The organism is Frankia sp. CcI49 (assembly GCF_001983215.1).
GTDB classification, from domain to species: Bacteria; Actinomycetota; Actinomycetes; order Frankiales; family Frankiaceae; genus Parafrankia; species Parafrankia irregularis.
The window spans coordinates 173014-230100 of sequence record NZ_MOWP01000006.1 but is presented as its reverse complement, the minus strand read 5'-3'; the positions used below and the strand labels follow the sequence as shown (position 1 = coordinate 230100).

General features: G+C 71.2%; 51 protein-coding genes (2 of these 51 cut by a window edge). 18 read left to right on the top strand and 33 right to left on the bottom strand.

Annotated features, from left to right (window positions below; translation table 11 throughout):
• The 5 genes from CcI49_RS05160 to CcI49_RS05140 all read left to right on the top strand — a co-directional run.
• On the top strand, positions 1-1072 hold the 3' portion of the coding sequence (locus CcI49_RS05160; RefSeq protein WP_076824661.1) for a phosphotransferase. The gene continues 215 nt to the left of window position 1, outside the view; only the last 1072 of its 1287 coding nucleotides appear in the window; its start codon lies off the left edge, out of view; it ends in the stop codon at positions 1070-1072.
• A gap of 111 nt (positions 1073-1183) precedes the next feature.
• The gene (locus CcI49_RS05155; RefSeq protein WP_054567602.1) at positions 1184-2389 is read left to right on the top strand and encodes an acyl-CoA dehydrogenase family protein; all 1206 of its coding nucleotides are present in this window, start codon (positions 1184-1186) and stop codon (positions 2387-2389) included.
• A gap of 2 nt (positions 2390-2391) precedes the next feature.
• The gene (locus CcI49_RS05150; protein WP_076824659.1) at positions 2392-3411 is read left to right on the top strand and encodes an acyl-CoA dehydrogenase family protein; all 1020 of its coding nucleotides are present in this window, start codon (positions 2392-2394) and stop codon (positions 3409-3411) included.
• Complete coding sequence (locus CcI49_RS05145) at positions 3408-4313, top strand: enoyl-CoA hydratase-related protein (RefSeq protein WP_198955450.1); 906 nt, start codon at positions 3408-3410, stop codon at positions 4311-4313. The genes CcI49_RS05150 and CcI49_RS05145 overlap by 4 nt, the downstream gene beginning before the upstream one ends.
• A 13-nt stretch (positions 4314-4326) precedes the next feature.
• Entirely contained in the window at positions 4327-5541 is a 1215-nt protein-coding gene (locus tag CcI49_RS05140; protein ID WP_235498017.1) for a cytochrome P450, read from the top strand.
• 119 nt (positions 5542-5660) lie between these two features.
• Here the strand turns inward: CcI49_RS05140 and CcI49_RS05135 are convergent, their stop codons facing one another.
• The 9 genes from CcI49_RS05135 to CcI49_RS05095 all read right to left on the bottom strand — a co-directional run bounded on the left by CcI49_RS05135 (position 5661) and on the right by CcI49_RS05095 (position 15872).
• Positions 5661-6968, bottom strand: coding sequence for an MFS transporter (locus CcI49_RS05135; protein ID WP_083749315.1), 1308 nt, complete (start codon positions 6966-6968; stop codon positions 5661-5663).
• A complete protein-coding gene (locus tag CcI49_RS05130; protein ID WP_235498016.1) occupies positions 6965-7975 on the bottom strand; it encodes an ABC transporter substrate-binding protein in 1011 nt (336 codons plus the stop codon). The genes CcI49_RS05135 and CcI49_RS05130 overlap by 4 nt, the downstream gene beginning before the upstream one ends.
• The gene (locus CcI49_RS05125; RefSeq protein ID WP_054567599.1) at positions 7972-8853 is read right to left on the bottom strand and encodes an ABC transporter ATP-binding protein; all 882 of its coding nucleotides are present in this window, start codon (positions 8851-8853) and stop codon (positions 7972-7974) included. The genes CcI49_RS05130 and CcI49_RS05125 overlap by 4 nt, the downstream gene beginning before the upstream one ends.
• Positions 8850-9866 (bottom strand): iron ABC transporter permease, encoded by a 1017-nt coding sequence (locus tag CcI49_RS05120; RefSeq protein WP_083749341.1) that lies wholly within the window; start codon positions 9864-9866, stop codon positions 8850-8852. The genes CcI49_RS05125 and CcI49_RS05120 overlap by 4 nt, the downstream gene beginning before the upstream one ends.
• Positions 9867-10111: 245 nt before the next feature.
• Positions 10112-11518 carry a YcaO-like family protein gene (locus CcI49_RS05115; protein WP_076824657.1) on the bottom strand — a complete coding sequence of 469 codons (1407 nt, stop codon included), beginning with the start codon at positions 11516-11518 and terminating at the stop codon, positions 10112-10114.
• Between the two features lie 48 nt (positions 11519-11566).
• Entirely contained in the window at positions 11567-12937 is a 1371-nt protein-coding gene (locus tag CcI49_RS05110; protein WP_076824655.1) for a YcaO-like family protein, read from the bottom strand.
• Entirely contained in the window at positions 12934-14715 is a 1782-nt protein-coding gene (locus CcI49_RS05105; RefSeq protein ID WP_076824653.1) for a CocE/NonD family hydrolase, read from the bottom strand. The genes CcI49_RS05110 and CcI49_RS05105 overlap by 4 nt, the downstream gene beginning before the upstream one ends.
• Complete coding sequence (locus CcI49_RS05100) at positions 14712-15590, bottom strand: hypothetical protein (RefSeq protein WP_083749314.1); 879 nt, start codon at positions 15588-15590, stop codon at positions 14712-14714. Before CcI49_RS05100 ends, CcI49_RS05105 begins: the two co-directional genes overlap by 4 nt.
• A 93-nt stretch (positions 15591-15683) precedes the next feature.
• Positions 15684-15872, bottom strand: coding sequence for a streptamidine-related RiPP repeat protein (locus CcI49_RS05095; RefSeq protein ID WP_076824651.1), 189 nt, complete (start codon positions 15870-15872; stop codon positions 15684-15686).
• A 712-nt stretch (positions 15873-16584) separates the two neighbouring features.
• On the opposite strand from CcI49_RS05095, the gene CcI49_RS05090 reads away from it, so the two are divergent.
• Positions 16585-16803, top strand: coding sequence for a hypothetical protein (locus CcI49_RS05090; RefSeq protein WP_076824650.1), 219 nt, complete (start codon positions 16585-16587; stop codon positions 16801-16803).
• Between the two features lie 5 nt (positions 16804-16808).
• Positions 16809-17003: a hypothetical protein gene (locus CcI49_RS05085; RefSeq protein WP_131831007.1), complete on the top strand. Its 195-nt coding sequence runs from the start codon at positions 16809-16811 to the stop codon at positions 17001-17003.
• Positions 17004-17109: 106 nt separating this feature from the next.
• On the opposite strand, the gene CcI49_RS05080 is transcribed toward CcI49_RS05085, so the two are convergent.
• Entirely contained in the window at positions 17110-17571 is a 462-nt protein-coding gene (locus CcI49_RS05080; protein WP_076824646.1) for a DUF3592 domain-containing protein, read from the bottom strand.
• Positions 17572-17588: 17 nt separating this feature from the next.
• Between CcI49_RS05080 and CcI49_RS05075 the strand changes: the two genes are divergently transcribed.
• Positions 17589-17903 (top strand): hypothetical protein, encoded by a 315-nt coding sequence (locus tag CcI49_RS05075; protein ID WP_076824644.1) that lies wholly within the window; start codon positions 17589-17591, stop codon positions 17901-17903.
• An 83-nt stretch (positions 17904-17986) separates the two neighbouring features.
• A complete protein-coding gene (locus CcI49_RS05070; RefSeq protein WP_054567591.1) occupies positions 17987-18874 on the top strand; it encodes a hypothetical protein in 888 nt (295 codons plus the stop codon).
• A 145-nt stretch (positions 18875-19019) separates the two neighbouring features.
• Here CcI49_RS05070 and CcI49_RS05065 read toward each other — a convergent pair whose 3' ends face one another.
• The 9 genes from CcI49_RS05065 to CcI49_RS05025 all read right to left on the bottom strand — a co-directional run bounded on the left by CcI49_RS05065 (position 19020) and on the right by CcI49_RS05025 (position 29669).
• Positions 19020-19865 (bottom strand): sugar phosphate isomerase/epimerase, encoded by an 846-nt coding sequence (locus tag CcI49_RS05065; protein WP_076824642.1) that lies wholly within the window; start codon positions 19863-19865, stop codon positions 19020-19022.
• A 65-nt stretch (positions 19866-19930) separates the two neighbouring features.
• Positions 19931-20917 (bottom strand): pyruvate carboxyltransferase, encoded by a 987-nt coding sequence (locus CcI49_RS05060; RefSeq protein WP_054567590.1) that lies wholly within the window; start codon positions 20915-20917, stop codon positions 19931-19933.
• Positions 20914-22170: a CaiB/BaiF CoA-transferase family protein gene (locus tag CcI49_RS05055; RefSeq protein ID WP_083749313.1), complete on the bottom strand. Its 1257-nt coding sequence runs from the start codon at positions 22168-22170 to the stop codon at positions 20914-20916. Before CcI49_RS05055 ends, CcI49_RS05060 begins: the two co-directional genes overlap by 4 nt.
• Positions 22171-22257: 87 nt before the next feature.
• Positions 22258-23052, bottom strand: a complete 795-nt coding sequence (locus CcI49_RS05050) for an IclR family transcriptional regulator (protein ID WP_054567588.1) — start codon at positions 23050-23052, stop codon at positions 22258-22260.
• A gap of 64 nt (positions 23053-23116) precedes the next feature.
• Positions 23117-23875 carry an IgiC gene (locus CcI49_RS05045; protein ID WP_054567587.1) on the bottom strand — a complete coding sequence of 253 codons (759 nt, stop codon included), beginning with the start codon at positions 23873-23875 and terminating at the stop codon, positions 23117-23119.
• A gap of 115 nt (positions 23876-23990) precedes the next feature.
• Complete coding sequence (locus CcI49_RS05040) at positions 23991-26063, bottom strand: FAD-dependent oxidoreductase (RefSeq protein WP_076824639.1); 2073 nt, start codon at positions 26061-26063, stop codon at positions 23991-23993.
• Positions 26060-26890, bottom strand: coding sequence for a TauD/TfdA family dioxygenase (locus CcI49_RS05035; RefSeq protein ID WP_076824637.1), 831 nt, complete (start codon positions 26888-26890; stop codon positions 26060-26062). Before CcI49_RS05035 ends, CcI49_RS05040 begins: the two co-directional genes overlap by 4 nt.
• Before the next feature lie 116 nt (positions 26891-27006).
• Positions 27007-27846, bottom strand: a complete 840-nt coding sequence (locus CcI49_RS05030) for a glucose 1-dehydrogenase (protein ID WP_083749312.1) — start codon at positions 27844-27846, stop codon at positions 27007-27009.
• Positions 27843-29669, bottom strand: a complete 1827-nt coding sequence (locus CcI49_RS05025) for an NAD(P)/FAD-dependent oxidoreductase (protein ID WP_076824635.1) — start codon at positions 29667-29669, stop codon at positions 27843-27845. Before CcI49_RS05025 ends, CcI49_RS05030 begins: the two co-directional genes overlap by 4 nt.
• A gap of 407 nt (positions 29670-30076) precedes the next feature.
• Here CcI49_RS05025 and CcI49_RS05020 point away from each other — a divergent pair, with 407 nt between their 5' ends.
• Both CcI49_RS05020 and CcI49_RS05015 read left to right on the top strand, forming a co-directional pair.
• Positions 30077-31315: a MaoC family dehydratase N-terminal domain-containing protein gene (locus CcI49_RS05020; RefSeq protein WP_076824633.1), complete on the top strand. Its 1239-nt coding sequence runs from the start codon at positions 30077-30079 to the stop codon at positions 31313-31315.
• Positions 31312-31665: an SDR family NAD(P)-dependent oxidoreductase gene (locus CcI49_RS05015; RefSeq protein WP_235498015.1), complete on the top strand. Its 354-nt coding sequence runs from the start codon at positions 31312-31314 to the stop codon at positions 31663-31665. The genes CcI49_RS05020 and CcI49_RS05015 overlap by 4 nt, the downstream gene beginning before the upstream one ends.
• Here CcI49_RS05015 and CcI49_RS05005 read toward each other — a convergent pair.
• The 10 genes from CcI49_RS05005 to CcI49_RS04960 form a co-directional block, all read right to left on the bottom strand.
• Positions 31662-32507 (bottom strand): enoyl-CoA hydratase/isomerase family protein, encoded by an 846-nt coding sequence (locus CcI49_RS05005; protein WP_083749311.1) that lies wholly within the window; start codon positions 32505-32507, stop codon positions 31662-31664. The genes CcI49_RS05015 and CcI49_RS05005 overlap by 4 nt on opposite strands.
• Positions 32508-32559: 52 nt before the next feature.
• Positions 32560-33192 carry a TetR/AcrR family transcriptional regulator gene (locus tag CcI49_RS05000; RefSeq protein ID WP_076824631.1) on the bottom strand — a complete coding sequence of 211 codons (633 nt, stop codon included), beginning with the start codon at positions 33190-33192 and terminating at the stop codon, positions 32560-32562.
• Entirely contained in the window at positions 33189-34928 is a 1740-nt protein-coding gene (locus CcI49_RS04995) for a class I adenylate-forming enzyme family protein (RefSeq protein ID WP_076824629.1), read from the bottom strand. The genes CcI49_RS05000 and CcI49_RS04995 overlap by 4 nt, the downstream gene beginning before the upstream one ends.
• A gap of 52 nt (positions 34929-34980) precedes the next feature.
• Positions 34981-36480 carry an aldehyde dehydrogenase family protein gene (locus CcI49_RS04990; protein ID WP_076824627.1) on the bottom strand — a complete coding sequence of 500 codons (1500 nt, stop codon included), beginning with the start codon at positions 36478-36480 and terminating at the stop codon, positions 34981-34983.
• A gap of 91 nt (positions 36481-36571) precedes the next feature.
• Complete coding sequence (locus CcI49_RS04985) at positions 36572-37246, bottom strand: GntR family transcriptional regulator (RefSeq protein WP_054567577.1); 675 nt, start codon at positions 37244-37246, stop codon at positions 36572-36574.
• On the bottom strand, positions 37243-40029 hold the full coding sequence (locus CcI49_RS04980) for an ATP-binding cassette domain-containing protein (protein ID WP_076824625.1): 2787 nt from the start codon (positions 40027-40029) through the stop codon (positions 37243-37245). The genes CcI49_RS04985 and CcI49_RS04980 overlap by 4 nt, the downstream gene beginning before the upstream one ends.
• Before the next feature lie 163 nt (positions 40030-40192).
• Positions 40193-41530 carry an ABC transporter substrate-binding protein gene (locus CcI49_RS04975; RefSeq protein ID WP_076824623.1) on the bottom strand — a complete coding sequence of 446 codons (1338 nt, stop codon included), beginning with the start codon at positions 41528-41530 and terminating at the stop codon, positions 40193-40195.
• A gap of 53 nt (positions 41531-41583) precedes the next feature.
• Positions 41584-42384 (bottom strand): ABC transporter ATP-binding protein, encoded by an 801-nt coding sequence (locus CcI49_RS04970; RefSeq protein WP_054567574.1) that lies wholly within the window; start codon positions 42382-42384, stop codon positions 41584-41586.
• Positions 42385-42692: 308 nt separating this feature from the next.
• Positions 42693-43838: an acetyl-CoA acetyltransferase gene (locus CcI49_RS04965; RefSeq protein WP_054567573.1), complete on the bottom strand. Its 1146-nt coding sequence runs from the start codon at positions 43836-43838 to the stop codon at positions 42693-42695.
• A gap of 31 nt (positions 43839-43869) precedes the next feature.
• Entirely contained in the window at positions 43870-45501 is a 1632-nt protein-coding gene (locus CcI49_RS04960) for an AMP-binding protein (RefSeq protein ID WP_076824621.1), read from the bottom strand.
• A gap of 164 nt (positions 45502-45665) precedes the next feature.
• Between CcI49_RS04960 and CcI49_RS04955 the strand changes: the two genes are divergently transcribed.
• The 4 genes from CcI49_RS04955 to CcI49_RS04940 all read left to right on the top strand — a co-directional run bounded on the left by CcI49_RS04955 (position 45666) and on the right by CcI49_RS04940 (position 49832).
• Complete coding sequence (locus CcI49_RS04955) at positions 45666-46745, top strand: Rieske 2Fe-2S domain-containing protein (RefSeq protein WP_083749310.1); 1080 nt, start codon at positions 45666-45668, stop codon at positions 46743-46745.
• A gap of 123 nt (positions 46746-46868) precedes the next feature.
• Complete coding sequence (locus CcI49_RS04950) at positions 46869-47630, top strand: acetoacetate decarboxylase family protein (protein ID WP_054567905.1); 762 nt, start codon at positions 46869-46871, stop codon at positions 47628-47630.
• A 79-nt stretch (positions 47631-47709) separates the two neighbouring features.
• On the top strand, positions 47710-48933 hold the full coding sequence (locus CcI49_RS04945) for an amidohydrolase family protein (protein ID WP_076824618.1): 1224 nt from the start codon (positions 47710-47712) through the stop codon (positions 48931-48933).
• Entirely contained in the window at positions 48930-49832 is a 903-nt protein-coding gene (locus CcI49_RS04940; RefSeq protein ID WP_076824615.1) for an SDR family NAD(P)-dependent oxidoreductase, read from the top strand. The genes CcI49_RS04945 and CcI49_RS04940 overlap by 4 nt, the downstream gene beginning before the upstream one ends.
• Before the next feature lie 141 nt (positions 49833-49973).
• Here CcI49_RS04940 and CcI49_RS04935 read toward each other — a convergent pair whose 3' ends face one another.
• The 3 genes from CcI49_RS04935 to CcI49_RS04925 form a co-directional block, all read right to left on the bottom strand.
• Positions 49974-51029, bottom strand: a complete 1056-nt coding sequence (locus CcI49_RS04935) for a hypothetical protein (protein WP_054567568.1) — start codon at positions 51027-51029, stop codon at positions 49974-49976.
• A 270-nt stretch (positions 51030-51299) separates the two neighbouring features.
• Positions 51300-52076, bottom strand: coding sequence for an SDR family NAD(P)-dependent oxidoreductase (locus CcI49_RS04930; protein ID WP_076824613.1), 777 nt, complete (start codon positions 52074-52076; stop codon positions 51300-51302).
• A gap of 41 nt (positions 52077-52117) precedes the next feature.
• Entirely contained in the window at positions 52118-53326 is a 1209-nt protein-coding gene (locus CcI49_RS04925; RefSeq protein ID WP_076824611.1) for a cytochrome P450, read from the bottom strand.
• Positions 53327-53572: 246 nt separating this feature from the next.
• On the opposite strand from CcI49_RS04925, the gene CcI49_RS04920 reads away from it, so the two are divergent.
• Entirely contained in the window at positions 53573-54670 is a 1098-nt protein-coding gene (locus CcI49_RS04920; protein ID WP_054567565.1) for a TIGR03857 family LLM class F420-dependent oxidoreductase, read from the top strand.
• Positions 54671-54813: 143 nt separating this feature from the next.
• Entirely contained in the window at positions 54814-56382 is a 1569-nt protein-coding gene (locus CcI49_RS04915) for an acyl-CoA synthetase (protein WP_076824609.1), read from the top strand.
• Positions 56383-56395: 13 nt separating this feature from the next.
• On the opposite strand, the gene CcI49_RS41415 is transcribed toward CcI49_RS04915, so the two are convergent.
• Positions 56396-56641, bottom strand: coding sequence for a hypothetical protein (locus CcI49_RS41415; protein WP_131831006.1), 246 nt, complete (start codon positions 56639-56641; stop codon positions 56396-56398).
• Positions 56642-56704: 63 nt separating this feature from the next.
• Here CcI49_RS41415 and CcI49_RS41410 point away from each other — a divergent pair, with 63 nt between their 5' ends.
• Positions 56705-57087, top strand: partial view of a hypothetical protein gene (locus CcI49_RS41410; protein WP_131831005.1) — the 5' portion only. Its footprint extends 169 nt past the window's final position; 383 of the gene's 552 nt are visible here — the first part of the coding sequence; its start codon is at positions 56705-56707; its stop codon lies off the right edge, out of view.

The following is a 57087-nucleotide window of genomic DNA, read 5'->3' as shown; positions in this document are numbered from 1 at the left end:
GATGACCGCGGCGCTGAGCGGTGCCGGTGGTGCTAATGGCGCCGGCGGCGGCGACGTCGAGGTCCGCGCCGTGAGCTATGAGCCGATCGGCACCGGTCAGATCGGTTCCAGCTACCGTTTCCGGCTGGAGTACGCGCCCGGGCGCGACACCACGGCGGACGGCGCGCCGGCCCCGCGCACGCTCGTGGTCAAGATGGGCGCCGGTGACCCGGGCGGGCGGGACGTGGTGCGCCGCGGCTACCGCAAGGAGGTCGGGTTCTACGCCCGGCTGGCCCGGGACGCCCGCATCGACGTCCCTCGCTGCTGGCAGGCCGCGATCAGCCCGGACTCCCGTGCCTTCACTCTGGTGCTGGCCGACGCCGCCCCGGCGCGCCCGGGCAGCCAGGAGGACGGGTGCGACGAGGCGCAGGCGACCGACGCCGTCCGCGCGCTCGCCGGGCTGCACGCGTCGTTCTGGAACAGTGAGCTGCTCGCCGCCGAAAGTGACTGGCTGCCCCGCCCGCAGGACGCGGAGCTCGCGTTCCTGGCCGAGCTGCTGGTGGCGACCACGAAGGACTTCGGCGATCGGTTCGCCGGTGTGCTCGACCAGAGTGACGTCGACACGCTGCACCGGGCCGCCGCGCTGACCTACCAGTGGGAGAGCGGCTGGCGCACCCCGTTCACCCTGCTGCACGGGGACTACCGGCTGGACAACCTGATGTTCCCGGCGCAGGGCCCGGGCGTGCTGACGGTGGACTGGCAGACGATCACCATCGGGTTGCCGGCCCGCGATCTCGCGTACTTCCTGTCCACGGCGCTTCCGCCGGCGGTGCGGCGCGCGACCGAGCAGCGACTGGTGGCGGCCTATCACGCCCGTCTCGTCGAGCTCGGCGTCACGGGTTACTCGGCCGAGCAGTGCTTCACCGACTACCGCAGCGGCATGTTGCACGGCCCGCTGATCACCGTGCTGGGCTGTATGTTCGCCGCCGGAGTGCGCTCGGAGCGCTCCGACCGGATGTTCCTGTCGATGGCCCGGGGGATCTGCGCGGCGCTGCGCGACCTGGAGTCGCTGGACCTGATCGCCAGCTCATAACGCCCGCCGGGCAGCCACTCGCGGGGCCGGCCGGCCGGGTTGCGCTCCCGGCCCCGCGAGACCGGACATCGCGCCGCCAATTGGCATAATGTATCCAATGGAGGTGGTCGGATGCTGCTCCTCGACTCCGAGTCCGAGGCCCAGTTCCGCAAGGAGATCCGGGCCTGGGTCCGGCAGGCTGTTCCCCAGCTCGGCGGGCCCCCGCCCGAGCGGGACTGGCAGGCCCGCCGGCGGTACGACAGCGCCTGGCAACGAATGCTTGCCGACGCTGGTTACGCGGGAATCCACTGGCCCCGCGAGTACGGCGGCCGGGGCGCCAGCCCGGCCGAGCACCTGATCTTCCTGGAGGAGTCCGCCGCGGCCGGTGCGCCCGACCTCGGCGTCCACTTCGTCGGCCAGCTGCACGCCGGGCCCACCCTCATCGCCGAGGCGACCGACGAGCAGCGCGCCTTCCACCTGCCCCGGATCCTGTCCGGGGAGGCGGTGTGGTGCCAGGGCTTCTCCGAGCCGGGCGCCGGCAGCGACCTCGCCGGTCTGCGCACCCGGGCCGTCCGCGACGGTGACCACTACGTCGTCACCGGGCAGAAGATCTGGACGTCCTACGGCCCGGTCGCCGACTACTGCGAGCTGCTCGTGCGCACCGACCCCGACGCGCCGAAGCACCGCGGGATCACCTGGCTGATCATGCCGATGGACAGTCCGGGTGTCGACGTCCGCCCGCTGCGGACCATCCACGGCGACAGTGAGTTCGCCGAGGTCTACCTGGACGAGGTTCGCATCCCGGTGGCCAACCGGGTCGGCGCGGAGAACGACGGCTGGCGGGTCGCGATGGTCACCTTCGGCTTCGAGCGCGGCACCGCGTTTGTCCGGGAGCTGATCACCGCGCGCACCCACGTCGCCGACCTCGCCGCACTCGCCCGGGTGTTGCCGCGGGGCGCCGGCACCGCCTGGGACGACACCGGCCTGCGCCGCGACATCGGCCGGGTCGCCGCCGAGCTGGACGCGCTGTGGGCGCTCACCAAGCGCAACGTCACCCGGGGCATGGTCGGGGTCATCCCGCCGGCCGGCGGCTCCGCGTTCAAGCTGTCCTACTCGGAGACGCTGCACCACCTGAGCGCACTGATCATCCGGGTGCTGGACCGGGCCGCGCTGAGCATGGACGACCTGCCTGCTCTGCCTGGGAAGCCGGGCCTGCCCACCGGGCAGCTGGTGCACGCCCAACTGCACGCGTTCGCGATCAGCATCGGCGCCGGGACGTCGCAGATCCAGCGCAACATCCTCGCCGAGCGCGTCCTCGGCCTGCCCAAGGAGCGCTGAGCATGCACTTCGACCTGGATGAAGACCAGCGCGCCCTGCAGGACACCGTCCGCCGGCTGGCCGAGGAGGTCTTCCCGGTGGAGCGGACCCGCGGCTGGGCCGAGCCAGGTGGGTTCGACCGGGCGGCCTGGAGCGCGCTCGCCGAGCTCGGCACGTTCGCCGTGTACCAGCCGGAGGAGCGCGGCGGGCTCGCGCTGCCGGTCGTCAACGCCGTCCTCGCCTACCAGACACTCGGCGCCTGCCTGGTGCCGGGTCCGCTGGTCGCGGCGGCGCTCGCCGCCGATCTCGACAGTGACAGCGGGGCGGTCGGCAGTGGGGAGGTCGTCCCGGCGGTCGTGGTGCGTCCGGAACCGGGCGCGCCGCTGCTCGTCGAGCATCTGCGCGACGCCGACGTCGTCTACGTCCTCGACACGCACGGCATCGAACGGCTCGACCCGGCGGCACTGACCGCGACGGCGGTCACCGCACCGCTGGACCCGACGACGCCACTGTCGCTGGTGACCGACCTCCCGCGAGGCGAGGAGGTCGGCGACGCGGCGCAGGCCGCCCGGTGGTCGCTGCTGGGATCGCTGCTCAGCTCCGCGCTGCTGGTGGGCCACGCGCTGCGCGTCCTCGACCTGGCGGTCACGTACGCGCAGCAACGCGAGCAGTTCGGCCGGCCCATCGGGACCTTCCAGGCCGTGAAGCACATGCTCGCGGACTGCTTCGCCCGCGGCGAGGTGGCCCGGGCCGTGGTCGACGCCGCGGGAGTGATCGTCGACGAACCCGGTGCGCTCGACATCACCGAGCCCGGGCCCGACGGAGCGTCGGCCGTCCGCGCCGTCGCCGCGGCCCGGGTGCTGGCCGCCGAGGCGGCGCTGCTCAACTGCCGGAACGCGATCCAGGTGCACGGCGGGATGGGGTTCACCTGGGAGGTGGACCTCCACCTGCACCTCAAGCGCGCCCTGCTGCTGGAAACCTCCTACACGACGTCCGACGCCGCCGCCGAGGCGGTCGCCCAGAGCCTGCAGAGAGTGCCGTGACGACATCGATCCCCACCCCGACGGACTCCACGCCGACGGAGCCCACCCCGACCACCGACGGTGCGCCCGCGGCCGTGACCGAGGTGGCCGCGGACGGTGAGCTGACCCTGACGGTGACCGCCGACGGCATCGCCCGGGTCACCCTCAACCGGCCGGACGCCGGCAACGCCCTCACCATGGGGCAGCGCGACGCCCTGCTCACCTGGTTCGCCCGGTTCAACGCGGACCCGTCCGTGCGCGTCGTCGTCCTCGGCAGCACCGGACGTTTCTTCTGCACCGGCGCCGACCTGCGCCAGCAGCGTGGCGCCGGTCCGCGCCCCGAGGGCGTGCCCGAGAAGCTCGTCGGTGACATCCGCCGGGCGATGACCACCGGCGGCATCAACGTGGTGCACGCGATCCTCGACTGCGAGAAGCCGGTGATCGCGGCCGTGCAGGGCACCGCGGCCGGTATCGGCGCGCACCTGGTGTTCGCCTGCGACCTGGTCGTCGCCGCCGACAACGCCAAGTTCATCGAGATCTTCGCCCGCCGCGGGCTGGCCGTCGACGGCCTCGGGACCTGGCTGCTGCCGCGGCTGGTCGGCCTCGCCCGCGCCCGCGAGCTGGTCCTGCTCGCCGAGGACATCCCGGCCACCCGCGCCGCCGAGATCGGCCTGATCGCGCGGACCGTGCCCGCCGAGGAGCTGGCCGCGACCGTCGACGACCTGGCCGGCCGGCTCGCCGCCGGGCCGACCCGCGCGCACAGCGCCAACAAGTGGCTGCTCAACCGTTCGCTGGACGTCGACCGGCACACCCTGGCGCAGGAGGAGGCCTGGGTCGTGGAGGCCCTGTCCTACACCGAGGACGCCGACGAGGGCGTGCGCAGCTTCGTCGAACGCCGCCCCACCCGCTTCCGCGGCTTCTGAGCAGGGGGAGACCATGACGCAGGGGGAGACCATGTCCACCGCCACCGACGTCTACTACGACCCCTACGACACGGAGATCGACGCCGAGCCGCACGCGGTGTGGCGGCGGATGCGCGACGAGGTGCCGGTGTACCGCAACGACCGGTACGACTTCTGGGCGCTGTCGCGGCACGCCGACGTCGACGCGGCGTCGCGTGACCCGCGGACGTTCAGCTCGGCGCGGGGGACCACGCTGGAGCTGCTCTCCTCCGGCGGTGAGGCGCCCCGGATGATGATCTTCATTGATCCGCCGGAGCACTCGCGGCTGCGGGTGCTGTTCTCCCGCGCCTTCACCCCGCGGCGCATCTCGGCGCTGCACGAGCAGATCCGCGAGGAGTGCCGCACCCTGCTCGACCCGCATGTGGGCAGTGCCGGGTTCGACTACGTCGCGGACTTCGGCGCCCAGCTGCCGTCGCGGGTGATCTCGGCGCTGCTCGGCGTGTCACCGACCGACCAGCCGCGGATCCTCGACGTCATCAACACGATGTTCCACATCGAGCCCGGCGTCGGCATGATCAACGACACCGCCCTCAACGCGATGTTCGAGCTGCACGGCTACCTCGTCGAGCAGCTCGCCGACCGGCGCGCGCACCCCCGCGACGACATGTTCAGCGCCCTCGTCCAGGCCGAGCTCACCGAGGACGACGGCACCACCCGCCGGCTCGACGACCAGGAGGCGGCCAACTTCGGCGTGCTGCTCGTCTCCGCCGGCACCGAGACGGTCGCCCGCCTGCTCGGCTGGGCGGGGCTCGCCCTGGCCGACTTCCCCGACCAGCGGGAGCTGCTCGTCGCCGACCCGGGCCTGATCCCGAACGCGGTCGAGGAGCTGCTGCGCTACGAGGCCCCCTCACCGAGCCAGGGTCGCAGGCTCACCAGCGACGTCACCCTGCACGGCGTCACCATCCCCGAGGGCAGCAACGTCCTGCTGCTCACCGGCTCGGCCGGCCGTGACGAGCGCGCCTTCCCGAACCCGGACGTGCTCGACGTCCGCCGGCGTATCGAGGCGCACCTGTCGTTCGGTCTCGGCGCGCACTACTGCCTCGGCGCCGCGCTCGCCCGCCTCGAAGGGCGGATCGCGCTGGAGGAGACCCTGCGCCGTTTCCCGCGCTGGGACGTCGACCGGGCCGGCGCCGTGCGCCTGCACACCAGCACCGTGCGCGGCTACAAGAACCTCCCGATCGCCGTGTGAGCGCGCTGGTCCACGTGGCGCAGCCGGGATTGGAACCGGCCCGTGAGTGGAGCAGCGATATATCGGAAACGGTGCCGACCTGGTCGGACACGGTCAGTTCGTGCGTGCTGACGGTGTACTCAGGCCGGTGCTCGGGTTGGCTGCGGGGCGGCGGGCGTGAGCGCGCCGAGGCGGTCGCGGTGGCGCAGCCGGGTGAGTGCTCCCGTGAGCAGGGAGACCGCGAGTCCGCTGCTGCCGAGGGCGAGGGCGGGGCCGAGCCCGGCGTGCTCGGTGACCAGCCCGCCGAGCAGGGCGCCGGCGGGTTGGCCGCCCCAGGCGATGATCCGTGCGGTGGTGTTGACGCGGGCCTGGAGTCCGAGCGGCGCGATGCTCTGGCGGATGACGATTCCGTTGAGGCTGACGAGGGTGTTGGCGGCCTGCCAGCCGAGCAGGGTGAGCGCGCCGAGGGTGAGGGTGCGGCTCGCGGACCAGCCGGCGAGGAAGAGCAGGCCGGCGGCGAGTCCGCCGAGGGTGATCCATCCCACCGGTAGATGTCGTTGCAGGGGCGGTAGGAGAAGGCTGGCGAGGAGACTACCGGCGCCGGCGGCGGCGTAGAGCAGGCCGATTCGTCCGTCGTCGCTGGGCAGGTCGAGGTGGCGGACGGCGACGACGACGATCAGGCCGGTGATGAAGCCGGCGGTGAGACTGTTGCCGACGCCGAGGAGAGTGAGGGTGCGGACCAGCCGGTGGTTCCACACCCAGCGCAGTCCTTCGCCGATCTCCGCAGGTAGCGACCGTCCCGCCGATGGCACGCCAGGCGTCTGCGTCAGCGTCTGCGTCAGCGGTAGGCGGGCCATGAGCACGGCGGACACGGCGAAGCTGGCCGCGTCGACGGCGATCGCGGTGCTTGCTCCGAGGGCGGTGGCGAGCAGGCCACCGGTTGCGGGGCCGAGCAGGGCGATGACGGTGCTGACGGCGCTGAGGCGTCCGGTGGCCTGTCCCATGAGGCCGGGCGGAACGAGGGCTGCCAGGGCACGGAACCCGGCGGCGTCGGAGAAGGTCAGCGCGGTCGCGCTCCCGGCGGCTGCGACCAGCAGGTGGCCGGTGGTCAGCAGGCCGGCGACGTCGGCGAGCGGGATGCTGGCCAGCAGCAGGCAGCTGGCCAGCGCGGACAGGCCGAGGACGCGGCGTGGGTCGAGGCGGTCGGCCCAGGCCCCGGCGGGCAGGCCGAGCAGGAGGTAGGGGGTCGCTTCGAGGGCGGTGAGCGCTCCGGTGAGCGCTGGGCTGCCGCTGCGTTGGTAGATCAGCAGTGGCAGGGCGACAAGGCTGATCGCGGAGCCGGTCCAGGAGATCGCGCGGGCGGTAAGGAACAGCCGGTAACCACCTGCCGCCTGGCCGGTGGGGGTGTGGTCCGGCGGGGCCGCGTCGGCCGGAGGCGTGGTGGTCATGGATGCAGGGCGGCGGCGAGGGTTTCGACGCCGTCGACGCCGGCCAGGTTGGTCGAGTTCCACTGCGGCAGGAAGACGACCCTGCCGGTGCGGACCGCGGTCACCGCGGGCAGGGTCTCGGTGAGCGTCGTGCGAGCCGCTGTCTCGGTCTCACCGCCGCTGAGCAGATAGACGAGGGTGCCCGGGTTCTTCTGGAGGAGGCTCTCCTTCGACAGCTCGCCGTAGTACCGCCCGGCGGGCAGGGTCCCGGCGTAGATGTTGATGGCGCCGGCGCGGGCGGCGATGTCGCTGTAGACGCCTTCGTAGGTGTAGATCGCCCCACCGAAGCTGCTGATCATCGCGATGGGGACGGGTCGGGTGGCGTTCACCTTCGCGGCCACCGCGGCGAGGCGGGTGTCGATCTGGCCGGTGAGTTCCTGTGCCCTGGTCTCGACGCCGAAGATCTGGCCGAGGGCGGCCAGGTCGGTCCTGACGTCGGAGACCCGGGCGCGGGTGGCGTCGTCGGTGCAGAAACCGCGCAGGATCATCACCTGGGTGCCCTGGGCGGCGAGCTCGTCGATGGTGGGTAGCTGCTGGCCGTCGAACAGGTAGGAGCCGTCGGCCCAGATCAGGTCGGGGCGGGCGGCGAGGAGCCGCTCGCGGCTCGGGGCGGCGTCGCTGAGCACAGGGATGTCGGCGACGGCCGCGGCGTAGCCGGACCCGGCGGTGCCGTTGCCGGTGTTGTACTGGCCGACGACCCGGTCGGTGAGGCCGAGCGCGGCGAGCAGGTCGGTGCTGGTGGGCCAGCCCGAGACGATCCGGCTCGGCGCCTGGTCGAAGTGCAGGGTGCGTCCGCAGTTGGTGACGGTGACGGGGAAGCCTTCCGGGCGGCTGCCGGAGGAGGGGGCCGCGGCGGGGGCCGGGGAGTCACCACAGGCGGCGAACAGGGCACCGGACATCAGGAACGCCAGGGCGAGTGCAGGGGCGGTGCGGCGCAGCCGGTGCGGGCGAGAGGCGCGGTCGTTCACGGGGTTCCTTCGAGGCGTGGGGGTGATGACAGCGGTGTGTCGCCGGCGGGGACAGGGGCGGGCGACGGGCGGTCGGCCGGATCGGCCGGCCGGGGTACAGGGGGCGCGGTGAGGGAGGCGAAGGCGAAGTGGGGGCGGCCGGTGATGGGGTGGACGGTCCGGTGGGCGGCGACCTTGAACACCTGACGGAGCAGGTCGGGGGTGAGAACGTCGGCGGGGGGACCGGCCGCGAGGAGTTCGCCGTCGGCGAGGACGTGGACGAGGTCGCAGTAGGCGACAGCGAGGTCCAGGTCGTGCAACGCGGCCAGGACGGTGATGCCGAGGGAACGGACCAGGTCGAGCAGGTCGAGCCGCGCGCCGATGTCCAGGTGGTTCGTGGGCTCGTCGAGGACGAGCACCCGCGGCTGCTGGGCGAGCGCGCGGGCGAGCAGGACGCGCTGTTTCTCACCACCGGACAGGCCGGCGAAGGGCCGGTCCGCCTGCCCGGTCATGCCGACGGCGCTCAGCGCGTCGGTGACGACCGCCCGGTCGTTCTGGGACGCCGGGCTGAAACTGCTCTGGTGCGGGAGCCGGCCGGTGGCGACAATGTCGCGGACCCGCAGGTGGACCTCCCCGGCGTTCTCCTGGGTGAGCGCGGCCACCCGCCGTGCGGTGGCCCGCGGGCCGAGATCACGGTGCAGGTCGACACCGTCGAGGAGCACGGCCCCGGCTCGGGGCCGCAGGGCGTGGTAGACGGTCCGCAGGGCGGTGGACTTGCCACTTCCGTTCGGTCCGAGCAGGCCGACGAACGTGCCCGGAGGGCAGTCCACCGTCAGGTCCCGCACAATCGGCGCGCCGGCCAGGTGAACCTCGACGGCGTCGAGGCGCAGCCCGGTCACGGCGTACCCGCCGGGGTGCCGCGGTGCAGAAGCACCAGGAAGAACGGAACCCCGACGACGGCGGTCACGACGGTGAGGGGCAGTTCCAGCGGCACGCCGACCGTCCGGGCGGCGAGGTCGGCAAGGACCAGGAAGTTCCCCCCGAGCAGCGCGGACAGCGGCAACAGCCGCCGGTGGTCGGCGCCGACGATCAGTCGTACGCAGTGCGGGGCGACGAGGCCCACGAACTGCACGCCTCCCGCGACCGCGATGACGGCGCCGGTCAGCAGCGCGGTGACGACGAGCAGTTCGGTGCGCAGCCTGCTGACGGCGACACCCGCCGACGCGGCGAGGTCGTCGCCGAGCAGCAGGGCGTTGAGCGCACGCCCGCGCAGAACCAGCCAGCCGGTGCACACACCGACGACCGCGGCCGGCAGGCCGAGCTTCTGCCAGTCCGCTCCCGACACCGTCCCGAGCAGCCAGAACAACAGGTGCGCCAGCTGGTTGCTGCTGACACGCAGTTGCAGGTAGCTCGTCGCCGCCTGCAACAGGTAGCCGAGCGCCACGCCGGCCAGCAGCAGCCGGCCCGGGTCGACGCGGCCCCCGTTCCGGCCGAGCACCAGCACCGCGCCGAGGGTGAGCAGGCCGCCGGCGAACGCCGCCCCCGACACACCCAGCCGGGCCAGCCAGCCGACGCCGCCGGTGCCGCCGAGGGTCAGCGCCGCGACGGCGGCCAGCCCCGCGCCGGAGGAGACCCCCAGCACGTAGGGGTCGGCGAGCGGGTTGCGGACGACGGCCTGCAGGGTCGCGCCGGCAACCGCGAGCCCTGCGCCGACGACGAACCCCAGCAGGACCCGGGGGACCCGGACCTGCCAGATGATCTGGTCGCGGAGGCCTGTCCGCGGCTCGCCGCCACCCAGGCCGGCCGCGGTGTGGGCGAGCACGCTCGACCACACCTCACCCACGGGGAGGCGGACCGCGCCGAGGCTCACGGCGAGCGCGAGGACGACGGGAGTCGCGGCGACGAGTGTCACGAGAAGGACCAGGAACCGGCCCTGGCCGGCGGTCCGTGACCGGGACGCCGGCAGGCGCGGCAGGGGTGTGCGCCGTCGCGGCTGGCGGGACGCTCGCGGCGGTCGGGCGACCGGTGGCGCGGTCGAGGATGCGGTGGACAGGATCTCCCCCAGGAGGAACGGTGCGGCGCGGAGCGCCCGACAGGCGAAAGCCGGTGGGCTGCTTTCACGTCGGCACACGAGGCGGTCCCGCGAGCCGGCGTCGGTCAGTGCGGCAGCGGTATCGACGGCAGGACCGCGGTGCGCGGTGCGGTGCGCGCCGCGGGCAGTCGGTGTCCGCCGAGGAACGGCAGCCCGACCGCGGTGTTGCTGTACAGGCCGGGGACGACGACCCGCGTGACGTGCAGGCCTGCGCGGCGCACGTCCGGTGTGGTCACGTCGACCGCGACCGCCCGGTGACCGGCTCCGGCGAGCCGGTCGACCGGATCGGCCAGGTCGAACAGGTCGGCCGCTGCCGGTCCGGGTGCGCGCGCCGGAGCGGATCCGAGATCCGTCAGCTCGACGGATCCGACGATGGTGTCCGCAACGGTCCGGCGGAACCTCTCCCGCGCGGCCGGGTCGAGGAAGAGCTGGAGGTGGCAGCCGTAGTCCACGACGTCGGACAGGTCGTCGCGGTAGGAGCGGAGGTAGGCCCGATCAGACCGCCAGGGCCGTAGCGGGCTGGTCGGGCTGGCCGCGACCTGGGCGTAGGGCCCGTCGGGGTCGTCGTAGTCGGCGACGAACAACTGCAGCTGCAGCGCCTCCCCGCACGCTTTCAGCGCCGCGTCCACCGGGTCCGGATGCACCCCCATGCCCAACGTCAGGTAGCCGGTCCGGTCGTCGGTGACCAGCGCCCCGACGACCGGCACGCCGAACTCGTCGTCGAAGGCGAGGAACCGGACGTCCAGCGCGCCCTGCGGCCCTCGGCAGAAGTCCCGCAGCCAGCCCGGCGGCAGCGCTTCGCGAAGGCCCCGCCCGCCGAACCAGGACATGGTCATCGCGTCACGTTCGACGACTTCCAGCAGCGCGCCCCTCTCGGCGCTCGCGCGGTCCGGGCCGGCGGCGAGACCGGCCTGGATGATCGGGTTGGTCCGGGGCACCGGATGGGCGGCGGCAGGAGCGTTCCAGGACACCCAGACGAGCGACGCCGGCACGAGGACGGCGATGCCGGTGCGCAGGTCCCGGCCGGCCGCCCACTGCTGTTCGAGGTCCCGGCTCATCGGGACCAGGGGGAACCCCGGCGTCGCGTACTGAGCGGGTGAGTACAACGCGAGCTGGTCCGGGTCGATCGCCTCGACGCCGGCGTCGGCGAGATCCCGGTAACTGGCGGTGGTCAGTCCCGCCGGGACGAGGTTGCCGCAGTACCGTTCAGCGGCCTCGCCCAACGCCGCGGCGAGGGCGCGCCGTGGATCCGCGAAGGCGTAGCCGGCCCCGGTGGCGTCCGCCGGCCACGGCCCGAACCAGGTCGTGTCGCACAGCCAGGCGTGGGTCAGGCTGAACGACGGCGGGAACCAGGGCGGGATCCGGCGGGGTGCCAGCCGGCGCACGATCCCCGTCCGCTCGTCGTACAGCGACGGGTACGGCAGGTCGGCGGCGGGCGGCTCGGGGACCAGGTCGGTTGTCGTGGGATTCATGAGAGGTCAGCATCCTTCGTCACCGGTCACCGAAAAGGAACCGCGCGGTCAGGCGAGCGGCAGGGGGTGGCGGACGAGGTCGTCCTCGGTCAGCGGACGGCTGCTCCAGCCCAGAGCGGCCGGAACGTCGTAGAGTCGCCGGCCGCCGCGCAGTGGGTAGGCCGGTGGACCGTTCCCGACCAGCCCGGGCACCACGACGCGGACCACGTGCAGCCCGGTGCGGGCCACGTCGGGGGTGGTCAGGTCGATCGACACCGCCCGTAGCCCACGCCTGTGCAGGCGCTCCAGGTAGGCGGCGCCCGTGCCGTCGAGGGACGGGCCGCCTGCTCGAGGCAGGTCGTCGAGACGGACGGCCTCGTCCGGACCCAGCCGGCCCAGGGCGCCGCGTTGGACGTCGGGATCGAGATAGAGCTGGGCCACGGCCGGCAGATCCACCAGCTCCCGACAGTCCTCACTCACCGAGGCGCCATAGCGGCGGTCGGCGCGAAACGGCAGGAAGACGTGGTCCTCGATGTCACCGGCGGCGACCGCGCGCCATACGTCGCTGTCGGGGGTGGCGAGCTGACGGGTCAGGGTCAGCAGCTGCAGCGCCTCGACCAACGCCTTGACCGCTGCGGTCGACGGGTCCGCGCGGCAGGCGCTGCCGAATGCGACGACGCCCGCCGCCTCGTCGGCGAGGAACGCGGCGAGGACCGGAACGCCGAACTCGGAGGGCACCGCCAGCAGCCGCACGGTCAGCGGATGGTTCGGGTCGGGGCGGCCCAGCTGGCCGGTCACCCGGCCGTCATCGAGAACCGTGCGGGCCGGGGCTCCGGACGCCCACCAGATCGTCGTCGCGTCCCGCTCGAACAGCTCCTCCAACGCGGCCGTCTCCGCCGCGCCCCGGCTCGTCCCCGCGGCGATCCCGGAGTACATCAGCGCGTGCGTCGGCGGCTCGGCGCGGTGCGGGCCGTGGAAATAGTCCAGATAGACCAACGACGCCGGGACGAGGACCGGCCCACCGGCGGCCAGGTCGGTACCGGGCACCCAGGCGACCTCCAGCTCCCGGGCGAACGGGACGAACGGGAATCCACGTGTCGAGTACTGCCGGTCCGAGTACAACGCCAGGTCGTTCGGGTCGACCGCCTGAACACCCCGCGCGGTCAGCGCGTCCCAGCTCGCTGTCGGCAGGTCGGTGGGCACCGCGTTGCCGCAGTAGCGCTCCACCGCCTCACCGATCGCCGCCGCCCGCGCCCGCCGTGGATCGCCGAGAGTCGCGCCGAAGCCGAACCCGTCCGCGCGCCACCAGGCGAACCGGTCGGCGCGCGCCACCCGTGCACTGCGTCCCAGCCAGCCCGACGGCATGCCAGGAGGGGGTGGCTGGTCGACCACTCCCGTCAACAGCCCCAGCCGGGCGTCCACGAGCGGTTCGCCGTTCATGGATGTGGCCCTTCGCCCGCACCCGTTACCGCGAGCAACTGGTCATCCCCGGAACCGAAGGCACGCTCGGCCGGCCCGGCCGTCCTGTCCCGCCCGGCCTTCCCGTCCCGCTCGATCTCCGCGGTGACGCCGAGGCCCATCACGGAGAGCACGAGGCGGATTCCTGCGCGAGCGGGCTCGAACAGCACAGTCTGCGTGCACGGCCGTGTCGTGGCGGTGGTGTACCGGTCCTGCCCGGTGCCCAGGTTCCGGGCCAGATTCGGATGATCACTGCCGGTGATCTCCAGGACCAGTCGAGCCCCGGTAGGCAGTTGCTCCACCGCACCTGCCAGCGTGACGGCGAAGGCCCCGCTGGTGCCGGCCGGTGCCGTCCGGACGGCGCTGCCGAAGGCGATCTCGAACAGCGCGCCGTCGACCTGCCAGCCGAGCACCCGCACGATCCAGTCAGCCGCTGGGCCATCCGCGGCGGCCGACAGCTCCACCCGTCCACTGCCGAGGAGCGTGACGGGGGCGGGCAACGGGTCGGAGACGAACCGGACGGCGTCCTTCCGGCCGAGCAGGGGCCGGCGGTCCGCGCCGGGGACCGTGGAGGGAAAAGGATCCGCCGGGTCGTAGCGGAAACTCCGCCCGCCTGCCGGTCCGGAGTCCTCGACGGACAGCGTTTCGTCGGCCCCGGCGTACCAGACCGTGTCGGTCGCCGGGGTCGGCGGCCACTCCGTGCACGCGACCCACCGATCGGCGCCGCGGACGAAGACCTCCGCTCCCGACGGTGCCTGCGAGGCCGGCGGCGTCGGCGCGTGCGGTGCGGATGCCGTGGGTGACACCACGGGGAGGGCCGAGGAGGCGGGTGCGGGCCGCAGCACGGCGCGCAGCCAGTCCACGCAGCGTGTCCCGAAGTCGTAGCGCGACGTCGGTCCGTGGTCGCGGTCGCCGACCCGGCTGGTCGGGGCGAACGCGAGATCGTGGCCCCACGCCCCGACAAGCATTCGCCTCGGCGGCCGAGGGGTGACCGCGGAGCCGACCAGGACCCAATGGGTGAGGGTCTCGGTGACCAGCAGGTCGTACCAGCCGCCGACATGGAACGCGGCCGCCCTCACCGCGGCCAGCTCCTCGTCGGTCAGCACCTCCGGACCAGGTTCGGGACCGGTGTGCAGCAGGTCGGCCCAGTGCGGCAGGGACGCGCCCATCCGTTCGGGCAGCTCGCAGACGGGAAGGTGGTCGAGCACGTCGGGCTGGCGGGCGTGCACCAGGCGGACCAGCCCGTCCCGGCTGGTCCGTCCGTCCGCTCGTTCCAGCCACCAGTAGGCGTGCTCGGCGAGGCGCAGGATGCCGCTCGGCTCGAACTTGGTCCGGTGCAGGCCCATCGACGGGCCGAGGCTCACCACCGCCCGTACCGCGTCGGGGCGCTCCACCGCGAGGACCCAGGCGGTGAACCCGGAGTAGGAGCCCCCGTAGGCCACGAGCTGGCTGTCGCACCACCGCTGGTCGATGATCCAGTCGGCCAGCGCGGCGCCGTCGGCGCGCTCGTCGCGGTAGGGCCGCCACTGCCCGTCCGAGTCGTACCGGCCCCGGACGTCCTGCACGACGTAGCCGAAGCCCCGCGCTGCCCAGCCCTGGCCCTCGGCGAGATGGGTGCTGCGCCCGTAGGGGGTGCGCGTCACGACCACCGGGACCGGCCAGTCCACCCGCGGTGGCAGGTGGACGTCGACCGCGAGCGGCGTTCCGTCCGCGCCGGCGACCCGCAGGTTCGTCCACATCTCACCCGGCGCCGCGCTCATGTGCGCACCGACCCGGCGGGTCGCGCACCACGCCGCGGCGTGGCGGGTGACGCCACGACTGGCAACGGCAGGACCGGATGACGACGCGTCTCACCGTCGGGACCGACCTCGACCTGGACGTCGATCTCCGGCAGCTGGTCGGTTGCCCACCAGCGTTCCATCTCGCCCAGCAGCAGCCCGGCCGCGACCGCCACGACACCGCGCCCCGGCCATGGCACCGGCGGAGGCTCGGACGTCGAAGCACCCAGCCAGGACCAGTGCGCCAGCAACTCCTCCGGCGTGCCGGCAGCCGCGAGCCGACGACCCCGCACGTCCTCGTAGCCGGCGCTGCGGCCAGGCACCGTCAGCGGACCAACGAACAGTGACAGCCCTTCCATGTGCGCACGTGTCCACGCTGTCGCGTGCTGCGCGCACCATCGCTCCACTCGCCGCCAGTCCGTGTCCGGCAACCAGCCCGCGCAGTCCACCAGCACATCCGCGCCGCGCACGACGGTCTCGTCGACCGGCCCGCGCCGCACCCGCGTCGCCCACCCTGCCGCGAGATCCGCGACGAGCCGCGCGACCGGGCCATCCCCTGCCACATGCAGCACCGACGGCCCCGGCCGGACCCTGGCGGACGAATCCGCGTCGACTATGACGCCCCGTCCTCGAAGCGCCTCGGCCAGCTGGCCGATGACCGCGTCGGACCGCTCGTCGCCGTCCGCGACCGGTCGCGCCGGCTCCGCCTTCCTCGGCGGGGGACCACACAGACGCTCGCGAAGCCGGGCGACCGCCTCCGACGGGCCCGTCACCCGCAGAAACGCATCCCCCGGCCCCAGGACACGCCAGCTGCCGTCCGGGAACTCGTACAGGTGATGCCCCTCAGCCAGCCTCACCGACAACCCTCCTTCTTGCTGTGGCGGCAACCGTGTTGTGGCGGCGACCGCACGGGGGCCGGGCCGCTTGGGCGCGACCCGGCCCCCGCCGACTCAGCGAGAGATCACGAACGGGCTGTGGACCAGCGCGTTGGTGCCCGGCCCCTGCGGCGCCGCCACCGGGGTGGCCACCGCGACCGGCTCGATCACGAACGGGCTGTGGACCAGCGCGTTGGTGCCCGGCCCCTGCGGCGCCGCCACCGGGGCCGCCGCCGCGACGGGTTCGACTCGGAACTCACTCACGACTGCCTCCTACCTGTAATGAAAACGGAAACCATTTCCGTGTCGCAGACAGTAGGTGTGTCGGGAGGGTGGACGCAACCAGTTCGGGCAACTACTTTCGGTTACGAGCGGATGGTCTGGGTGGTAGGGCGACGCCGCGGCCGACCCCGGATCCCGCGCCCCGTGCTCGCCGGCGGGTCGCCAGGCGCGAAGTCGGCCAGCCCCTCCGGCGGCGACAGTCGGGTCGACGCCATCGCGACGAACCGCCCATGGAGCCCGAACCGGTCAGGCCGTTCCGTGCTCGACCGTTCTGATATCGACGTCGGGCGTGGCTTTGACGCGGTGAAACGCCGGCCTGGCATAAGTGCCCTTGACTCTGTGGCCGGTCGTCGACCATCGAGTCGTTGTGGATGTTCCGGGATCCTCTGTATAAGGATGATTGTGCTCGCCGCGGTGTTCTGTATGGCTCGGAGTGGGGGCGTTCCGACCTCTGGAAACCAGGCAATCAGAGTAGCCTCGTTGGGAGATGCTGATGATCGTGTCCGGCTGTATCGCCGTCGCCGTGACGAGTTCCCTCGTCATCGCCACTCTTTCCCGCCGGTCCGAGTTCGCGTTGCTGCCGGCGATCGGAGCCACGCCGCTGCAACGTCGGGGACCTGGCGTTGGGGAGCCGTCTACCTAGGCCGCCGCCCGCATTGTCGGGACCGTGTTTGCGCTGCCGGGGTCGGCTGCCATGATCTACCCGCTGTGCAACGGCGACCGCATCGTGCCTGCCGTCGACCCGGCCGAGTACACCGGAATCGTCGCGTTCACGTTGGTACCCGTCCTCGGGGCCACGGCTCTTCCGGCCCGCACGATTGCGCGCGCATCCTGGTCCGCGCAGCGGACGGATGATGTCGCTGCTTCAGGTGCACTGGTCTGCGGCGGAGCGCGGCGTGCCGAAGGACGGTGACCGCTGTGCCGTCGGGCGCAGGTTACGGGCTCACCGCGGCACCCCGCACGGCGTCACCATTCCCGCGGGCAGCAACGTCCTGCTGCTCACCGGAGGAGACCCTGCGCCGCTTCCCGCGCTGGGACGTCGACCGGGCCGGCGCCGTGCGCCTGCACACCAGCACCGTGCGCGGCTACAAGAACCTCCCGATCGCCGCATGACAGACAGATCGCGCGGGCCGGGGCCCGACCGGGCGTCCCCGGGTGTCCGCAGGCTCGGATCTCGGGAACGGGCGGCCCGCCGGGTTACCGGCGAACTCACCACCCGTCACATCCTGAAGGGCCACAACCCGACGAAAAACAATATGAAGGCGCCCAGCAGTCCGATCCCGACGGCCAGGAAGGCGAAGTCCATGATGACCCTCGCGATGCCGGCACCGGAGGGGCTGTGGGCGAGATTGGCGGGGTCGCTGCGGTCGTAGACAACGTCTACCTGCCCGCCTGCAGGGTAGGAGCCGGAGACCTCTCCGACATACTTCTCTCCGTCGACGGTATAGCTCACCTTGGTGGCGTGTTCTTTCCAGCTCGTGGTTTCATCGCTCCGCCACTCGTAGCGTGTGGAGATTGCCACCGCGGTCGTGTGCACGCCATTGTTCCGTAACGAAAGACCAGAAACTGCATTGTCGAGCAGCCAGCGGTTCATGAGCAGTAGTGGGGCGAGGCCGGCCAGGAAGAACAGCGAATAACCGACAACTGTCAGGTCGCCTCGGAACCGGTATGGCAGACGCATCAGGAATCCCTGGTCCGATGGAGCGCGCGGTCGGTCCTGCGGGCGGAGTGCAGCGCCTCTTCCCGTGCGGCGTCCGGCTGCCCGACCGCCTCATCTCCGGTCTGAAGATACCGGGCCTCGCTGACCGGAGCAGCCATCGCGAGGCCGCAGACGGCGGCGGAGACCGCGGCGGCCGTTTTCCGGAACTGGACCGGATGACCCTGGTGGGCACCGCGACGGAGCCAGGGTGCCGCAGCGGCCCGCATGCCGAACATCTGGCGCCGGTCGTCACCCGCTTACTGGCAGGTGTCGGAAGTCGTCGGGAAGACGTCGTGCACCAGGCCGATCCGTAGCGCCTGCTCGGCGCTGACCTCCGATCCGTGGCAGGGCCTGCCACGACCACCGCGGAAGCGGTCCCGGGGCGTAGGGTTCGCGGGTGGCTACTGCCGCCGAGTACGCAGCTGGTCGGGTGGACGCGGTGCGCGACGATCCGGCGGGGCGGTTGGCGTTGCTGGGCTCTCTCTACGCGGCGCCACCGGGTTGGCCCGAGCTGCGGCTGCCGTATCGGCGGGCGGCACTGGCGTTCATGCGCTGGCAGCTACGCCGCGGCCTGCTCGCCCCGGTGGCCGGTGCGGCGCCGGGCAGTGCCTGGTGGCGGGCCGTCAACGAGCGGCTTCTGCGTGACACCGCCGAGGCGCGAGGCCACGTGGTTGGCATGGGTGGTCCGATGTCCTCGCCAAGCGCCGCGTCGTCGGTGGCGTTCGCCCGCCGGCCTTCGGTACGGGCGTGGTACCGCGCGCACAACGCGAGCGTCGTGGCCGCGTATCTCGAGCACCGGGCGCTGGCCGACGCCGAAAGCTATGTGGAGCGGTTCTTCCTGAACCTGGTGCTGGTCCGCGTACTGTACGCRCACGCGCTGGTGGCCGCTCCGCGCCTCGCGATGGGCTGGTTGGGGCCGGTCGCGCCCCTGCTGGGTGACCCGCGGGTGGGAATGACCGGTATCTTTCTGTCGCTGTCCCGGGTGCTGCCTGACCGGTATCCGCTCGAGGGCGACCTGCAGGGGTATATCGACGACGAGCACGGCCTCGGCCGGTTGCTGGACGTCGGGATGATCGTGCCGCGCCTTGACGCGCTCTACTCCTGGTCAGCCGCGGAACTGTCGATTCCCGCACTCACCGGGCTGATCCGGAACCAGGTCCCGTGTTATGCCTGGGACCCCAGCGACGGGAAACCCTGGGACCCGGCCCCGAAGCTGGTTGATCGAGCGCTTCGGCGGATGGTTCCACCTGGTGGGGCGTCCCATGCCGGTGGCAGCACCATGTGATCGCAGCACCGTGTGACCGGCGGTTTCAGCTCCCCTGCCGGTCGCGCGCCCCAGCCCTGTCAACCGCGCAGACGGATGACGGTGCTGCTGTCGGTGCACGTTCCGCGGAATCAGGGCTCCGCGCACCCCGCGGCGTGATCCGACCTCATCCGTTCGGCGAGAACCTCCCGCGAAGCGCTGCCGACGTGGCTGTGAATGCCCGGCGGGCCATTTCCGCCGGTCCGAGTGCCGCGAGTGAGGCCGAATACACCTCGGTCGCGATGATCGGCGTGGCTCCCATCGCGGCGAGAACGTCCAGAACCGCGTCGATGTCGATGTCGCCGACGCCGGGCAACAGCCGCGCGGTGGTCGTCTCCACGACCGGGTCCTGCGCCGGCGCAGCGGGCGCGTCGCAGAGCTGGACCACGTCTATCCGTGCCGGGGGTACGGTCCGCAGCACGTCTTCGCTCGGGCCGCCGGGCTGGCGGAACCAATGCCAGAGATCGAGGACGAGACCGAGGTTGTCGCGGTTCACCGCGTCCAGGAGCCGTGCCGCCGCGGAAAGGGTCGGCACCACCGTCCACGGCAGGAACTCGAAGCTGATCCGCAGGCCCTGGTCCGCCGCGACATCGCACAGGCAGGCCAGTCGCGCGGCGACCTCGTCGAGGTCTGCCGTCCCGGGACGCGAGGTCGTGATCGCGATGATGTGCGCCGCCCCGGCGCGCCGGGCGAGGTCCACGAGCGGCGCGGCTTCCGCCGCGATCGCGGGCCGGTCGGCGGTGGCCCACTCCATCGCCACCTCCACCGTGGCGATCGACAGCCCACGATCACGATGGCGGTCGAAGTATTCCTGCGGGGCCATTCCGGCGGTGACGGCGCCGTCGAAGTGGGATCTCGTCATCTGGACTCCGCTGAAGCCCGCCGCTGCGACGGCATCGACGAGCCCGCGAATGTCGTCGGCGCCGGCCGGATGGCCCAGCGGTAACAGTGTCGGTGCCGAGATGACGGTCATGAGGATGATCTCCAACCAGAGCGCGGGAAGGGTCCAGGACGGCGTTCAGTTCTGCCGGGTCGTGGTCACCTCTGCCGGGTCGTGGTCACGCCCTTGAAGGTGCGGAGGATGTCGCTCCATCGGGCATTGGTCATCTCGCCGGCGGAGCCGCCACGGCTGCGGTGGTCGAGGGATTCCCGGCCGGTCGTCAGCCGGGCCAGTTCCGACACCCGGGCGTAGGCCTCTTCGTCTATGCCGGTGGTGACGCCGAGAGCGCCGGTGAAGGCGAGGAGATCCTCGGTCGGGAGGTTCCCGAGGACGTCGGGCTCACCGGGAAACCACAGGTCGCCGCCGATCCCGCAGAACGCCGACTCCAGCCAGTCGACGCCGACTCCCAGCGCGGCGAGCACGTTCGCGAGTGCGAAGCCGTTGCGCGCGTGCAGGTGCAGGCCGATCTCAAGCGTCGGGAAGGCGGCACGGGTGGTTTCCAGGGAGTCGACGATCTGCACCGGATTGGCCATGCCGACGGTGTCGCCGAAATAGACACCCACCGCCCCTGCGTCAACGGCCCGCCGCACCAGTTCCAGGCGGATCGCCGGATCGGTGGCACCCACGCAGGGCGTGAAGTAGGCCATCGCGATCCCGACGATGAGGGCCGCGCCCGCGGCCCGGGCGATCTCGCCGATGGCTGGCAGGTCGGCAAGCACCTGCGCGACGCCGCTGCCCTGGTTGAGGCGGCTGACCTCCTCGTCACAGCAGGTCAGGGCGACGAGATAGTCGAGTTCGCACTGCCCGGCGCGGTGCGCGCCCCGCAGGTTGGGGACGAGCGCGCGGTACCGCACCCCGGGCTGGCGTGGCACGGCCGCGAGGACTGCCTCGGCGTCGGCGAGCTGGGGCAGCACCCGTGGGTGCGCGAAGGAGGCGACTTCGATGTCCCGGACGCCGGCGTCGATCATGTGTTCCACGAGTTCGATCTTCGCCTCCGTCGGCACGATCCGCTCGACCGACTGCAGGCCGTCCCGCAGGCCCACCTCCACGACCCTGACACCTGGCTGGAGCGCGAGCGAGCTCATCGGATCACCCCGCGGCGACGGAGATCGGCGACCGTGTCGGCGTCGACGTCGATCTCGGCGAGCAGTTCGTCGGTGGCGTCGCCGAGCGGCGGGCCGGCCCAGCGGATCCGCGCCGGCGTGCGGCCGAAGCGGGGCACCACCGCCTGCATCGGCAGGGTCGTGCCGTCCGCGCCGACCTCGACGTCGACGATGGACCGCCGCGCCGCGAAGTGCGGGTCGTCGAGCATTTCCGGCGCCCGGTAGATCAGGCCCACGGGCACCGCGTGGGCCAGGCAGCGGTCCTCGACCTCCCTGCGGGTCAGCGTGCTCGTCCAGGCGGTGATGATGTCGTCGAGCGCCTGCTGCCGGCGGCCCCGGTCGGCGTGCGTGGCGTAGTCCGGGTCGTCGGCGAGGGCGGGCTGGTCCATCGCCGCCGCCAGCCGCCGGAACACGGTGTCCTGGTTCGCCGCGATGAGCAGGTCCGCTCCGTCCGAGGTCGGGTACACGTTGGAGGGCGCGACCCCTGGCAGGACCGAGCCGGTGCGTTCACGGACATGGCCGAACGCGGCGTAGTCGGCCACCAGTGACTCGCTCATCGCGAGGACGGCTTCGTACAGGGCGCAGTCGACGACCTGGCCGCGGCCGCTGCTGGCGCGCTCGACCACGGCGGCGACGGCACCGAGCGCGCCGAGCGTGCCGGCGAGGCTGTCGCCGATGGACAGCCCGGAGCGGCTCGGTGGTCGGTCCGGCTCGCCCATGAGGTGCCGTATCCCGCCCATCGCCTCTCCGATGGAGCCGTAGCCCGCCCGGCCGGCGTAGGGACCGGTCTGGCCGAAGCCGGTCACCCGGACCATGATGAGTCCGGGGTTGGCCGCCGAGAGCTCGTCGTAGCCCAGGCCCCAGCGTTCCAGCGTGCCGGGGCGGAAGTTCTCGACGACGATGTCCGCGGTCAGGGCGAGGCGGCGCACCAGGTCCTGGCCGTCGGGGCTGCGCAGGTCGCAGCCGAAGGATCGCTTGTTGCGGGCCAGCACCGACCAGTGCACCGGCGCTGCGGTGCCGTCGGTGTGGCCCCACCGGCGCATCGGGTCGCCGCCGGCCGGATCCTCGATTTTGATCACCTCGGCGCCGTAGTCGCCGAGGAGCTGGCCGCAGAACGGACCCGCGATGAGCTGGCCAAGCTCCAGGACCCGTAGGCCCGCGAGCGGGCCGTCGCCCCGTCGTCCCTGATCCTCGGGACCGGGCGGATTGCTCGTGGCCGCGGACACATCAGTCATCTGTTGCGGTCACCCCACCACATCACTTGTCTCGTTCGAACATCGGCCCGGTTCGACTGTCGGCACGGCGCACGTCATATGTGGACATCAGAGCAGCTGTTGCGAGATCGCCTTGGCGCACTCGACGAGGGCCGGGGCATGCTGGGCGGCGCTCTCGGGTGAGAGCCGGAACGCGGGCGCGCCGATGGCCAACGCCCCGACGAGGGCGTCGCGTGCATCCGTCAGCGGAGCCGCCATGGAGCTGAGCCCTCGCTCGCGCTCCTCGGGCGAGTACGCCCAGCCGCGTTGGCGGGTGAGTGCCAGGTCGTCGGCGAGCCGGTCGACGGAGGTGACGGTGTTCGGCGTGAACGCGGGCAGGCCGGCGTCGAGCGCGAGTGCGAGCGCCTCCGGCTCGTGGGCCATGAAGATCTTGCCGGCGGCACCCGCGTTGAGCGGCTGGATCTGGCCCACCTTGCCCTGGTAGATGATCGACTGTTCTGAGTGGCTCATGAGCACGGCCACTCGGGCGCCGCCCTGGCGGACGTAGACGATGCACGATTCGCCGGTGCGGTCACGCAGGTCTCGCACGATGGGCCTGGCCGCGTCGATCAGGTCGGAACCGGCGGTCGCCGCGGCCGACCAGGCCATCACCCGTAGCCCGATCGAGTAGTAGTCGCCGGTTCGCTGGAGCAGGTTCTCCTGGACGAGTGAGCGCAGGATCCGGGCCACCGTCGTTGTCGGGAGGCCGGTGGCGGCCCGGACGTCGGAGGCCCGCAGCCGCGGCTGTCCCCGGGAGAAGCAGTCCAGGATCAGAGCCTGGCGGTGCAGTACCTGGACGGCGTCACTGTCGCGCGTCACGCCGGGCGGGCCCTGCTCGGTGTCGTTGCGGTTGTCGTCGTGCACGCCTGCCGGTGCCTCTCGTCTGGTCGTCGGTTCGTCTGCCCGCCGCGTCGCGTCGCGGGGACCGTCAGTGCCGGAGCAGGAGGGAGCCGAATCCCTCACGCCGGTCGGGGATCCCATGGCGGCGCAGCGCGTGCCAGTACGTCGCCGTGTTGACGGCGACGACCGGAAGCCCGAGCCATCGTTCCGCCTCGTCGGCCAGCCGCGCCATGGACAGGTTCGCGCCGAACTGGATGATCGCGCGCGGTCGCCCGGCGGCGAGTTCGGTGAGCGCCGCGCGGACGTCCGCCTCGGGCGTGTGCGAGATCTGCAGGGGCGTGGGCGCCCGCAGGTGGATCGCCTGCTGGTATCCGTAGCCGATCTCCTCGACGAAGGCCTTCAGATGCGCGTCCGCGTCCGGCATGTACGGCGTCACGAGGGAGATCGGCCCGTCGTCGACACCGAGAGCGCGCAGCGCGGCCGGCAGCGCGTCCGCCGCATGGATGAGCGTCAGCTCGCCGAAACGGGTGTTGAGCCGCCGCTCGATGGCCCGCGCGGCGCCGACACCGCCCCGGTACACCGCCTCGATGGACACTCCCATCACGACACACGTCGGCTCGACGCAGAGCACCCGCTGGACGGCATCGTCCAGGCCGCGGTCGATGGCGTCGACGAGCTCCTGGAACCCCACGTCGCCGTCGATCGGCTTCTCGGGGATGTGGATGCGGGCGATGTGGTTCGTCACGCCGTAGGGGCGCATCGCGTCATACTCGGGCTGTACCACCGTGTTGACCGACGGCGTCACGACACCGAGTCTGGCCCGGTAGCCGAGTGGATCGCCAGACATCACAGCCTCCTGGTCGCGAGGGACGGATCGCCAGGGACACGCACCAGTCGGCGCCCTGTGCCTCGGAGCGCGGCGAGTGCTCCCGGCCCACGCGGGCACCTCCCGCGGCGCAGACTCATGACACGCTGGCCGCGGACACGCCCACGAGCCGCCGGGCCGCGAGCTCGCCCTCCCAGACCGCGTCGAACACCCGGCGCGGGGCAACGCAGTCGCCTACGCCCACGACCTGCCTCTCGATGGCGCTGAGTTCCCGGAGCAGACCGTCGTCCGCTCGCTGTCCGGTCACCAGCACCACCGCGTCGACGGGCTCGCGCTGCTGCCGCTCGCCGTTGTGGACGTCCGCGAGCGTGACCCGGTCGTCCTTGATCTCGACGAGCTCGACGCCTGCGGACAGCCGCACGCCGAGCCGGCGCAGGCGACCTGTGACGGACGGCAGATCGTGACTGTCGGTGAGCCCTGCTCCGACGTGCGTCAGCCGCGTCGCGATCTCGACGGTGCGCCGCCGCGCACCGCCGGCGAGATGCTCGGCGACCGCGAGCGCCCGGCGATCCCCGAGGTCGTCGACGACGAGCACCGAGGCCGGCAGGTTCACCTGCTCGCCGAGCACGTCCTGCACGGTGAAGACGTTCCACTGGTCTGTTCCTGGCACGGCGGGCGCGCCCGGCGCCCAGCGGGCCGGGCGCAACGCCGTCCACCCGTCCCGGCGTGGTGACGATCCGGTCGCGATGATGTAGGCGTCGAACTGGCCGGCGAGGTCCGCGGCCGTCGCCGCATGGCCCAGCCTGATGGTGACACCGGCCTTGAGCAGCTGATCGGTGAGCCAGTCCGTGATGCCGAGCCACTCCCGGTAGGACTCGACGGCGCCGAGCCAGCGCACCTGGCCACCGGTCGTGTCGGCACGCTCGAACAGGGTGACCTCCCGGCCGAGCTCGGCGGCGGTTAGGGCGGCCCGTAGCCCTGCCGGCCCGGCGCCGACGACCGCGACGCTCCTGGCCGAGGCACGTGTCGAGGGCGTGGCCGGCGTCGAGGGCGTGGCCGGTGTCGAGGGCGTGGCCGGTGCCGCGGCGAGGACGGCCTCCCGGCCGACGGCGGGATTGTGGACGCAGGAGAGCGCCGTGCGAGCGATCGACGCGATGCAGTGGTTCGCGCCGACGCAGGGCCGGATGTCGTTCGCGCGTCCCTCGGCCGCCTTCCGCACCCAGTCGGCGTCGGCGATGAGCTGCCTGGCCATGCCGACGAAGTCGGCGTCGCCGCGGAGCAACACCCCTTCGGCCATGTCCGGCGTGGTGATGCGGCCCACGACGACGACGGGCAGTTCGCCGACGGCGGACCTGATCGACGAGGTCGCCGTGATCTGGTGACCCATGGGTGTGGGCGACGCGCCGTAGATGAGCATCCGGTCGAGGTAGGTGCCCTGGGAGACGGAGATGTAGTCCACCGCCGCGGTGGCCGCGATGCGCCGGGCTATCTCCGCCCAGTCCGCGGTCCGCAGCCCGTTCTCGACGTCGCCGTCGTCCCCGTTGATCCGGATGCCGACCACCATGGTCGCCGGTACGGCCGCACGCACGCGTTCGATGATGCGCCGGACCAGGCGGAACCGGTTGTCGAGGGAGCCGCCGTAGTCGTCGGTGCGGTGGTTGGTCGCGGGGGAGAGGAACTGGCCGAGCAGGTATCCATGTGCCAGGCCGTGGATCTCGACGCCGTCGAGGCCGCCGTCGACCGCGAGAGCCGCGGAGCGGGCGTAGCCCTCGACCAGTTCGTCGATCTCGGCGGCCGTCATCTCGTGCGGGATCTCCCGGTAGACCGCGCACGGGACCGGGCTCGGCGCCCACACCGGCAGGCGGCTCACGATGCTGTCGGTCTCCCGGCCGCGGTGCCAGAGCTGGGCGAGGAGCAGTGTGCCGTGCGGCTGTACCGCGGCGGCCACCGTGCGGTAGCTCTCGACCACCGAGGGCTCGTAGGCCAGCACGACGCCCGTGCGGGGCTGACTTGTGGGATGGACCGCTGTCGCCTCCATCGTGATGACGGCGACGCCCTTCGCGGCCCGCTCACCGTAGTAGGCGGCATGCGTGGCCGAGTAGGTGTGGTCGGTGGTGAACTCGGTGGCGTGGGCCGTCATCCAGACCCGGTTGCGGGTGGTGCGCGGCCCGAGCCTGCCCGGCTGGAACAGCGCTGGGTAGTGCCTCAACGGATCGGTTCGTCGCCGAGGAGGGTGGTGCGGTGCATGCTGCGCGGCCGGGTCCGGTCGAATGCGCAGGCGCGGTGCAGCAGGCCCCGGTTGTCCCAGATCACCGTGTCGCCGACGGACCAGCTGTGCCGGAGCACCTTGTCCGGCGTGGTGGCCCGGGCCTCCAGCCCGGCCAGCAGCGCCCGCCCCTCGTCACGGTCCATCCCGACGATGTGGGAAGCCGTGTGCCCGAACACGAGGGACCGCCGCCCGGACCGCTGCTCCCACACCAGCGGGTGCTCCCGCATGGGGCGTGAGGCCCACTCGGCCAGCTGCTTCGGCGTCGGGTCCGGGTAGCTGCGCCGCTGCACCGCCTCGAAGGTGTGCACGACGCGCAGCTTCGCGTACTGCTCCTTCTCCGCCTCGGAGAGAGCCTCGTACGCGGCGTAACTGCTGGCGAACTCGGTCTCGCCGCCGTGGTCGGCGACCACGCGCGCTGTCAGCACCCCGGCCCTCGGTGGCGGGCCGCCGTCCAGGCAGCCGTCGATGTGCCAGCCGTCGTTGCTCCGGAAGTATTCGGCGTTGCGGTTCGACGGCTCGAAGTTGATCTCCATTACCTCCGGCAGCCGATAGCCGCGGAAGCGGGCCAGCTCGCCCAGCCTTCGGCAGAACTCCACCTGCGCCTCATCGTCGAGATGAATTTCCCGGAAGAGCAGAACTCCGTGCTCCGCCAGCGCGGCGAGGCAGGCGTCCGGGAACTCGTCGTCATGCAGAAGGCGCTCGCGATCGATGTCCAGGAGCTCGACCCCGATCCGTTCCGACAGCTTCTTCGTCGCGATTGCGGCCATCTGGTGCTCCTTCCTGCGCGGCCCGGCTCGTCGGCGGCCGGCTTCGCGTCGTCTCGTTCGGCCCGCGGGATGTCGCCCGGCGGGTGCTCGCGTCATGCGTCCGTCCCCTGAGAGGGTCAGATGTGCCGCCCGGGCGGTACCGGATTGTGGGTCCGCGGCCAGCGGAACATGCCGTTGGACGCGTGCTGCCCGCCGTTGAGCAGGAGGGTCACACCCGACACCCATGACGCCTCTGCCGAGCAGAGGTAGAGCGCCGCCGCGGCGACGTCGTCCACATGCCCGATCCGATTGAGCGGATAGAAGGACGCCATCGCGGCCCGGTCCTCGGCTGTGGTGAGCCGGTCGGCGATGAGCTCGGTCTCGACCGGGCCTGGAGCGATCGCGTTCACCCTGATCCCGTGTGTTCCGAACTCCATGCCCAGGGTCGACGTGAGGTGGTTGAGAGCCGCCTTCGCGGCCCCGTACAGCACTGCCCCGGGCGACGGGAAACACCCGCCGACCGAGGTGATGGTGAGGATCGCGCCCGCGACGCCGCGGTCCCTCATCGACTCGGCGGCGCGGATGGAGGTCATCAGCGCGGCRCGAACATGCAGCCCGAAGACGTGGTCGAAGTCGTCGGTGGTGACGTTGAAGGTCCCACGTTCGAGGCGACCGGTGTCGCCGGCCGAGTTGATCAGGACGTCGATCCTGCCGAGCGCGGCGAGGGCGCGCTCGACAAGGTCGCCCGGCGCGCCGGGCTCGGTCAGATCGACCGGTAGCGCCCATGCCTGCCGCCCCAGTGCCTGGATCTCCGCGACAACGGCATCGAGCTGCTCACGGCCGCGGGCGGCGACCGCGACATCTGCCCCGGCCCGTGCCAGGGCCAGCGCGACAGCCCGCCCGATGCCCCGCCCGCCACCCACGACGAGGACCCGGCGGTCGAGGTAGGAGAACAGTGGGGCTGTCAAGGTGCTCACCGGCCCAGCGCGAGACCGGTCAGCTCGCCCGTCTCACGCCAGGCCCGCAGCAGGTCCTCCATGGCGTAGAAACCGGGCCAGTAGGGATCGCCGAGGACCGAACGAATCTCCTGCTCACCCTCGTTGTTGTAGTAGCCGGGTGTGCATTCCCGAACGAAGGTGGTGTTGTCGATCGCGGTCGCCCTGATGGTGGCGACCCATTCGTCCTGGGCTTCGGCGGTGGGCTCGACGGTGCTGACGCCGCGGGCAAGGGCCTCGGCGATGATGTAGGCGATGTGGTCGGCCTGCTGCTCGAACATGGAGGTGACGCTGGCGGTGATACCGCCCTGTATGTACCCGGTGAACATGAGGTTGGGGAAGCCGTGGCTGGTGATACCGTGCAGCGTGCGATAGCCCTTCGCCCAGTGGTCGTAGAGTGAAATGCCATCACGTCCCGTGAACGGGTGGATGGYGAGGCGCCGGTCGAGATCGGTGGTGATCTCGAAACCGCTCGCGAAGACGATGCAGTCGACCTCGTGCTCAATGCCGTGGGCGATGACGCCTTTCGCGGTGATCCGTTCGACGCCCTTCGTGCTCGACACGTCGACCAGGGTTACGTTCGGCAGATTGAAGGTTGGCAGGTAGTCGTCGTTGAAGCACGGCCGCTTGCACAGAAAACGGTAGTAGGGCTTCAGGGCCTCAGCCGTCACCGGATCCTCGACGATGGCCTCGACGCGCTGGCGCAGCCTCTCCATCACCTGGTAGTCCACCGTCTCGCGCAGTGCGAGGAACGTCGCCGGGTCGGCGAGGGCCGCCCACCCGTCGGTGGCATCGAGATGCGCCTGCAGGTTGCGGCTGATCTCGGTCCACCCGTCGCAGACAAGGTCGGGCTGGCCTGGGCCGAACGCCTCGTAGGCAGCCGTGTGGAAGCTGCGCTGCCGCTCCCGCTGCCAGCCAGGGCGTAACGTCCGCACCCATTCGGGATCGGTCGGCGCGTTGCCGCGTTGATCGATGGAGGACGCCGTGCGCTGGAAGACATAGAGGTGCTCGGCGGCGCGGGCGAGATGCGGAACCACCTGGACACCGCTGGCGCCCGTACCGATCACCGCCACCCGCTTCGTGGCGAGCTTGTCGAGACCGCCGTGGACGTCGCCGCCGGTGTAGGAGTAGTCCCATCTGGCCGTGTGGATCGTATGGCCTGCAAAGTCGGAGATGCCCGGTATTCCGGGTAACTTGGGCCGGTTGAACGGCCCCTGGCACATGACGACGAAACGGGCCCGGATCTCGTCTCCCCGGTTGGTGCCGATCTTCCAGCGGCTGGTCGAGGCGTCCCACCCGAGCGACCGGATGAGCGTGCTGAACATGGCGTTCTCATAAAGGCCGAAGTGCCGGCCGATGCGTTGACAGTGTTCGCGGACCTCGTCGCCGAAGGTGTACTTCTGGGTGGGGATGTACCCGGTCTCCTCCAACAGCGGCAGGTAGCAGTAGCTGTCCGAGTCGACCTGGATGCCGGGATAGCGGTTCCAGTACCAGGCGCCGCCGAAGTCGCCGCCGAACTCGAGGATTCTCAGATCGGTGACCCCGGCCTGCCTGAGCCTGGTCGCGGTGATGAGGCCGGCGAAGCCGCCGCCGAGGATCGCCACGTCGATATCCGCGGAGACCGGCGGGCGCGGCACGACCGGCGTGTACGGGTCGGCCTCGTAGAAATCCTCGAACTCGCCTTCGGCTTCCAGGTACTGCTTCTGTCCCTCCGGGTGAAGCCGCTTGTCGCGCTCGGTCAGGTATTTCTCCCGGAGAGCCGCTTGGTCGACCTCGGGCGTCTCGGTCGGTGCGCAGGTCTGCATGCGAGATCCTCGGTTCGGGATTGTCACAGGGATGTGAGTCGTCGGCGCCGGAGGGTCGGGGAGTCCTGGAGGCCGGGGCGTAGCAGGTCGGGCTGTCGAGAGCAGCTCGTGGCGGGTCCTGTCGGTGACCTCTGTCCCGAGGAACTCTGGACGAGACCGCATCGTGGTGTCAATATCCGCCATACGGTCTTCCTGGTGCCGCCGCTGGTCGCCCGACCTGCCTCGGCGGGGGACCCCCAGCCCCGGTCGCCAGTACAACGCGCCACGTTCCGGCGGGCGGTGCAGCCGCCAGCCGTGGTCGCGGGCCGGTGCGTCAGCAGCGCGGCGGGCCTTCTGGCGTGGGTGAGCAGCTCGTGGCCGGCGCGAGCATTTCCCGTGGACGTCAAACCGACAGTCGGGAGCGCAGGATGAGTGAACAGAGCACGACGGCACCGACAGGCGCGGACTCGTCAGGAACCAGGCTCGACCTGTCCGACGTCGACCATCGTGTGGGCCAGCTGGTCGGTGGCGGGCAGCTGTGGGATCCCTGCAGCGCTTCGGACATCCGCCGCTGGGTGATGGCCATGGACTACCCGAACCCGCTGCACTGGGACGAGGAGTTCGCCCGCGGGTCGAGATACGGCCGCATCATCGCGCCTCAGTCGATGGCGGTCGCGCTGGACTTCGGGCATGGCGCCCAGCCGGCCTGCGTGGGCCACATCCCCGGTAGCCATCTCATCTTCGGCGGTGAGGAGTGGTGGTTCTACGGCGCGCGCGTGCATGTGGGCGACCAGCTCTTCCAGCAAAGGCGCTTCCACGACTACAAGGTGGTCGAGACGAAGTTCGCCGGACCGACGATGTTCTCCCGCGGCGACACGGTCCACACCAACCAGCACGGCACCCTGGTGGCGCGCGAGCGCTCGACGGCGATCCGTTACCTGGCGGCGGAGGCGGAACGTCGTGGCATGTACGACAAGCAGCTCGGGGCGGTGAAGCGTTGGACCGCCGGGGAACTCGCGGAGATCGAAAGGGTTCGCCACGAATGGATCCTGTCGAACCGCCTGGGCGTCTCGCCGCGGTTCGACGATGTGGAAGTCGGCGCCGGACTGCCGCGTCGAGTGATCGGCCCGCACAGTATCGCGAGTTTCACCACCGAGTACCGCGCGTTCGTCTTCGGCATCTGGGGCACGGCGCACTGGGTGGCACCGCCGGGTGTCGAGGATCCATGGATCAATCAGGACCCGGGCTGGGTGGACGGGTTCGGCTTCGACGAGGACGGCGCTCGGATCGATCCGCGGTTGCGCGACGGCCTCTACGTCGGCCCGTCGCGTGGCCATGTCGACGCGGACAAGGCCGGCGAGATCGGCATGTCCCGTGCCTACGGGTACGGCGCCACGATGGGCGCCTGGTGCACCGACTACCTCGCCTACTGGGCTGGCGTCGAAGGCATGGTGCGCCACACCAGGGCGAACTTCCGTGCTCCTGCCTTCGAGGGAGACGTCACCTACTTCGACGCCGAAGTCGTCGGTAAGGAAACCGACTCGGCCTGGGGTGCCCCGCTCGTCCACATCAGGCTGCGGCTCGTGAATCAGGACGGACAGGTTCTGGTGGACTGTACGGCCGAGGTCGAGCTGCCGCCCGGCGCCGACAGGGGAGCCGGTCAGTGAACAGTCGGGTGGCCATCGTCACCGGTGGCGGATCGGGAATCGGCGCGGCGATCGCTCGCCGGCTGGCCGTGGACGGACTCGCGGTGGCGGTCTTCGATCTGAACGGCGCCACCGCCGAGGAGACCGCCGCCCTGATCGCGGCCGGCGGCGGCAGATCCCTCGGCCTGGCTGTTGATGTGACGGACTCCGCCGCCATCCAGGCCGGAGTCGATAGCAGCGGCCTGCGCGTTCCTTGTCCGCGACGAGGCCGGCTACATCACAGGCCAGGTGATCGGAGTCAACGGGGGCCGCAACACCTGACTCCTTGGCCGTCGGCGGCGAGCACGGGGCCGGCGAAGGCCTTTACCTAGCCCTTCGGCTTCTTCGCGCCGCCGAAGCCGAGGCGGGCGCTGCGCTCCTTGAACTCCGGGGTGTTCAGCAGGTTGGTGACCAGCAGGCGGTCGAGGTGGCGCTGGGCGGTGCGGTCGGAGATGTCGGCGTACATGTCGACGGCGAGCTTCGCCACGCCGAGCGCCTCGGCCGGGATGGTGGTGAGCTCGCGGCAGAACGCGTACACGTCTTCCAGGAACGTCTCCGCCGGGAAGATGTCGTGCACCAGGCCGATCCGCAGCGCCTGCTCGGCGGTGACCTTGCGGCCGGCCATCGCCATCCACTTTCCCCAGGCGGGGCCGACGATGCGGGTGAGCCGGCTGGTGCCGCCGCTGCCGGCCAGCACCCCGATGTGGATCTCCGGCACCGCGAACTCGGCCTGTGGGGTGCAGAACCGGAAGTCGCACGACACCGCCATCTCCACCCCGCCGCCCAGGCAGCTGCCCTGCGCCGCGATGATGATCGGCTTCTCGATCGCCTCGAACTCGTCGTAGAGCGCGTGGTGGCTGCGGTAGTTGCGCCGCATGTTCCAGCCCGGGTGCAGGTGCTCCGTCTCCGGGTTTCCCTGCCGGTTGCCGACGGGCTCGGACAGGTCGACGCCGGCGGTGAAGTACCGCCCGACACCGGTGATGACCAGGCAGCGCAGGTCGTCCCGGTCGGAGAGCAGGTTGGCGGCGTGCCAGAGGGTGCTGGTGACCTGGGCGCTGATGAGGTTGAGCTTGGGGCGGTCGATCGTCACGGTGAGGATGCCGTCGTGCTCGGTCAGCCGGGCGTGCTGCTCGCCGGCCCCTCCGGCTGGCTGGTGGTCGCTCGTGGCCGTCATGAACTGGGATCCTTCCGTGTCTGCTGGGCTCGCGCAGGAGCCGTGCCTGTGGTCAGCCGGCGGCGGCTGGTGCGGCGAACGCGCGGCGGACCATGTCGACGAACTGTTCCTCCGCGATGCCGGCCGTCCCGTCGGGGCGGGTCGCCTCGGCGTTGCGGTAGGCGCCGACCATCGAGGCGAGCAGCCGGGCGAGGCTGTCGGCGTCGCCGCCGCAGATCGTGCCATCGCGCTGCCCGCGGGCGATCACCTCGGCCTCCAACCGCATCGCGTCCGTGTACCCGTTGGCGATGTCCTCGCTGAGCTGAGGTGAGACGGCGAGGCCCGACGAGTAGAGCCGACTCATGAGCCGGCCGAAGTCCGGGAAAGCCCGGTAGAACATGATCTCGCTGCGGACGAGTCCCACCAGCAGGTCGATGCCCGCCCCGTCCGCCTCGGCGAAGGAGCGGATCCGGTCCAGCAGCGGCAGGCCGCGCCGATCGATGACCGCCCGCAGGAGCTCGTCCTTGTTGGGCAGGTGCAGGTAGAGTGCCCCGACCGACATCTCGCACCGCTCGGCGACCTGCCGCAGGCTGGTCTCGCGGAAGCCGTGCCGGCCGAACAGCTCCTCCGCGGCGTCGAGGACCCGCTCACGGACCCGCTCGGCCTGTTCACGCTGGCGCAGCTCGCGCGGGGAGGCGGTCGTCATCGGGCCGCCGCGGTCGGGCTCTCGGTGCCCGCGTCGGCGCCGGGCGGGACGTCGAAGCGCTCACGCAGGGCCTGCTTGAGGACCTTGCCGGTGGTGTTACGGGGGAGATCGCTCACGGTCGTGACATGTGCGGGCACCTTGAAGGCCGCCAGCGACGTGCCCACCCAGGCGCGGACGTCGGCCGGGTCGATCACGGCGCCGTCGCGGGGGACGATCACGGCCAGTACCTCCTGGCCCAGCTCCCGGTGCGACACCCCGATCACCGCGGCGTCGGCGACATCGGCGTGTTCGAGGAGGCGGTTCTCGATCTCGATCGGGTAGATGTTCTCGCCGCCGCGCACGATCATGTCGCGCAGCCGGCTCTCGACCTGGAGCAGACCACCGTCGAACCGGCCGTAGTCCCCGGTGGGGTACCAGCCCTGGTCGTCCACCGGGCTGACCGGCTCGCCCCAGTAGCCCAGGAAGGTGCTCGGGCAGCGGATCCACAGCTCGCCGATCCGTCCGTCGGTGATCTCGGCACCGGTCTCGTCCCGGACGGCGACCTCGGCGGTCGGTGTGGGCACGCCCGCCGAGGTGGGATGCGCAGCGAGGCGTGGGCCGCTGATCGCCGTGCCCAGGCCGCAGGTCTCGGTCATCCCGTAGCCGTTGGTCAGCGGAATACCCGGCATCCGCTGCTCGAGCAGGCGGGGCAGCTCCGGTGAGATCGTCGCGCCACCGCAGCCGACTCCCCTGACCGTGGGCCGGGCCATGCGGTCCAGGTCGGGATGCTCCAGCAGACGCAGGATCTGGGTCGGCACGCCGCTCCACTGGGTGACGCCGTGGCGGGCGGTCAGCTCCAGGTGGACAGCGGGATCCCAGCGGCCGGGCGCCGGAAGAACGAGCGTCATCCCGGACCGGGGCGCCACGGCCGTCAGCGGCCCGAGCCCGGAGATGTGGAAGAACGGCCCGGTCAGCACCGACACGGGCGTACCCGCCGGCGGGGGAGCGGCCCCGGAGACGGCCTCGACCGCGCCGCGCAGCGCCGCGTCCATCGCGAAGTTGACCAGCCCACGGTGGCTGATCAACGCTCCCTTCGGACGGCCGCTGGTACCGCTGGTGAACAGGATCGCGCAGGCGTCGTCCTCCCCGACGGTGGCCGGCGCGAAGGCCGGTGCCCCGGTCTCACCGGCCGTCCCCGCCGCCGCGGCGACCAGGTCGGTGAACGACACCGCGCCGGCGACCGCTTCCGCGACCACCTTGCTGCCCGCGTCGGCGTCGAGCTGGGTGAGGCGGGCGAGCCGGGGCTCGTCGGCGACCAGCAGCGCCGGTTCGGTCAGCGCCAGACCGGCGGCGAGCTCGGGTCCCGTCCACCAGCCGTTGAGACCGACGACGACGGCGCCGAGCAGGAGCACGCCCCAGATCGTCAGCGCGTGCTCGGCGCTGTTGGCTCCGGCCAGGGCCACCCGGTCGCCGGCGGAGATCCCGTGACGGCTCCGCAGCACCGCGGCGACTGCCCGCGCGGCGTCGGCGGCCTCACGGTAGGTCACCGTCCGCTCCGGCAGCACCAGGTACGGGCGGTCGGGATGCTCCCGGGCGGCCGCGGCGAGCAGCTCCGGCAGGCTGCGCGGCCGCTGGGCGAAGACCGCCATCTCGACCCCGCGGACGTCCTCGCGCACCAGCTCGAACGGCGCGCCCGGCCCGGTCAGGACGGGGAGCAGCGACGGCGGGATGCGGGTGAGATCGGGCCAGCCTGCCATGGTTTCCTCCAGGCTTCGGTCTTCGGTCTTTCGGGACTGGTCGGCGGCCGGGTCAGACTCCGACGGCGATGACCTTGGTCTCCAGGTACTCCTCGAACCCGGGCACACCCATCTCACGGCCCAGGCCGCTCTGCCGGTACCCGCCGAAGGGCATGTCAGGCGCGTAGTACTGGCCGCCGTTGACGTTGATGGAGCCGGTGCGCACCCGCCGCGCGATGCCCATCGCCCGGTCCAGCGAACCGGAGCTCACCGACCCGGCCAGCCCGTAGATCGAGTTGTTCGCGATGCGGACGGCGTCGTCGTCGGTGTCGAACGGGATCATCACCGCGACCGGGCCGAAGAACTCCTGCTGGGCGATGGCCGAGTCGGGGTCGACGTCGACGAACAGGGTCGGCTCGGTGAAGAATCCGGTCGGCAGGTGCGCGGGCACACCGCCGCCGACGGCGACCTTCTGCCCCTCGGCCACCCCGACGGCGATCAGGTCGAGGACCCGCTGCCGCTGGAGGGCGCTGATCTGCGGGCCCATCAGCACCGACGGGTCGGTCGGGTCGCCGTAGGGGAAGTTCGCCAGCGCCTCGCTCATGGCGGCGACGGCGTCGTCGTAGAGCGGGCGGGCTACCAGCAGCCGGGAGTCGATCGCGCAGCCCTGCCCGGAGTGGAAGCAGGCGACCGTGGCCGCCATCGGGATGACCTTGCCGAGGTCGGCGTCGTCGCACACGATGTGCGCGGACTTGCCGCCCAGCTCCAGGAACGTCTTCTTGATGGTCGGCGCCGCGGCGGCCATCAGGTGCCGGCCCACCGCGGTCGAACCGGTGAAGCTGATCATGTCGACCCGCGGGTCCTCCGCGAGGCGCTGTGCGACCTGGTTGTCCGACGTCGTCACGACGTTGAACACCCCGGCCGGGATGTCGGTCTCCTCGGCGACGAGGCGGCCGAGCACGGTGGCCGTCCACGGTGAGTCCGGTGCCGGCTTGAGCACCACCGTGTTACCGGCGGCCAGCGCGGGCACCACCTTCGCCAGGTTGATCTGCATCGGCACGTTCCACGGCGTGATCGCCGCGACGACACCGACCGGCTCCCGCGCCACCACCCGGCGGCTGGTGGAGTACGTGACCGGCGAGTCGTACACGCCGTGGTCGGTGTCCCAGATGTACTTCTCGGCCAGGTCCGCCGTGTAGGAGACGATCCCCAACGCCGCGTCGAGGTGCGGGCCGTGGGTCAGCGAGACCGGAGCACCGATCTCGGCGACGGTCAGCCCGCGCAGCTCCTCCTTGTGGCGCTCCAGGGCCTCCGACAGCTGGCGCAGGCAGCGCAGCCGCAGCTGCGTGTTCGTCGACCAGTCGGTGGCGTCGAACGCGGTTCGGGCGGCGGCGATGGCAGCGTCCATGTCGTCGGCGCCGGCGTCGGCGACCAGGCCGAGGACCTGCTCGGTCGCGGGGTTGATGTTGGTGAAGGTGCGGCCGGCCCGCGCCTGCACCAGGGCGCCGCCGATCAGCAGCCGCGGCTCGGAGAACACGGAGGTGTCCGCCGGGGCGGCAGAGGTGTCGGACATCGAGCTGGCTCCTGTTCCTGCAACGAGATGGTCGTGTGGAGGGTGTCGCCGGCGGGCGGCGCGCGGCGGGCGGCCGGCGGCCGCCCGCCGGTCAGGCCGCGGGGTGCCAGAGGATGTCGCGTGCGTCCAGCAGCTCCACCACATGCCCGCCGTGGCTGCGCAGCATGCGGATGAACTCCGCCGCCGCGCTGCCGCCGTCGCCGGCCGCCATCGCCCGCATGACGGCGGCCACTCCGCTCTTCTGCCCCCCGATGGTGCTGGGAACGAGGGCGAAGAAGTTGCCCGGGATGATCCCGGTCATCAGCCGGGAGAACGACGACAGCCGGGGCGAGTTCGCCATCGCGAAGATCTGGCGGAGGAACTGCTCGTTGGCCCGCAGAAGCTCCTCGGCGTCCTCGGCCTGGCACAGCCGGCGCTCCGCGGCGGCCAGCGCCGCGAAGCCGGCCGGGTCACCGCGTTCGGTGGCCTGCTCGGCCGCCAGACCGTAGAGGTGGCCCAGCAGCGCGTAGTAGTCGATGACGGAGTTGCGGTCCAGGCCGTGGACGAACGCCCCGCGGTGCGGCTCGATCGCGATCCAGCCCTCGCTCTCCAACGTGATCATCGCTTCGCGCACCGGGATGCGGCTGACGCCCAGCTCCTCGGCGATCATGTCCTGGCGGACGCGGTCACCCTGGCGCAGCGCGCCGCTGAAGATCAGGCCGCGGATGTGGTCCGCGACCTGACGTCCGCTGCTGCGACGTTCCATGTGCTGCCTGGTCCGGGTCATTCAGCCACCTGGACGGCCGCGGTCGCCGCTGTGGCAGGGGCGGCCGCGGCGGCGCCGGCGGTGGCGCCGGCGGTGGCGGTGCCGAGGTAGGCGGTGGCCAGCGCCTCGGTGTCCAGCTCGCTGGTCGGGCCGGCCCAGGTGATGTGGCCGACGGTGAGGAAGGCGGCGCGCCCCGCGACGGACAGCGCGTTGCGGGTCTTCTCCTCGGCGATGAGCAGGGCCGTTCCCTGCTGCTGCAGCTGGCCGAGCGCGGCGAAGATCTGCTCGGTGACCAGCGGCGCCAGGCCGAGCGACGGCTCGTCGGCGATGAGCAGGCGGGGCGGGCGGACGAGCGCCGGGGCGAGCGTGAGCTGCTGCTGCTCACCGCCGGAAAGCGCACCCGCGGCCTGCCCGCGGCGGCGGGCCAGCGAGGGGAAGGCCTCGTAGGCGCGGTCGCGTTCGTCCCGGTCACGCAGCCAGATCGTCAGGTTCTCCTCGACGGTGAGGTCGGGGAAGATACCGCGGCCCTCGGGCGCCAGGTAGATGCCGTCGCGCCGGCGGCGCTGCGCCGGGATCGCGGTGACGTCCTCGCCGGCGAGCTCGATGATGCCCGCGGTGGGGGTGACGAGGCCGCCGATCGCCGCGCACAGCGTGGTCTTGCCGGCACCGTTGCTGCCCAGCAGGGCCAACGCCTCGCCCGGGCCGATCACGAGGTCGACGCCGTGCAGGACCTCGATGTCGTTGTAGCCGGCGTGCAGCCCACGGACCCGCAGGACGGGCTCCACCGCGGTTTCGAGGGCACCGGCGGCCGTGGGCACGTCGCCGCCCACCGGAACAGCGACCGCGGGCGAGGGAGCCGCCGGGGCAGGCGAGGTCGCGCCTGCTGTCGAGCTGGCCTGGCGGCGGCGACGTTGCTGGGTGGCGCGGCCGATGGCGGCCAGCGCGCCGTCCGGGTCGCGGGCCAGGCCGATGGCGCCGAGCCCGAAGAGGATCTGCATGAAGTGGGTGGAGTCCGGGATGTTCTCGAACGCCTGCGGGGCGAGCGCGGCGACGAGGCCGGCGAGGACGGCTCCGGCGGGGCGGCGGATGCTGAAGGTGATGGTGGTCGCCAGCCAGACCAGCCCGAGGAACGCGTCGTAGTCGGTGTTGGTGACCCGGCCGCGGGTGGTCGCGAGCAGCACGCCACCGAACCCGGCGATGGCCGCGGAGATGACGAAGACCAGCAGCTTCATGCGCCCGACGGCGATGCCGTTGGTCTGCGCGCCGACGTCGCTGGAGCGCACGGCGAGCATCGCCCGGCCCGTGCTGGAGGTGCGCAGGGCGTGGACGAGCCAGATGGTCAGCCCGAGCAGCACCAGCAGCATCACGACCATCCACCGGGGGTTGGCGGTGTCGACGATGCCCAGGTCCGGTGCCGGGATCGCCCAGCCGCCGGAGCCGTTGGAGATGTCGCGGATCTGGAACAGCAGGTTCTGGCCGATGAACGCCAGCGCCAGCGTGGACAGCGCCAGCGGCAGTCCGCCGAGACGCCGGGTCGGCAGCGCGATGACGGCGCCGGTCAGGGCGGCGACGACCACCCCGGCGAGCAGCGCGGGCAGATACGGGACGTCATGGGAGATCAGGATGCCGGTGGTGAAGGCACCRGCGAGGACGAAGGCGACCTGCGCGAGGCTGACCATGCCGCCGATGCCGGTCACGACCGTGAACGACATCAGCACGATGGCGGTGGCCAGGCCCTCGGCGAGCAGACCGGCCCAGAAGTCGGTGGCGCCCCAGGCGGTGTAGGAGAGCAGACCGACGGTGACGACGCCCCACAGCGCACGCCGGCGCCACGGCGAGACCTCGGTCGGGTCCTCGGCGGGCGGCTTCTCCTCCAGGGTGGTGCCGGCGGAACGGCCGCGTTCGGCGCCGAAGAAGAACAGCAGCAGGAAGAGAATGATGAACGGGACGGCGGTCGGGAATCCCGTGATGTCGAGGTCGACGTAGCCGTCCACCAGGTTCTGCGCGACGCCGAGCAGCAGGCCGCCGGCCATCGCGAGCGGAATGGAGGCGAAACGCGCCAGCACCACTGCGGGGATCGAGACGAACAGCAGCGTGTTGTAGGTGAAGTTGGCCAGGCCGAACATCGGGGCCAGCAGGACGCCGACCAGGCCGGCCAGTCCGCAGGAGGTGATCCAGGAGACCGCGGACGCCCGGTCCGGGTCGACGCCGCGCAGGGCGGCGATGGCGGGCCGGCTCACCGAGGCGCGCATCTCCAGGCCGATGCGGGTGCGGCGCACGAGGTACCACAGCAGCAGCGCGGAGAAGATCGCGGCGCCGAGAATGGCCAGCTTGTCGCTGTCCAGGATCAGGCCGTTGCCGAGCTTGTAGATCTCCTTGGGGCTGGGGCCCAGGCCCGGGAACCGGAAGACGTCCTCGACGGTCGGCAGGTCCAGGCTGGCCTTCTCCCGCAGCATGGCGGTGATCCACAGGCACAGCGCGGGCAGCGCGATGAGCAGGCCGAGGGTGGCGACCATCCGCGCCGCGATGGACGCGTCGCGCAGCGGGTTGAACAGGATCCGGTGCAGCAGCCAGCCCAGTGCCGGCGCGAACACGCCGACGCAGAGAATCGCGCTCGGCACGACGGGCAGGCCCTGGCCGGTGTTGAGCTGGAAGAACAGGTAGGCCGTCGAGAAGGCGACGCCGCCCTGCCCGAAGTTGAACACTCCGGAGGTCTGGTAGGTGAGGGTCAGGCCGGACGCGAGGATCGCGTATAACGCGCCGGTGACCAGCCCCGCGACCACCAGGTTGAAGAACTCGGTCACGCGATTCCTCCTTGGTCGCGGCCCGCGCCGCCGCCATTTCTGGGACCACCTGGCCGGGCGCGGAGTTTCCGTTCCGGCTCCGGCCAGGCGGTATTACCTGCTGTTGCTGTTGCTGTTGCTGTTGCTGTTTTTGCGTTGCGGTTTTTGCTGTTGTGCGGTGGAGCTACTTCTTGATCAGGGAACCGCAGGAGAGCTTGCTGGTGATGTCGTACTTGTCGCCGTTGAGCTGGACGATCGAGGCGCAGGGAGCCGAGATGTTGTGGTTGAGCGGCCACCGCGTCTCGGGCACGGCGCCCTCGACGTAGTAGGAGTAGTCGGAGTTGAGCACCTTCAGGAGCTTGTCGACGGTGAGGTCAGGGCCGACCTTGGTGGCTGCCTGGATGAACATGTCGGCCGCCCAGTACCCGGCCATTGCCGGCAGGCTGATGGCCTGGTCCGGGGCGTACTTGGCGAAGTCCTCGGTGAGCTGCTTGATGGCGGGGACGCCGGTGTCGACCCCGGGCTGCCACTGCACGATCGTGTAGGACTTCTGCAGGTCCTTGAATCCGGCGAGGCGCGGGTCGTAGCCGACCGGGTTGAGGTTCTTGCCCTCGTACCCGGCAGCCGTCATGGCGGCGGTCATCTTGATGACCGAGTTGAAGTCCGCGACGTAGAGGACGACGTCCGGCGGGGCGCCGTTGTTGGACGTCATCAGGGCGTTGACCACCGCGGTGGTGTCGGTGATGCCCGCGACGGGGATCGGGTTCTCCTCGTAGACGGTCTTCACCCCGACGGAGCGGATCTGTTCGCCGAGCTGCTTGAGGCCCGCCCGTGCCGAGTCGTTGTCGACGCCGACGAGAGCGGTCGTCTTGCCGGTGGCGTCACCGCCGAACATGGCCTGGATCATCAGGCCGTACGTCGTCGAGGTGACGTCGCCCTCGGGGAACTGGCAGCCGGTGATACCGAAGCCGATCGATGTCTGGCAGAAGCCGAGGTTGAAGCCCCAGCCGAAGAAGGGCACCGTCTCGCCGCAGAAGGTGTCGAGATAGTTCGCGCTGCTGGTCATCACCGGGACCGCGGCGAAGATGTTCTTGTCGACCAGCGCCTTGGCCTGGGCGCTGTTGCGCGCGGGGTCGTTGCCGTCATCGAGGGTGCCCACATAGTTGATCTTGCGGCCGTTGACGCCGCCCTCGGCGTTCGCCCGGTCGAACCGGGCCTGTGCGCCGAGCTCGGTGCCGGCCATCGAGCTGCCGCTGGCGCTGGTCAGATAGGCCAGGCCGCCGATGGTGATCTCGGTGTCGGTGACGCCGCGGGTGGGGTTGGAGGCGGTCTGGCCACACTTCAGGCTGGCCGCGTCCACCGTGTAGCCGCCGTCACTCCAGCCCGACGGCGGGCCTGCCTTCACCGTGTCGGCGGCGACGGTCGGGCCGTCCTGCGGTGTGCCGTCCGACGAGCACCCCACGGCACTCGCGATGACCGCGAGCGCGGTGGCTGCCGCCGCCACTAATCGGATGGTTCGCATCGATGCACTCCCTGGTGATTCCTTGAAACGAACGAGCGGTGCGGGAGCCGTTGTCAGCCGAGGTAGGCGTCGCGGACGGCCTGGTTGGCCTGGATCTCGGCCGGGGTGCCCTCGGCGAGGACGGAGCCCAGGTCGAGCACGGTGATGCGGTCGCAGGTCCGCATCACGAAGGCGGCGTCGTGCTCGACGAGCACCACCGCGCATCCCTCGCCCCGCAGCGAGAGCACCAGTTCCCCGAAGCGGTCGGACTCGGCGTGGGCGAGCCCGGACGTCGGCTCGTCGAGCAGTAGCAGCCGGGGGCGGTCGGCGATGGCACGGGCGAGCTCCAGCAGGCGCTGCTGGCCGAGCGGCAGCGAGCCGGCGGAGACCTTGCGCAGCTCTGTGAGGCCGCACCACTCGAGGACCTCCGCGACCCGCTCGCGGCGCTGGTGTTCCAGCGTGCGCCGCGACGGCAGGGAGAGCAGGTCGGCGAGGACACCRCCGCCGCCGCCGTGCCACTCGAGCCCGGCGAGCACGTTGTCCTCCACCGACAGCCAGCTGAAGACCTGGGCCCGCTGGAAGGTGCGGCGCATGCCGAGCCGCGCGCGTCGGGTGGCCGAGACGGCGGTGACATCGTGGTCCGCGAAGTGGACGGTTCCCTCGGAGGCGGGGGTGATGCCGGAGATGATGTCGAAAAGGGTGGTCTTGCCCGCGCCGTTCGGCCCGATGAGGCCCTGGACGGTTCCGGCGGCGACGGTGAGGTCGACGTCGGTCAGTGCGCGCACCCCGCCGAAGCGCTTGCTGACCGAGGACAGGCGTAACAGCGGCGCTGCTCCGGTGACGGGCGGCGCCGCGGTGGGTGTCGGCGTCGGCATAATGCCTCCAAAACCGCCGTCGGCGGCAACGACTCGGCTGCGATGTCTCATCGGAGTTGTGCTGGATCTGTGAAGATGGGCGCGCCACCCCCGGTGCCAGGGGTCCCGGCCCGGTGCGGGGTCGGCACGGGCCCTGGCGGGGCGGGCGGGTGACCACGCGTGACCCGGGAAGTGGCGTCACCGCAGTGATCTTTAGATATTGTATAATCAATCACATATGCCGGAATGTGGCAAGGGTTTGTGTACCGGCACCACCTTGGTGGTGTTCGTTCCCCCGCCCGACCCTCCAGGCGGCGCTCGGCCGGCGCTCAGTCGACTCCGAGCAGCACCGTCGAGGCCGAGCTGAACCAGCCTCCGGTGGCGTTCACACAGGCCACCCGGGCGTCGGGAACCTGCCGGCCGGTGGCCTCCCCGCGCAGCTGGCGAACGGCCTCGACCAGCAGGAATATGCCGCGCATGCCGGGATGGCAGGCCGACAGCCCGCCGCCGTCGGTGTTGGTGGGCATCGCACCGCCCACCCGCATCGTGCCGCCCTCCAGGTAGCCGCCGGCCTCCCCGCGGCCGCAGAACCCCAGCGCCTCGAAGGTCAGCAGCACCGTCGAGGTGAACGAGTCGTAGAACTGGCAGACGTCGACGTCCGCGGGGGTCAGCCCGGCCCGGGAGAAGGCCAGTCGGCCGGACACCTCGGCGGGCGAGCGGGTGAAGTCCGCCCACTCCGACATCGTCGTCACGTTGCTCGCGGTGCCGGTGCCCAGCACCCGCACCGCCCGGCCCGGCAGGTCGGCGGCGCGCCGGGCGGAGGTCAGCACCACCGCGCCGCCGCCGTCGCTGCGGATGCAGCAGTGCAGCTTGGTGAACGGCGTCGCCACCATCGGCGCGGCGAGGACGTCGTCGACCGTCAGCGGCTCCCGGTACATCGCGTCCGGGTTGAGGCCCGCGTTGAACCGGGTGTCGACGGCGATGTTCGCGAGCTGTTCGATGGTCGTGCCGAACTCGTGCATGTGCCGCCGCGCCGTCATCGCGTACTTGGCGATCAGGGTGTGCCCCCACGGCACCTCGAACTGGCTCGGCCCGCGCGAGGACAGCGACAGGTTCGCCGTCCGCAGCCGGTTCTTCAGGTCCGAGCGTGCCGTCGACCCGTAGACGAGCAGCACGGTGGTCGCGGTTCCGGCCCGGATCGCGTCGGCGGCGTGCTCGAGCATCACCTCCCACGCGCTGCCGCCCACACTGGTGGAGTCGGTCCAGGTCGGCCGCAGCCCCAGGTACTCGGCCAGCTCCACCGGCGCGAGGACGCCGAGACCGGTCGAGGCCACGCCGTCGACGTCGGTGTGGCTCAGCCCCGCGTCGGCGAGCGCCCGGGCCGCGGCCTGCTGGTGCAGCGCGAAGGGCGTCGTCGAGTCCACCCGCCCACAGTCGGACAGCGCCGCCCCGACGATGACAACCTGCTCGGTCATTCGATCCTGCCCCATCACCCGGTCCTGCCCATCAGCGCTTGTCGTAGGTGATGCCGGCGGCCTCGACGTCCCAGGTGCCGGCGGTGACGCCCTCGGCGCGCAGCTCCCGCTTGAGCACCCGGCCGACGGGGTTGCGGGGCAGCTCGGCGCGGAACTCGATGTAGCGCGGCAGCGCGAAGTACGGCAGGGCGTCGACGCACCAGCGGAACAGCTCCTCCTCGGTGAGCGTCGCGTCCGGTGCGAGGGTGGCCGTGACCTTGACGTCGTCCTCGGTGAGCTTGCTCGGCACGGCGTGCACCGCGACGTCGGCGAGCTGGCCGTGGCCCATCAGGATGCGCTCGACCTCGAAGCTGGCGATGTTCTCGCCGCGCCGGCGCAGGTAGTCGGCCTTTCGGTCGACGAAGTAGAGGTAGCCGTCCTCGTCGATCTTGCCGATGTCGCCGGTGTGGTACCACCAGTTGCGGCTGGCCTCGACCGTCGCCTCGGGTCGGCCCCAGTAGCCCTCGAACATGACGTGCGGGAGCTTCGGCCGGATGACGATCTCGCCGTCGGTGCCGCGCGGCTGCTCGACGTCGGAGTCGTCGAAGATCCGGACGTCGAAGTAGTGGGTGTTGATGACCCCGGCGGCCCGCGGCCGGTTGCGCACACCGGGCGGCTGCCAGGAGATCAGGCTGGCCTCGGTGACGCCGTAGGCGCCGGAGAACGTCTCGATGCCGAACCGTTCGCGGATCACGTCGTCGACCTCGGGCGGCAGCGGGGCCGCCCCCATCAGCCGCAGCGAGCTGTTGGCCTGCGCCGCGCCGGAACGCGGCATCTCCGGCCGGTCGACGTCGTGGGCGAGCAGGTAGGCCATGGTGCCCAGCGTCGAGGTGATCGTGGCACCGGTGCGGTTCATCTCGGGCCAGAAGTTCGACACCGAGAACTTCCGGTAGATCGCCGAGCGGCCACCGAAGACCAGGGCACCGACCACCGYGGTGACCAGCGCGTTGTAGTGGAACATCGGCAGCGGCGTCCACAGCACGTCGGACGCGGTGCGCCCCCAGCTGTAGCCGATCTGCTGGGCGAGCGCCTCGTGGTAGTTGTGGCTGAGCATGCAGCCCTTGGACAGCCCGGTCGTCCCACCCGTGTAGATGAAGGTGGCCAGGTCGGACGGGTCGCGCTGCACCGGTGCGGTGAGCGGGGTGGCGGCGAGCAGGTCGTCGAGCCGGTGCGCCGTGGCGCCGGGGAACTCCAGCGCGTCGGGCCCGGTCACCACGACGTGGCGCAGGCCGTCGAGGTCGGCGCTGACCGCCTGCGCCCGGTCTGCCAGGTCCGCGCCCACGACCAGCACCGTCGACCCGGAGTCACGCAGCTGGTGGCGCAGGTACTCGCCCTTGTAGGCGGTGTTCACCGGCACCGCGACCGCACCCGCCCACTGGGTCGCCCACCAGACCAGCAGCGCCTCCGGGGAGTTCTCCAGCAGGGTGGCGACTCGGTCGCCGGGCCCGACGCCCAGCTCGCGCAGCGCGCCGCCGAGGGCGGCGGCGGCCGTGACGACCTCGCCCGCGGTCAGCTTGGTCCCGCAGACGTCCAGGTACTCCGAGTCGGGCTCCTTGTCGGCCCGCTGCAGCAGTAACTCGGTCGTGGTGTGCCGGGGCGCGCTGCCCCAGACGCCGTCGGTCACGTGCGCTCCTCGGAAGTCGAGCCGTTTGGGCTTGTGAACTCGGTGAGGCTCATGTTGAATGTCGGTTCAGTGATCGGTTTCAGCCCCTCCCGATCGCCACAGATTGTATATCTTATCCCACCTACGTCACGCTACGGTGCGGACCTTTCTGGGAGGCAGACGCCATGACCACCTCGGACGGGGCCCCGGCCCGCCGTCGCGGCGCCGAGCTCTACGGAACCAACGCGGCCACCACGACCGCCGACGACGAGCTCGTCGGGCTGCCCATGCCGCTACGCCCCGACACGCTGACCGACCTCTCCCGGCGAACGAAGGTCCGGCGGGAGAGCACGCCCCGCTTCCCGTTCCCGATTCCCAACGGCTGGTTCATCGTCGCCCGGGCCGACGAGGTCGAGCCGGGGCGCACCAAGTCCCTGTTCTACTTCGGCAAGGACCTGGTGCTGTTCCGCGGCACCGACGGCACGCCGTACCTGTTCGACGCCTACTGCCCGCATCTGGGCGCCCACCTCGGCGTCGGTGGCCGGGTCGTCGACGGGTCGCTGCAGTGCCCGTTCCACGGCTGGCGCTTCGACGGCGCGACCGGCTCCTGCGTCGAGGTTCCCTACGACGACATCGACTACATCCCGAAGACGGCCGCCGCCCGCACCTACCCGGTCGTCGAGCGCAACCACATGATCTGGGCCTGGCACCACCTGGAGAAGGAGGCGCCGACCTACGAGGTGCCCGAGGTCGAGGAGTTCCACGACCCCGCCTGGCTGCCGATCGTGGTCAAGGACTTCGAGATCGCGACGTGCTGCCAGGAGATGGCCGAGAACAACGTCGACACACCCCACTTCCTCTACGTGCACGGCACACCGGCCATCCCCGAGCAGGACTTCATCATCGACGGCCACTACAAGCGGGCGGTCGCGATGGACGGCAACTTCGTCCGCGAGGGCTACGGGCTGGGCCTCGGTGTGCTGCGGGTAAAGAAGTACACGACCTTCATCTCCTCGACGACACCGATCGACGAGGAGAACGTGCACGTCCGCTGGATCTTCACCGCTCCGGCGAAGAACGGGGAGGACGCGGCGGAGAAGGCCTCGCGTGCCTTCACCGACGGCATCAGCCAGGACCTCCCGATCTGGGAGAACAAGATCTACAAGAACCCGCCGGTGCTGCGCCCCTCCGAGAAGGCGATCACCGAGCAGCGCCGCTGGTGCCAGCAGTTCTACTCCTGGCCGGACGGCGCGACGAAGCACTGACCGCGAGCGCACTGACCGCGAGCCCGGCCGCACCGTAACGGAGCTCGTGCACGCGACGGCGTGACGCGAGCTCTGTTCGTGCTGCCCGAAATCCGCCACCGCCACCATCATGAGGAGGGCCTGATGGGCAACCGTTGGGTACGCACCATCGAGAAGAGCTCCGAGGCCGAGTCGAACGTGGGCGCAGGGTTACCCCCGATCCCGTCGCTGGAAGTGGTCTACCTGACCGACCCGGCGCGCCTCGCCGAGGTGCTGCCGCCGCCGCTCACACCACCGGCGCAGCCACGGGTGCATGTGCGGGTCACCGACATCGACCTGCACTTCGGTGAGTACCACTACAAGGAGCTGGTCGGCTATTTCGCGGTTGACGCCGTCTACGACGGGGTGACCGGTGAGTACCCGCTGCTGATCCCGATCGACCTGGAGTCGGCGATCTCGATCAGCCGGGAGAAGCACGGCGAGCCGAAGAAGCTCGCCAACCTGGAGCTGACCCGCGACGGCGACCACGTCGAGGGCCGGATCGAGCGCAACGGCGTCACCTTCGTCGAGATCGTCGGGGACGTCACCGAGACCCTGCCCGTGCCCGAGCCCTACCCGGCGACCCAGTGGTGGTTCAAGTTCCTGCCCGCGGTCTCCGGGTCGGGCTTCGACGGCGACCCGCTGCTGGTCCGCTTCGACCAGGTGCGCACCCCGGTCACCGTCGAGCGCGTCGAGGGCAAGCTGGTGCTGCGCGACGAGCCCACCGCGCCCGTTGTCGACCTGCCCGTCCTGGAGACGGTGTCGATCACCTACACGACGCGCTCCTCGGCCAACAAGGCCAGCGTCGTCGGCCCCGTCGACCCGGTGGCGTTCGAGCCGTACGCCTTCAGCCGCTACGACCACTGAGTCCTGAGCCTGGGTCCCTGAGCCTGACGCCCGTGCCCGCGCGACCGACGACGAGAACGAGAAGGCTGAAGGAACAGACATGAGCGACCGGTACTTAATCATCTCCACCGACACCCACGCCGGGCTCCCGCCGGAGCAGTACCGCGAGTACGTCGAGCCCCGGTACCGCCAGGCGTTCGACGACGCCCAGGCCGCGGACGTCCAGGCGTCCGCGCTGGTGACCGCCGACGACCACCTGAAGTTCCTCGCCGAGTGGAACTCCGAGATCGGCGACCACGGCGGGATGGAAGGCGCCTGGGACCCGACCGTGCGCACCAAGGAGATGGACTCCGAGGGTGTGGCGGCCGAGGTCGTCTTCCCCGACGCGGACTCGGCCGGTGTCGGCGGCGTCTCGGCGTCGCCGTTCGGATCCGGTCTGAACTCCTCCGGTGACAGCGACCCCGTGCTGGTGATGGCCGGCGCGAAGGCGCACAACCGGTGGGCCGCGGAGTTCTGCCAGAGCGAGCCCGACCGCCGCTACGGCATCGCGATCATCCCGGCGCTGCACGACGTGGCCGCCGCGGTCGCGGAGACCGAGTGGGCGGCCGAGAACGGACTGCGCGGCGGGATCATGATCCCGACGAAGTGGGGCACCTACCCGGCCTACAACGACCCGGTGTACGACCCGCTGTGGTCGGTGTGTGCCGAGGCCGGGCTGGTCGTGCACACCCACTCCGGTGTCGGCCCCACCGACTACACCTGGGCACCCGGCTTCCTGTCCATCTACGCCACCGAGTCGTACTGGTGGGCGGCCCGGCCGTTCTGGGCGCTGCTTCTCGGCGGGGTGTTCGAGCGTCATCCGAAGCTGAAGTACGCGCTGGCCGAGAACGGCGCCTGGTGGGTGCCGGACATCCTGGCCCGGATGGACGCGAAGTGGGAGGGCGACCACTCGACCCGCAAGTTCGGCCCGAAGACCTTCCGCGACGGCATGCGGATGAAGCCGTCGGACTACTACCGGCGCAACGTGTGGATGGCGTCGTCCGTCATGGGCCCGCTGGAGATCGACCGCCGCCACGACATCGGTGTCGACCGGCTGATGTGGGGGCACGACTACCCGCATCCGGAGGGCACCTGGCCGCACACCCGCGAGTGGCTGCGCGACCGGTTCGGTGACGTGCCGGAGGCAGACGCCCGGCGCATCCTCGGGCTCAACGCCGCCGAGCTGTACAACTTCGACCTGGCGAAGCTCGCGCCGGTCGTCGACCGGATCGGCCCGACCGTCGAGGAGATCCACGGGCCGGCCCGGGACGGCGGCGCGGCATGAGCGGGCCCATCACCGACTTCGCCGGCCGGGTCGTCGTCATCACCGGCGGGGCCGCCGGCATCGGCCGCGCGCTGGCGGAGGCGTTCGCCCGCGCCGGCGCGCTCGTGGTGCTCTCCGACATCGAGGCCGGCGCGCTGGCGGCGACCGTCGACGCGCTGCGTGAACAGACCGGCGCGAAGGTCGACGGCATCGTCGCGGACGTCTCCGACGAGGCCTCCGTCGAGGAGCTGGCCGCGGAGGTCTTCCGCCGCTACGGGCGCGCCCATGTGCTGGTGAACAACGCCGGCGTCGGTCCGCCCGGGGCGAAGGTGTGGGAGTCGACACCGAACGACTGGCGGTGGACGTTCGGCGTGAACGTCTACGGCGTCGCCAACGGCATCCGCTCGTTCGTCCCGCGGATGATCGCCTCCGGGGAGCCCGGGCACGTCGTCAACACCTCGTCCGGGGACGGCGCGGTCACGCCGATGCCGAACGCGTCGGTGTACGCGGCGAGCAAGGCGGCGGTGGCGACGCTCACCGAGTGCCTGGGGGCCCAGCTCGCGGAGGAGGGACATCCGATCGCGGTGTCGCTGTTCCTGCCGTCGGGCAAGGGGCTGCTCGACACCGGCCTGTGGACCGCGGACCGCAACCGGCCCGCGGACCTGGCCCGGGAGAAGCCGCGCTCGACCCCGGCGATGACGGTCGCCGGGCTCGTCGCCGCCGCGGCGAAGGACGGCCGGGAGATTCCCATCCAGCCGCTCGACGAGGTCGCCGACGACGTCCTGCGCGGCATCGCGGCGGGGGAGTACTGCCTCATGCTCGGGCGGGACGACGCCGCGAAGACCCTGAGCGCGCGCGCAGAACGGTTCGGCGCCGGCCTCAACCCCACCGAGACCGGGCACAACCTGCTGGATCTCTAGCCGAGCCGAGCCGAGCCGGTGGCTGGTGGCCGGCGGTCCGCACCCGCAGACCGGTGCGGACCGCCGGCCGCGCGCAACCGCCGGCCGCCGTCGCTGTTGCCTGTCGCTGTGGTGTCAGGCGGTGGCTGGTTCAGGCGGTGATCACGGCACGAACGAGCCCGGGCCGACCACGCGGAACGGTGCGGCGGGCGCGTCCTTGACCGACTTGAAAGGCACCTCGAAGTTGAGGACCTCCTTGGTCGTCCGCTTGATGGCCCAGAACGTCGGGTGCTTCTTGTCCGAGCGGTCCCAGGCGATGGCCTGGCCCTCGACGTCGGGCAGCGCGACGGTGGCGACCCAGGTCAGCGTGGTGCCGGCCTCCGGGAGCTCCATGACGTAGACCTCGGCGTTGTCATGGCCGGTCAGCCAGAGCCGGCCGTCGGGGCCCCACGAGCCACCCGAGTTGCTCATCGGACGGAACCGGTCGACCAGGGCCGCCGGAACGATCCAGGCCTCGATGACCTCGAACCTGTCGTTGAGCTTCACGACCTGGGTGTTCTGGCTGCCGCCGCCGTAGGGCTTTCCGTCGGCGCCGTTGGTGTCGTAGTTGGCGAAGCCGGCCCACCAGGCGCCGTCGTGGCGGTCAAGCCAGGTCAGCGAACCACGGGCGATGCCGAAGCTGAAGGTCTCGATGTGGCGCATGGTCCGGGTGTCGAGGACCTCGATCGAGCTCGCCATCGGGACCTGGCTGTAGTTCGAGTGGGCGAGGTAGAGCTTGTTGTCGACGACCGTGCCGCTGTCGAAGTGGATCAGCGGGCCGGTCGCGTCGGAGACGAACTGCAGCAGCGGGGCGCCGGTGGCCCGGTCGTGCTTGGTGACGGTGCGGTTGTCGACCGCGTAGAAGTACTTGCCGTCGACCGCGACACCCTGGTTGGCGTCGAAGGCGGCGTAGCGGCGGATCAGCGTCGCCGTCAGATCCTGCTGCGCGGCTGCGGCTGCGGCTGCGGCGGTCGCCGTCGCGGTCGCGGTCGCGGCGGGGGTCGCGGCAGCGGTGGGAGTCGCGGTCGCCGCCGCCGTCGCGGCGGGGGTCGGTGAGGCATCACCGGCGGCGGTGGTGGCGGCGATCGCGGTGGTGGCGGCGGTGACGGTCAGCGCGGCGACCGCGAGAGACCCGGCCAGGGCTCGGGTCAGGGTGACCCGGGAGGTTCGCAACCGCATGGGATGCTCCGTTTGTCGGTGGTCAAGACGAAACCTGAACCACGCTGGCGGCAACCGGGGACGGCGCGGTAACGGCAGACCCGTCGCGACGTGAATCCCAGACGAAGCATTGATGCGTTCGGTGGCCGGGTGATGCCCGTATCGCAGCAGGTAGTCGAGCTGTGCCCGCATCCCGTGCGGCACGCGGGCACGACTGGAGGTGAGCGTGAATCCGCGGAACCGCCGGATGCGCTCAGTGCTCTGCGGCAATCCGCTGTGGCGGAGGCCGGTCTATTTCGGCTGGAGGCGGGCGCCGGCGTCGATCCGGATGACCTCGGCGTTGAGGTAGCTGTTGCGCAGCAGCTCGAGCGCGAGCGACGCGAACTCGTCGGCGGTGCCGAGCCGGTGCGGGAACAGGACGTCCCGCTTGAGCTTGTCCTTGAATTCCTCGGAGGCGGGGCCCTCCCCGTAGATGGGCGTGTCGATCAGGCCCGGGGCGATCGTGTTCACCCGGATGCCGGCCACCGACAGGTCCCGCGCGATGGGAAGGGTCATGCCCACCACGCCGCCCTTGGACGCCGAGTAGGCGGCCTGGCCGATCTGGCCGTCGAAGGCGGCGAGCGACGCGGTGTTCACTATCGCTCCCCGCTCCCCGTCGGCGAGCGGCTCGGTGGCCGCCATCGCGGTCGCGACGATGCGCACGCAGTCGAAGGTGCCGATCGTGTTCACCTCGATCACCTTGCGGAACGCGTCGAGGCTGTGCGCCGAGTCGTAGCTGCCGTCGCGGCCGATCGTGCGTGACGCCCAGCCGATGCCGGCGCAGTTGACCAGCGAGCGCACCGGTCCCAGCGTCTTCGCGAGCTCGGTGGCGGCGATGATCTGCTCGGTGGAGGTGACGTCCACGTGGGCGAACACGCCGTCGATCTCCTTGGCGACGGCGCTCCCGCGGTCGTCGTCGCGGTCGGCGATCAGGACCCGGGCGCCGGCGGCGGCGAGTGCCCGCGCGGTGGCGGCCCCGAGGCCCGACGCGCCACCGGTGACGATCGCGGATGTGGCGCTCAGATCCATCCCGGACTCTCCTCACGGGTTGCCCGGGCGGCCGCGGCTGCTCAGGCGGGAACGAAGCGGACCGGCATGGCGGTCACACCGTTGACGAAGTTGGAGCGTAGCCGAGTCGGCGGCTCCAGCAGCTCGACCCGGCGCACCCGCTCGATGAGGACCCGGTACATCTGCTCGATCTCCAGGATCGCCAGGTGACGGCCGAGGCAGAAGTGCGCCCCGCCGCCGCCGAAGCCGATGTGCGGGTTGGGGCTGCGCCCGATGTCGAACGTGTAGGGGTCGGTGAAGACATCCTCGTCGAAGTTGGCCGAGGAGTAGAAGATCACCACCTTGTCGTTCTCCCGGATGAGCTGGCCGCTGAGCTCGAGGTCCTGTGTCGCGGTGCGGCGGAAGGCGTTGACGGGGCTCACCCACCGGACGATCTCGTCGGCCGCGGTCGGCGCGAGGTCCGGGTCGGCGCGCAGCCGCTCCCACTGGCCCGGGTTGTTGATCATTGCGATCATGCCGCCGGTGATGGCGTTGCGGGTCGTCTCGTTGCCGGCGAACATGAGCAGCAGGAAGAACAGGTCGAACTCCAGCTCGGACAGCGCCTCGCCGTTCTCGTCCGGCGAGGTCAGCTTCGTGACGATGTCGTCGGCCGGGTTCGCGCGCTTCGTCGCGCCCAGGTTGTTCGCGTACTCGTAGATCTCGAAGACGGCGGTCGCGGCGTCGCCGCCCTCCTCCAGCTGCAGGTCGGTGGCCGAGGCGAGCCGGTTCGACCATTCGAACAGCCGGTGGCGGTCCTCCAGCGGCACTCCCATCAGCTCGGCGATGACGATGAGCGGCAGGTCGGCGGCGACCAGCTCGACGAAGTCGCCGGTGCCGGCGGCCAGGGCCTTGTCGACGATGACCTCGCTGGCCAGGCGCAGGTGCTCCCGCATCTGGGCGATCACCCGCGGGGTGAAGCCGCGGTTGACCAGGCTGCGCAGCCGGGTGTGCGCCGGCGGGTCCATGTTCAGCATCATCAGCTGCTGCTGCGCGCGGGCCTCCTCGGACATCTCGCCGAGGATCGCGGTGCGCCGGCTGGAGGAGAACAGCTCCGAGCTGCGGGACACGCGCACGACGTCCGGGTGCCGGGTGACGGCCCAGAAGCCTTCCGGAACCTGCGGGTCGGCGTGCCGGAACACCGGCGCCTGCGTGCGCAGGAGCTGGAAGTCCTGGTGCGGGATGCCGATCTCGTAGCGGGCGGCGTCGTAGACGTCGATCGTCTCCAAGGACACGGGGTTCTCCCAACGGCTGGACGGCAGTTGGCCGCATATTTACAGTTCTGCCATCAACTGTCAATTGTGTCGGGAGGCGTTCGTGGCTACGATATATTTTATCCATCGGTGGTCCGCAGATCCCGCCCCCGGACGCGGGCCACCGATGGGTTGCGGGTGAGTCCGGCCCGGTCCCGGCCCGGACATCAGACCACAGGCCCGTCAACATCGCGKCGGGCCTGACCGTGTCGAACGGGAGGTACCGGTATGAGCGTGACCGCGGACGGCTTACCGCTGAACGAGCTGGGTTTCTACACCCTGGCCGGGCACAGTGCAGCGCCCCGTGACCTGGTAACCGAGGTCCGTGCCGCCGAGGAGCTCGGCATCGGCGCGGCCTTCATCTCCGAGCGCTTCAGCACCAAGGACGCGGCGACGCTCTCCGGCGCGGCCGGCGCCGTCAGCGAGACGATCGGGATCGCCACCGGTGCCACGAACCACAACACCCGCCACCCGATCGTCACGGCCACCATGGCCACGACCATGCACCGGCTCACCGGCGGCCGGTTCGCCCTCGGCCTGGGCCGCGGCTTCGACCGCCTGTTCAAGGCCTTCGGGCTCACCCCGATCACGAGCGCGCAGATCGAGGACGTCGTCGGCGTCCTGCGCCGGCTCTGGCGCGGTGAGATGGTGCTGGGCCACGACGGGCCGGCCGGCGCCTGGCCCTACCTGCACCAGGACGCCGACTTCGACGAGGACATCCCGATCATGCTCGCGGCGCTCGGCCCGCGTTCGCTGGAGCTCGCCGGGCGCTGCCTCGACGGGGTCATCCTGCACACCTTCTACTCGGACGCCGCGGTCGCCGAGGCGATGGCCGCGGTGGAACGCGGCGCGAAGGCGGCCGGGCGGGACCCGGCCAGCGTGCGGGTCTGGTCGGTGCTCGCCACCGTCTCCGACGAGGTCGAGGAGGAGCTGCGGCTGCTCAAGACGGTCGGCCGGCTCGGGTCCTACCTGCAGGGCTACGGCGATCTGATGGTCCGGGTCAATGACTGGGACCCGGCGGTGCTGGAACGGTTCCGCGCCGACGACGTCGTCGGCGCGATCAAGGGCGGGATCGACACGAAGGCGACCCGGGAACAGCTGGAACACATCGCCACCCTGATTCCGCCGGAGTGGCTGGCCACCGCGGCGACGGGCAGCCCGCGCCAGTGCGCCGAAGCCATCGCCCGCCAGTTCGACCTCGGTGTGACCGGGGTGATCATGCATGGCGCGACGCCGGCCGAGCTGACGTCCGTCGTGGGGGAGTACCGCGAGATCCGGCCCGCCCGGCTCGCGAGCCTGCCCGCCAACCCCGGCCGGATCGCCTGACCGACGCCGCAGCACGCCGCCGGTCGTTCGTCCGCCAGCCGGCGACCCACCGCCGCACGGCCGCACCATCGACCTGAGCCCGTTCGCCGTTCGCCTGGATACCAGCCGCGCCGCAGCTGGGCCTGGACGTTGGAGGTGCGACGATGTACCCCGGCACGCACGCGACCACCCATCCGGACTCCCCGGCCGTGATCATGAGTGGTACCGGTGAGCGGATCACCTACCGGGAGCTCGACGAACGCTCGCTGCGCCTCGCGCGGCTGCTGCAGGCGCACGGCCTGCGCGAGGGCGACACGGTGGCGATCGTCGCCGAGAACCACGTCCGCTACCTCGAGGTGGTCTGGGCGGCCCTGCGTTCCGGGCTGTACCTGACCGCGGTGAACTGGCACCTCGCCCCCGCCGAGGCGGCCTGGCTCGTCGCGGACTCCGGTGCCCGCGCGCTGATCGCGACGAAGCGGTTCGCCGCGACGGCGGCGGAGATCGCCGCCGAGGTGCCCGCCTGCGACCTGCGCCTGATGATCGACGGAACCGGTCACGGAACCGAGGGCGGCGTCGACGGCTTCGACGACTACGAGGCGGCGCTGGCGACCCAGTCCACCGAACCACTGGCCGAGCAGCCCCGCGGCGAGTTCATGCTCTACTCCTCCGGCACGACCGGCCGGCCCAAGGGAATTCGCCGACGGCTCAGCGGCGATCCGGTCGACCGGCCGGCGGGCGGTGGCATCGCCGCCATGGGCACCTTCCTGTTCGGCATGGACGAAAGCTCCGTCTACCTGTGCCCGGCCCCGCTGTACCACGCGGCCAGCCTGCAGTGGGCCGTCTGCGTGCACCAGCTCGGCGCCACCCTCGTCATCCTGGAGAAGTTCGACGCCGAGCAGACCCTGGCCGTGATCGAGCGGGATCGGATCACCCACGTCCAGGTGGTGCCGACGATGCTGGTGCGGCTGCTGAAGCTCCCGGAGAAGGTACGGCTGGGCTACGAAACGTCCAGTCTGCGCCGGATCATGCACGCCGCGGCGCCCTGCCCGATCCCGGTCAAGCAGGCCGTGATCGACTGGGTCGGCCCGATCGTCGACGAGTACTACTCCGGGACGGAGGGCTGCGGCGTCACCTACATCAGCTGCGCCGACTGGCTGGACCATCCGGGCTCGGTGGGCCGTGCGCTCGTCGGAATTCCGCACATCTGTGACGACGAGGGCGCCGATGTGCCCACCGGCACGGCCGGGCTGCTGTACTTCGAGCAGGCCGAGGCGCCCTTCGAGTACCACGGTGACCCGCAGAAGACCCGGGACAGCCGGCACCCCGACCACCCGAACTGGACGACCTGCGGGGACATGGGCTATCTCGACCCCGACGGCTACCTGTACCTCACCGACCGCAAGAACTTCACCATCATCTCCGGCGGCGTGAACATCTACCCCGCCGAGATCGAGGCCGCGCTGGTCATGCACCCGCAGGTCGCCGACGTGGCGGTGTTCGGGCTGCCCGACCCGGAGATGGGCGAGTACGTCCACGCCGTCGTGGCGCCGGCCGACGGTGTCGAGGGCACCGACGAGCTCGCCGAGGAGCTGCGGACCTACCTGCGCGGCAGCCTCGCCGGCTACAAGGTTCCCCGCGTCGTCACGTTCCGCGCCGAGCTGCCCCGGATGCCCACCGGCAAGCTCGCGAAGGGCCAGCTCCGGGCCGAGTACCTCCCCGCATCCGCCCCCTGAATCGACACAGTGGCTATTCGGCCGCGAGATTCAGATGCGACTCCTCCCAGGGCTCGATATCTCTGGCCCTTCTGAGCGAGGTGTAGGAAACTCCGCGGATCACGAGTGAAAGCTCAAGCCGGCGGGTGAACAGTTTCCGTACCAGGCGGATCGCGAAGAGGTCGACGGTGAACATCTGGATGAAGTCCGTGAGCGCTTCTTTCGGTATTGATTCGAATCTGTATTCCGCACCTCGCGACGCTTGCGGCACGAAAGTCATCACGCGGATCAGTGGGCGCTTTTCGGTCCCACCCGATTCGTCCGGGCCTATGGAGTCGACCTGATGCAGAGCGCCCTGCGGGGAGGGCCGAGGAAGAGCTACTTCGAGCGGTGGGCCGGACTTTCGGACGGTGGATACAACCAGATGGCAGCGTCCGTGAAACTACTCACGATCGGCACAGCAGTAGCAATACTACAGCTCGCCACCTGTTCCTGCGCAGTTTTCTTTCCCTCCGACCCTCCGACGCGCAGCACTGATACCGGCGTCACGATTGACGACGGGAGACCGGTATTCCGGATCCTCCTATGCTCGGACGAGAAGGTCGAGCAGGTAATTCTATACGATGATGACGTAAAAGATCTTTGGCAGATCGATGCGGAAGATTCGGGGCCAGTGTCGAAGTTCTCGCCCGGTGAGGTGCCGACGGGTTTCTCGTTGACCGTCCC

What these genes read in the sequence shown, in the direction of transcription:
- CcI49_RS05155 (WP_054567602.1), top strand. Translation starts at nt 1,184, where the DNA reads ATGCTGCTCCTCGACTCCGAGTCCGAGGCCCAGTTCCGCAAGGAGATC.
- CcI49_RS05150 (WP_076824659.1), top strand. Translation starts at nt 2,392, where the DNA reads ATGCACTTCGACCTGGATGAAGACCAGCGCGCCCTGCAGGACACCGTC.
- CcI49_RS05140 (WP_235498017.1), top strand. Translation starts at nt 4,327, where the DNA reads ATGACGCAGGGGGAGACCATGTCCACCGCCACCGACGTCTACTACGAC.
- CcI49_RS05135 (WP_083749315.1), bottom strand. Translation starts at nt 6,968, where the DNA reads ATGACCACCACGCCTCCGGCCGACGCGGCCCCGCCGGACCACACCCCC.
- CcI49_RS05115 (WP_076824657.1), bottom strand. Translation starts at nt 11,518, where the DNA reads ATGAATCCCACGACAACCGACCTGGTCCCCGAGCCGCCCGCCGCCGAC.
- CcI49_RS05110 (WP_076824655.1), bottom strand. Translation starts at nt 12,937, where the DNA reads ATGAACGGCGAACCGCTCGTGGACGCCCGGCTGGGGCTGTTGACGGGA.
- CcI49_RS05105 (WP_076824653.1), bottom strand. Translation starts at nt 14,715, where the DNA reads ATGAGCGCGGCGCCGGGTGAGATGTGGACGAACCTGCGGGTCGCCGGC.
- CcI49_RS05090 (WP_076824650.1), top strand. Translation starts at nt 16,585, where the DNA reads ATGATCTACCCGCTGTGCAACGGCGACCGCATCGTGCCTGCCGTCGAC.
- CcI49_RS05080 (WP_076824646.1), bottom strand. Translation starts at nt 17,571, where the DNA reads ATGCGTCTGCCATACCGGTTCCGAGGCGACCTGACAGTTGTCGGTTAT.
- CcI49_RS05075 (WP_076824644.1), top strand. Translation starts at nt 17,589, where the DNA reads ATGGAGCGCGCGGTCGGTCCTGCGGGCGGAGTGCAGCGCCTCTTCCCG.
- CcI49_RS05065 (WP_076824642.1), bottom strand. Translation starts at nt 19,865, where the DNA reads ATGACCGTCATCTCGGCACCGACACTGTTACCGCTGGGCCATCCGGCC.
- CcI49_RS05060 (WP_054567590.1), bottom strand. Translation starts at nt 20,917, where the DNA reads ATGAGCTCGCTCGCGCTCCAGCCAGGTGTCAGGGTCGTGGAGGTGGGC.
- CcI49_RS05055 (WP_083749313.1), bottom strand. Translation starts at nt 22,170, where the DNA reads ATGACTGATGTGTCCGCGGCCACGAGCAATCCGCCCGGTCCCGAGGAT.
- CcI49_RS05045 (WP_054567587.1), bottom strand. Translation starts at nt 23,875, where the DNA reads ATGTCTGGCGATCCACTCGGCTACCGGGCCAGACTCGGTGTCGTGACG.
- CcI49_RS05035 (WP_076824637.1), bottom strand. Translation starts at nt 26,890, where the DNA reads ATGGCCGCAATCGCGACGAAGAAGCTGTCGGAACGGATCGGGGTCGAG.
- CcI49_RS05020 (WP_076824633.1), top strand. Translation starts at nt 30,077, where the DNA reads ATGAGTGAACAGAGCACGACGGCACCGACAGGCGCGGACTCGTCAGGA.
- CcI49_RS05005 (WP_083749311.1), bottom strand. Translation starts at nt 32,507, where the DNA reads ATGACGGCCACGAGCGACCACCAGCCAGCCGGAGGGGCCGGCGAGCAG.
- CcI49_RS05000 (WP_076824631.1), bottom strand. Translation starts at nt 33,192, where the DNA reads ATGACGACCGCCTCCCCGCGCGAGCTGCGCCAGCGTGAACAGGCCGAG.
- CcI49_RS04995 (WP_076824629.1), bottom strand. Translation starts at nt 34,928, where the DNA reads ATGGCAGGCTGGCCCGATCTCACCCGCATCCCGCCGTCGCTGCTCCCC.
- CcI49_RS04990 (WP_076824627.1), bottom strand. Translation starts at nt 36,480, where the DNA reads ATGTCCGACACCTCTGCCGCCCCGGCGGACACCTCCGTGTTCTCCGAG.
- CcI49_RS04985 (WP_054567577.1), bottom strand. Translation starts at nt 37,246, where the DNA reads ATGACCCGGACCAGGCAGCACATGGAACGTCGCAGCAGCGGACGTCAG.
- CcI49_RS04975 (WP_076824623.1), bottom strand. Translation starts at nt 41,530, where the DNA reads ATGCGAACCATCCGATTAGTGGCGGCGGCAGCCACCGCGCTCGCGGTC.
- CcI49_RS04965 (WP_054567573.1), bottom strand. Translation starts at nt 43,838, where the DNA reads ATGACCGAGCAGGTTGTCATCGTCGGGGCGGCGCTGTCCGACTGTGGG.
- CcI49_RS04955 (WP_083749310.1), top strand. Translation starts at nt 45,666, where the DNA reads ATGACCACCTCGGACGGGGCCCCGGCCCGCCGTCGCGGCGCCGAGCTC.
- CcI49_RS04950 (WP_054567905.1), top strand. Translation starts at nt 46,869, where the DNA reads ATGGGCAACCGTTGGGTACGCACCATCGAGAAGAGCTCCGAGGCCGAG.
- CcI49_RS04945 (WP_076824618.1), top strand. Translation starts at nt 47,710, where the DNA reads ATGAGCGACCGGTACTTAATCATCTCCACCGACACCCACGCCGGGCTC.
- CcI49_RS04940 (WP_076824615.1), top strand. Translation starts at nt 48,930, where the DNA reads ATGAGCGGGCCCATCACCGACTTCGCCGGCCGGGTCGTCGTCATCACC.
- CcI49_RS04935 (WP_054567568.1), bottom strand. Translation starts at nt 51,029, where the DNA reads ATGCGGTTGCGAACCTCCCGGGTCACCCTGACCCGAGCCCTGGCCGGG.
- CcI49_RS04930 (WP_076824613.1), bottom strand. Translation starts at nt 52,076, where the DNA reads ATGGATCTGAGCGCCACATCCGCGATCGTCACCGGTGGCGCGTCGGGC.
- CcI49_RS04920 (WP_054567565.1), top strand. Translation starts at nt 53,573, where the DNA reads ATGAGCGTGACCGCGGACGGCTTACCGCTGAACGAGCTGGGTTTCTAC.
- CcI49_RS04915 (WP_076824609.1), top strand. Translation starts at nt 54,814, where the DNA reads ATGTACCCCGGCACGCACGCGACCACCCATCCGGACTCCCCGGCCGTG.
- CcI49_RS41415 (WP_131831006.1), bottom strand. Translation starts at nt 56,641, where the DNA reads ATGACTTTCGTGCCGCAAGCGTCGCGAGGTGCGGAATACAGATTCGAA.